This is a genomic window from Hungatella hominis, from assembly GCF_014288005.1.
Lineage (GTDB): Bacteria > Bacillota > Clostridia > Lachnospirales > Lachnospiraceae > Hungatella > Hungatella effluvii.
Genome location: NZ_JACOPB010000002.1, coordinates 115,343 through 173,013, shown reverse-complemented (window position 1 = coordinate 173,013; position 57,671 = coordinate 115,343). Strand labels below are relative to the sequence as shown.

The following is a 57,671-nucleotide window of genomic DNA, read 5'->3' as shown; positions in this document are numbered from 1 at the left end:
CATGCAGTGGAGCGATCAGGAGTATGCCGGCTTTACAAACGGCGTGCCCTGGATCGAAGTCAACCGGAACTATAAAGAAATCAATGCGGAAGAATGCCTGGAAGACAGCGATTCTATTTTTTACTACTATCAGAAGCTGGTCGGCTTGAGGAAAGAGTACGACGTTATCAGCGAAGGCGGGTGCGAACCGGTACTGGAGGATCATGAGGCAGTATTTGCCTACAAAAGGACGTACGGCGGTGATACGCTGCTGGTCCTGACTAATTTTACCGACAGAAGCCAGTCCATAGCGGCGGCAGATTTAAAGCTTCCGGATGAGGAACTGACGAAATACAGAACGCTGATTGCCAACGATGGGGCAGAGAGGGAGAGTAAGAAGATCCGGCTTTCTCCATATGGAGCCATTATGCTGATCAGAGAGTGATACGGAACGCTTTTTAGGAAAGCAAATGGATCATATAAAAAAACAGCAGGGCAATACGGAAAAAACTGATAATCCCTTTTTACAAACCGGGTTTATCAGTTTCTTCCGTATGTTCACGCTGTTTTTTATTTTGCCTGGTATAACGTATTGTAGGTCCTTGTGCATAGAACACTCACTATCCACAAGGACTTATGATACGCTCTAGATACCCAATGTATGATCGAGCAGTATTTTTACACCCATAATCACCAGGATCAGCCCGCCTGCAAACTCGGCTTTGGACTTATACCTGGTGCCGAAGACATTGCCGACCTTGACACCGATGATGGAGAGGACAAAGGTGGTGGAGCCGATGAAGGAAACGGCAGGAACGATGCGTACCTGCAGGAAGGCGAAGGTGACGCCGACGGCCAGTGCATCGATGCTGGTGGCGATGGCAAGCAGAATCATATTGCCCGGCGCCACGGAGCAGTCCACACATTCCTCCTCCTTATTCAGGGACTCCCGGATCATGTTGAATCCGATGATGCCCAGAAGGATAAAGGCGATCCAGTGGTCGATGGAAGTGATGGCCTCTTTAAACTGAGATCCCAATATGTAACCGAAAAGCGGCATGCCCGCCTGGAAACCACCGAAATAGAGTCCGACGATGACTGCGTTTTTCCAGCTCATCCTCTGCATGGAGAGTCCCTTACAGATGGAAACGGCGAAGGCGTCCATAGAAAGGCCCACCGCGATAATGAACAGCTCAATTAATGACATGTGATATTCCTCCTGCGTATAAGCTTAATAAGTATATGATGCGGAGAACAAAAAAAGACTTATCTGCAGGCAGCGAAAAACCCGCAGACAAGTCTCATCTTTTTGCATAAAAGCAAGTTAAGCAGGACCAGATAGACAGACGCTATCAGTATGTTGACCCTGCTGCACGCCGCATCCCTGACCCGTGGGGGACGTGCTGACTACTCCCTCATCTTCCGTTTATTCTAATGGATTTTACTGGGTATGTCAAGTGCAAAACATCAAAGCTTACCGAAGCTCCGGCCAGAATTCCTTATTAGCCTCAATCATCTCATCCAGAATGGCCTTTGCCACCGTAGCCGACGGCACCGTTTTATTCATGGAAAAGGCTTTCCATACCTTTTCATAGGAGCCCTCGATGCCTCCGGCGACCAGAAGCTTCTCCGATGCCAGCTGCTGCTCCATCAGTCCCTTATAGTAGTCGCCGATGGGGCCCTGACAGATTACCTCCGGACCATTTTTGCCGATATAGGCAGGAACCTCGACCATGGCATCCGGTGCGATATTCTCGATGGCCCCGTTATTCTGTACAATCACGATGAATTTCTTCTTCGTGTCATTTTTAAGAGCCATGGCGAGATCCGCGATGTAGTTGCCGTGGGCGCCGTGGTAGAATGCCTTTGCAGTCACCTCTCCGGTCTTGATATAATGGTCAATTCCCTCAAACAGCTCCTTTTCCCTGGAGTCCATTACCTCATTGGCTCTCGTATATTCTGGATTGGATTCTTCCACCACATCCTTGGACAGCAGATAGTACTGCAGATACGTATTGGGCAGATACTCCGGATTCGACTGCAGGACCTTATACACATTATTCCAGGTATGGATCCAGGAGGCGTTTAAATGGCGTTCTCCCACGCGGTCGTGTTCCTTAAGCTTCTCCAGCACATCCGGCGGCAGAAGTGTCTTGTTCTTCATAACGTATTCTGTTATTTCCGCCTTTAAATCTCTGCCCTGATACGTGATATCCGTAAACCAGCCGAAATGATTCAGCCCGAAATAATTGACATCAAAGTCTGTAAAATTCGGAATATCTAAACATCTGCCCACCATCTCCAGGATTGCAATAGGCATATCACAGATGTTGATAATCCGGGCATGGGGGCGCAGCGCCCGGCACGCTTCCGATACCACAGCCGCTGGATTGGAGTAGTTTAAGATCCAATGGTCAGGGGCCGCATACTTCTCCACGTCATCAATCACCTGAATCATGGGAAACAGCGTGCGCAGGCCGTAGGCCAGCCCGCCGCAGCCACAGGTCTCCTGTCCCACACAGCCGTGGCGCAGCGGAATCTTCTCATCCTTTTCTCTCATGGCGTATTTCCCTACGCGCATCTGGGCAAAGATAAAGCTGGAATTCTCGTACGCCGTCTTTTTGTCCGTCGTTACCGTCAGGCGAATCGGAGACTTTATATCCTTTAAGATCCAGTCTACCACAAGACTCACCTTATACTGGCGCTCTTCATCAATATCAAACAGCCGTACTTCCTCTACCTCCAGTTCCTTCTGTCTTAAAGCAATGGATTTTACGATTCCCGGTGTAAAGGTGCTGCCTCCGCCTACAATTGTGATTATCATATTATTTCCTCTCTTTCTGCGGCCATGCCGCTCCATAAATGTTCTGTATCCTACATGCGCTCCAGCATATCCTCTACCTGGCTCTTTACAGCCGGTACCTGCATACCGAATACGATTTGTATATCAGTGCCGTTTTTCTTAATTCCGCTGTTTTTCATGGTATTGATCAAGTCATCCCTGATTAAGCTGCCATCCTTTACCACCACCCGCAGACGTGTAAAACAATTGTCCAGCGACTCGATATTCGCCTTGCCGCCAAGTCCCTCTATTAACTTCCGAATGGGTTCATCCTTTGGCTGGCTGGCCGCCGTCTCGCCGCTTCCCGCGTCCTCTGCTATAAGCTCTCTTCCCGGCGTCTTAAGGTTTAGTTTCTTAATCAGAAAAACGAAAAGGAAATAGTATCCGACTGCGGTCACCGCTCCCAGAAGCAGCAGCAGCGGCCAGTTGGTCTTCTCCACACCCAGGGCCAAATTGGAGATCATAATGTTGACGATGCCGCCGCTGGTGGAAGCCGGAATGCTGAGGACCTTTAACAGTACCAGCAAGCCGCCGCTGATCAGGGAGTGAACAACAAAAAGCAGGGGAGCTGCAAAGACGAACAGGAAATCCATCGGTTCTGTAATTGCCGATAAGATGGCCGCCAGCATAAGCGGGAACATGACTGCTTTTGTATTCTCCCGGTTTTCCTTTCTCGCAGTCGTGATAAAGGCCAGGCCGATTCCGATATACGGGAATAAATTATTGAATGTGTAGCTGTTATAATAGGTGGATGGTGAAAATGGTACTCCCGGCATGTTCATCTCCGCCACCCGGATCGGATAAGCGCCGGAGATGATCTGATCTCCAAGCACCAGGGTTCCGCCCACATCGGTAAACTGGAACGGTGCGTACACAAGATGGTGAAGCCCTGTGGGAACCAGAAGCTTGTTAAGCAGGCCGTATATGTAAAGTCCCACATTGCCGCTGCTCTTAATTAAATCGGTCAGAGCCGAGATCCCCCGCTGAACCACCGGCCATACGTAGGACGCTCCGAAGCCCAGAAACAGGGAAAGAAGGATCAGAAGGAAAAATGGAAATCTTACCCCGGAGAACATGGAGAAATACCCCTTAAACTGTTTCTCTCCGTACTTATTAAATACATATCCTGTCAGGCAGCCCAATGTGATGCCGCTGAACACGCCCATATCCAGCACCTGGATGCCCAGAACGGTAGACTGCCCCGTACCGTATAATCCCAGCGGCCCCATCTCTGCCAGCCTGCCGATAAAAGACAGCGTGATGTTATTGGCATTTAGGAATAAAAAATAGGACATCAGGGCGATCAGCGACGCGTGGCCTTTGTTCTTTTTCGCCAGCGCTCCCGCGATACCGACACAGAATATTACGCTCAAATTGTTGATTAAAAACATCAGACAATTATAAATCAGCTTTCCCACCAGCTGAAACGGCGCTGCCTGTAAAAATGGAATCTTCGCTGTGATCGAACCGTTTGTCAGGAGAATTCCGAGAATCAGCACCGTACCGGCAACCGATAAATACATGAGCGGCTGGACAATGGCCTTGGAAAACCGTTCCAGCGCACTTTTCATTTTTTCTTTCATATTCATTTTCTGCGCGCAGAGCGCGCAACCCCTTTCTAATGGACTGATAGTGTGTTGATCATGTGATAAACGAGGAATCCCTTTTCCGCATTTGTCATATCCTTATGGTATGTCTTTTGCACGTAGTCACCGATTTTCTCCGCACATCCATATACTACCGGATACTGGCTTCTGCCGAGTGTGAAGAGAAATTCATCCGCAGACTGGGCACTGCCTTCTCCCAGCACCCGCCTGGCGAAAAACTGCAGATGGCGGACAAACCGATCGTACGGAATGGAGGTTTCGTCCAGATTCACATCGAAATATTCCGATACGATTTGAAGGATATCGCGCACCATTTGGATACTCTGAATCGTGCAGCTGGCCCTCTGATCCATGGAGGCATTGACGATGTGAAGGGCAATAAAGCCCATCTCTTCCTCCGAGATCCGGATTCCCATCTTCTTCCAGATAATCTCTCCGGCCTTCCTGGCCGGCATAAACTCCTCTTTGTAGAACTGCCGTATCTCCAGAAGCAGCGGATTTTCGCATATTACGTGATTCTTTTCCCGTTCCAGGGACATACTGATATGATCGGTCAGTGTGATATACAGATCCTCGCTGATTTTCAAATCGGAGTCACGGCGGATCATCTCGACCACTTCCTCCGATATGGATAAATAGACGGAAGGGATATCCTTGACCAGCTTTTCCAGCCTTGTCATCACTCCGGAGTCCTCCAGGGTAAAGATCTTCTCCACCTTTTCCTGTTCAATGGAATCCCCCGGCTTCTTCTGAAAGGCCAGCCCTTTTCCTATGGCAATCATCTCAGGCCCGTCGGCCCCGTTCACTGCCACCACAACATTATTGTTATAAATTCTCTTGATTTCCATGACGTCTCACTCTCCCTCTCCAACAAAAAGACACGGTTACAGCCACAGAATTTTCTCTCCCGCCGTCACGGTTCCCGGCGGCGCCTTATGAACCTCTCCAAACTGTTCGCCGTTTGATACCAGCATCATCGTTACCGTATCGTAGCCTGCCCCTTTCAGTACTTCAATATCAAAGTTTACCAGCAGCTGCCCCTTTTTAACCGTATCATTCGACTTCACATGAACCGTAAATCCCTTTCCGTTTAAGGCTACCGTGTCGATTCCGATATGGATCAGCAGCTCGACCCCATCCTTCGTCTTAATCCCCAGCGCGTGGCCGGTTGGAAAGAGTGCCACGATTGTTCCGTCTGCCGGTGCATACAGACTGCCGTCTGTCGGAATGACCGCCACTCCATCTCCCAGCGACTTTTCCGCAAACACTGCATCGCTGACGGTCTCCAGTGGTACGAGTTCACCGCTTACCGGGCTGAACACCGCCTTTTCCTGTACCTCCTGTTTCTTCCAGTTTTTAAATAATCCCATGTTTTCCTCCTTTTCTGAAAACAAAAACAGGCTTAACCAAAATCTTAAAAGCACATACGAGTGCTTCTAAAGATCTTGGTTAAGCCTGTTTTCACAGTAACATTCCTTGTTTCTTTATAGCGCGATTATAACAAAACAAAAATGCATTGTCAACTGTTTTGTTCTCTATTCCAGCGGCTGTATGTAGAAATTTCCCACAACGTCGCTGGAGTTTATGACATTGACAAAGGTATCGGGGTACTGCTCGCGGATGCGTTTCTTCATCTTTTTCACGTCGCCGTCGGAGAGGACGGTGTAGAGAAGATACTTTTTGTTGGCCGAGTAGGAACCGAAGCCCTTTAAGATGGTGCTGCTGTGGTTGGTCAGCTCCATCAAATCCGCAGACACGGCGGCCGGATTGTCTGTGACGATGAGCAGCGTCTTTTTCTTGTATTTCTTATAAAGCGTGTTGATCACCTGCGTGTTGCAGAACTGGTAGATGATGGAGTACAGTGCGATATCCATGCCGAAGATGGCTCCGGAAATGAGGATGATAACAGCACTGAACAGCAGCATATAGTTGAAGGTGGATATCTTATATTTGGTGGAGAGGGACATGGCGATGAAATCCGTTCCGCCTCCGCTGGCCCGGTTGTTCAGGATGAGGCTCATGCCCAGGCCGTTGATGATTCCGCCGAATACGGAGATGAGAAGAAGGTCTCCGGTGATGGGGATGACAGGCAGCTGGTCGACCAGGATTGACACGGTCAAGAGGCTCACACAGGACAAAATCGTAAACTTTTTCCCGACAATGCGGTAGGCAAATACGGCCGGGATAGCGTTGAAAACCACGTTTAAGAAGGTGAAGGAGATCTTCACGCCAAAAAAGGCCAGCCCCACCCTCTGAATCAGCTTGGCGAGTCCGGAGAAACCGCCCGGGACCAGCTTTCCCTGTTCGACGAAGGTGTTTAAATTCACCGCTACGATGACACTTCCGAAAAGGATAAAAAAGATGGAGACAGCGTTGCGGAGCCGCTTATCCTTTTCTGCCTTTTCCGCATTCTTTTTGTATAAATCGGAAACACCCTGTTTTTCTGCCATTGGGACCCTCCTTTTTCCGGCAAAGACTTAACACATACTACCATTTCCCCAAGAAATCCTGTATAATTATATTGTTTTATACAGGGACACAAAAGGGGATTCGTATTTTTCTGTTTCTATCATATCATATATTTCGGAAGAAGGGGTCTAAAAATTATGAAACAATTACTGCATTTTGACAGTATAAGAAAAAAGGTCATTTTTTTAGACTTGATCGTTGTTTTTTCGCTATTCATCTTATTCTGTATTTTAATGAGCTATATATTTGAAGACGGCAATTACAAACTGAACTACAGCAAGCTGGACCTTCTGGAAGAAAAATGCAGCAATATTGCGAACAGGAATACGGAGATCATAAAAATATCGGTAGGCATGTATCTGGATCCTGAGATTAACCGTCTGATCTCGAAGAGGAACAGGCTGACGGGCTATGAATATATCAGTGCACAGGACAGCATACAGAGTAAAATGCTGGAGCTGACGGAATTGTTTCCTGACAGGCAGTATCAAATGATGCTGCTCTGTAAAAACGATATGAATTTTTATCAGTCCTCTTTAAACTTGAGGCAGGATGCTGTCACTCTGGATATGCTGGACGAGGAAAGCTGGTATCAGGAGGCGATGGAAAAGAATGATTCCATCTATTTCCTCCCGAAGTACAGGAGTCCTGTATTGCAGAAGCTGTTTCAGGAGGACAAGCTGTTTGCGGTTCAGAAACTGCGGAATTTAAACAGCGGAAGAGATGTCGGCATTATGATTGTGGCCATATCCCAGGATATCTGGGGGAATGTCATACTGGGCGATGAGGATTCCGATGAGAATACCATCGTCATCGATCAGTACAGAAAAATAATATTTTCTTCCGATCCCAGAATGTATGGATATGAGGTGGAGGATAATTCTTACTATAATCAGATAACAAATTATACGAAGGGCTTTTTTCTGGGAAATGTGATGAACCAATACAGCCATATACGGTTTGCCAGTATTGATGGTTTGGGCTGGAAGCTGATTTCCTATGAACCATACCGCCATGGCTGGACTTCTTTCTATGTAATCCTGTTCCTCGTCCTGGGAACCGCGATGTTTCTTGTGCTCATCGTCATAGTCTTTTATAACTGCAGCTTTATCTCCCGGAGAATGGAGAAATTAAATAAAAACATCCTGGAGGTTACAAATGGGGATTTAAAGACAAGAATCCAGGATGACTATGAAATAGAGTTCCATGAAATCTGTCACAATTTTAATTATATGCTGGACCACATTGAAAATCTGATGAAGCAGCTGGAGATAGAAGAGGAAGAAAAGCACGCCCTGGAGATCCAGGCTTTACAGGCACAGATTAACCCGCATTTCTTTTATAATACGCTGGTGACCATCCGGTTTATGATTCAGATGGAGGAATATAATGAGGCAGACAGAGCGCTGCTTGCCTTTTCAAAATTGCTGAGAAAATCCTTTGTGAATTCCCAGAAGGTCATTCCGATCAAGGAAGAACTGGCCATGGCGGAAGATTATCTGGAATTAATGAAGCTCCGATATCGCGATAAATTTCAATGGAAAATACTCGCAGCGGAAGACGTAGTGGAATTGGGGATTCTGAAGAACGTCATCCAACCGTTGGTTGAAAACAGCATCTCTCACGGCTTTAACATGAAAGATGGCATGGGACATATCGTCATATGCGCATACCGGATAAAGGAAAATGTCGTAATCGAGGTGGAAGACGATGGTGTGGGGGTAGACTTAGAAAAGATAAATAACAGCATACATAATCAGCAGACCGTGAAGGCCAGAGATCAGCTGAACGGAATCGGGCTTTCCAATATTCAGATGAGAATTTTACGGAATTTCGGCGATCAATATGGACTGAGTGTAGAGGTGAATTCATCGGGCGGCGTTACTTTCCGGATGAAGATGCCTGTCATTAATATGGAGGGGGCAAACAGTTGAATATCGTAATTGCAGATGACGAGGAGATCATCTTAAAATGGATGAAAAAGAATATCGAAGCGCTGTCGCCGGAGCATCATGTGATCGAAGCATGTATCAATGGAATGCAGGTTCTGAATTGCTGCCTGAACCATCAGGTCGATGTGCTGTTTACCGATATACGTATGCCGATCATGGATGGGATGGAGCTGCTTAAAAAGCTGAATCAGAATCATGTCCTGCCTTATACGGTTGTCCTGAGTGCGTATGATGACTTTTCTTATGCAAGGGACTGTCTGAAGCTGGGGGTGAGTGAGTTTCTCTTAAAGTCTGAGATTACAAAGGATGAACTGGAAGCCTGCCTGCAGACCGCGAAGGAACGGATCAGGAATCAGGGGGCGGCGGAGACAAAACAATCATCTCCCGCCCGGGAGATGGAAAAGGTTCTGCTGCAGTGCTTTAAAGAACCGGACTATATTTCCAGGGACATCTTAAAACAGGTCTGGAATACCTGCTGGGAGATAAAAGGGAGTTATGCAGTGATCATCTTCCGCGATACCGATCGGATATCGAATCAGGAACAGCTTAAGGAGATTCTGCCATTTGCCTTTCAGGAGGAGAAGAGGGTGCTCTACTGGCTGCCAAAGAGTGAGCGGGAGATCCTTGTACTTACGGAAATGAATCATGACAACCCTCAGAAGCTTACAGAAAAAATATATGAGACGGTCGCCTCCTTCGGCGGCAGCAATATGTATGTCAGCAGCTCCGACACCGGTAAAACGGTGGACGAACTGGAGACATTATACCAGCATTCACAGGAGGTTCTCACCTATCAGCTGTTTTACAGGCACATTGGCGGACTGAATTATGAAACGATGAAGAACCGGATCAGTCATATAGAGGCTGGAATGGAAGCAAAGTTTGAAAAACTGGAGCTGCTGATCAACAGCCGGGCCTGGAGCAGTATAGTCGAGGAAATGGAAGCGATATTCGATTATGCGGGGAAAATGGAGCCGGATGTATCCTGCATCAGAAGGCTGTTTCTAAATACCTTACTGAATCTGTACTGGAGTCATCTGGAGGAGGCGGACAGAAGAGTGTTTTCGATCGATAAGATCATTGAAGTGACACACTGTACCGATATTGGCCAGCTTGAAACAAAGGTTTTGACGCAGGCGGAAGAAATCCTCAGGGTATTGATCGGCAAACAGAAGAAATACAGTGAAGCTGTATTTCTGATCATGCAGTATATGGAAGAACGGTATGCAGACTCCATTACACTCGATGAGCTTGCAAACCATGTTCATATGAACCGCAGCTATATCTCCCATCTCTTCAAAAAAGAGACTGGCAGGAATATTAATACCTATCTGTTAGAGCTTCGAATGGAAAAAGCGAAAATTCTTTTAAAGAACAGTAACCATAATATTCAGGATATCTGCTGTCAGATCGGGATCCCGGATTCGGCTTACTTTAGTAAGGTATTTAAAAAGTATTCCGGTATGACACCGATCGAATTCAGGCGCATCAGCAATGAAAACTGATGCGTCTTTTTATTTCAAAAGACAACAAAACATGGATTGTATAAAAGCGCCAAATAAATTACAAAAATATCAAAATAATTTTAAAATATGCAAGAGAAACTACGAAGTTAAAATGAAAAATAGTAAAAAAGATACAAAAAAACAAAAGAAGAACAGAAAAAGATATACATAGTACATAGTAAAAGAATGCAAAATCAGTATAATATAGTTATCAAGTTCCTGGAGTACAACAACCATAAACAAAAGGAGAGGGAAGTTATGAGAAGAAATTGGAAAGTTATCTTAAGCGCAGCAGCAGTCAGCTGTATGGTGTTGTCTTTGGCCGCCTGTGGAGGCGGTAATGAAGACCTGGTTTCCGATGCAGGGAAGGATACCAGTGATGAAAATGTAAAACTGGTCTTTCTCAGGGCAGGAACCGAAGATTATAAGAAGGATGCCTTTACTCAGATGATAGAAGGGTTTGAAGCGAAGTATCCGAATTATACGGTAGAGTATCAGGAAGCTCCCTGGGGAGATGATTTTGAGACAAAACTGAACACCGGATTTGCTTCCGGCACGGCACCGGACGTCATTCACTACTCCCTGGCATCGATCGGTGCGAGAGTACCCATGGGGCAGTATGAGTGCCTCGACTCGTATGCCGAAGGCTGGGAGGGCATGGAAGATATGTATGACAGCGTAAAAGAAGCCGGAAGTATCGGCGGAAAGCTTTACGGTGTCCCGTACACGCCGGATGCACGAATGTTTGCGATCAATACAGAGTTATTTGAAAAGGCCGGGCTCGATCCGGATTCACCGCCTGCCAACTGGGAAGAGCTGTTGGAGGCCCATAAAAAACTGATGGTTAAGGATTCCTCCGGCAATGTAATCCAGTGCGGCTATGGAATCCCCACCAGCGGAAGAAATATCAACCAATACCTGGAAATATTCATTGTTCAGAACGGCCTGAATAATCTTGTGGATGAAGCGAGCAATGAAATCCTGTTTAACAAACCGGAAGCAGTCGAGGCGATGGATTTCATGAAGCAGTTAAAGGATGCCGGTCTGGTGGACTGGAATAACACGCAGAAGGATCAGAATCCTTTCTACAATGGAACGGCGGCCATGACGGTTATTTCTGAAAATGAGTTTAATAATATCAACACAGGAGATCTGGAAGGAAAGATCAAGCTCGTTCCCATGTTTTCCAAGGCAAACAGCGGTACCTTCTGCGGGATGCATTTTATGTTTATGAATGCGAACTCCAAGAATAAAGAGGCTGCCTGGAAATTAATTGAGTACATGAGCAGCAAGGAGTCGATGCAAATCTGGATGGATACGGCAAAGACGGCTCCCGTAAGGTCCTCTTTGGAAGAGGCGTATCTGAAAAAGAATCCGGTAAATGGACCGATGATTATGGAAGCAATAGAAATTGGAAAAGGATCGCCCAAGGTTCCGTACTTTAACAGTGTATTTACTTATGTGGACGATGCCATGGAACAGGTATTCTATGGGCAATTATCCCCTCAGGATGCGCTTAATGCAGCTGCGGAAAAGGTGCAGGAGGAAATTGATAATCAATAACTGCGGCAATGCGGTCTGTTTGATAAGAATAGGCCGCATTATTTATTCCCGCAGGCAGCAAGTCAGGTGTCCGGATGGCCGGACCTTTTATCAGGAAGAAATGAGGAGAGAGGAAAGATGGCTGGAAAAAAAGTAAGAAAAAACACACGCGGCGATAAAGAGGCGTATATCATGATATTGCCTGCTTATCTGATTTTTACTATTTTCATTCTGGTTCCGATCGGCATGGTACTGTTTTACAGCCTGACCGATTTCAATATGTACCAGATTCCCGCTTTTTTAGGTTTGAAGAATTATAGTAAGCTGTTTCATGATTCGGAGTTTCTCGCATCGGTTGGAAATACACTGCTGTATACGGTTGTAACGCTGACCATTCAGCTGGTATTGGGGCTCTTGCTGGCGGTACTGCTTTATCGGGAATCCAGGGCAGTTCCTTTTTTCCGGACAGCGCTTTACATGCCCAATATCATGTCCATGGTGTGCGTATCCATGGTATGGCTGTGGCTGTATAATCCCAACTTCGGCCTTCTCAACAGCTTTTTAAAGCTTATCGGCATACCGGCCCAGCAGTGGCTCATTAATCCGAATCAGGCAATGCTCTGCATAATTATGATTGGAATCTGGAAGAACTGCGGATATTCCATGGTCATCTTCCTGGGAGGGCTTACCGGCATTCCCCAGTCCTTATATGAGGCGGCGGAGCTCGATGGAGCAGGCGCTATCCATAAGTTTCGCTACATCACGTGGCCGATGCTGTATCCCACGACCTTTTTCCTGCTCGTAACAGGAATCGTAAACAGCTTTGCAGTGTTTGAACAGGTAAATATCATGACGAACGGCGGGCCTTTAAACAGAACAACGACGATTGTCCATCAAATATACAGGAGAGGTTTTCTGGAGTTCAAAATGGGATATGCAAGTGCCATGGCGGTTTTGCTTCTGGTGTTTTCTTTAATCGTTACCATGATGGTATTTAAGTTTGGCAATAAAGGTCAGGATGTGGATGTTTCATAGGAGGAGCAAAGATGAAAAGGAAAAAAAGGTTACATATGATCTGGATAGTCTGTATGGCAGTGGTTTCTTTGATTATCCTGCTTCCGATTCTTGTAATGATTTTAACTTCATTTAAAACAACAGGGGAGATTAACTCGGCGGTATTTCATTTCCTGCCGGAGTCGATGAATCTTGATAATTATAAGGCGGCGATGTCCACCGGAAGCTGGCTGATCTATTTTAGAAATTCCCTAGTCATCACCCTGGTCAGCATTGTATTCTCGCTGTTGTTTAATTCCGTCGCGGGGTATGCGTTTGCCCGGCTGCATTTTAAAGGATCGAAGGTACTGTTTACACTGCTGCTGGTCGGCCTTATGATGCCGCCGCAGGTAACGATGCTGCCCACGTTCCTGATTATGGCGAGATTTCCGCTGATCGGTGGAAATGATATTCTGGGATTTGGCGGTTCGGGATTAATGAATACGTTTCCCGGAGTGATTATTCCATTGGTATCGGGGTCCTTCGGCGTCTTCCTGTCGAAGCAGTTTTTCGAGAATTTTCCCAGATCCCTCGATGAAGCCGCCATGCTTGACGGGGCCGGTAAATGGAAAACGTATTTCTATATCTACCTTCCCAATTCAAAGGTTATTCTTGCAACCCTGGCGCTGTTAAAGGGATCGTCAGTCTGGAACGATTACTTATGGCCTTTGGTCATGACAAATTCAGTCAATATGAGAACCGTACAGCTGGCGCTTACCATGTTCCGGGATGAGAGCACGGTGCGCTGGGGCCCCATGATGGCGGCGGCAACGTTAATCTCGCTTCCGATGATTCTGTTATTCCTGTGTGCACAGAAGTATTTTGTACAGGGAGTTGTTTCGACCGGAATTAAGTAGCAGCAGAGAGGAGTAAAGGGATGAAAAGACCCAATATTATTGTATATTTTTCGGATCAGCAGCGCTGGGATACGCTGGGGTGTTATGGACAGCCGCTTTTAGTTTCCCCCAATCTCGACAGACTGGCAAAGGAGGGCGTGAAATTTGAAAATGCCTTTACCTGCCAGCCGGTTTGCGGTCCCGCCCGTGCGTGCCTGCAGAGCGGTAAATATGCGACACAGGTAAACTGCCATAGAAATGCGCTGGCATTGCCGCAGGATATAATAACGCTGGCCGATTATTTCCACGAATCCGGTTATGAGACGGCTTACGTGGGCAAATGGCATCTGGCCTCAAACAGAAGCAGCTATACGGCGCCGTTCGATGAGGAAAACTACGAGACCCGGGCGATTCCTCCGGAACGCAGGGGCGGGTATCGGGATTATTGGATGGCGGCCGATGTTCTGGAGGCAACCTCCCATGGATACGATGGATATGTGTTTGACCGAGAAGGGAAAAAATGTGAGTTTATCGGTTACCGCGCGGATTCCATTAATAATTATGCGATTCATTACCTCCACCAGTATGATGGGAAGAAACCATTTTTTCTGTTTATTTCTCAAATCGAGCCTCACCATCAGAACGATCACGGCCGGTTTGAGGCGCCGGATGGCGCGCGAGAGAAGTTTACCGGCTATGAGCTGCCGGCTGACATTCCTGTGGATAAGGGGGACTGGAAGGAACATTACCCGGACTATTTAGGCCAGTGTCACAGCCTGGATGAAAATGTCGGGCGGCTTGTCGATACGCTGAAGGCGAGGGGATTGTGGGAGAATACGATCCTGTTTTACACATCAGACCATGGCTGCCATTTCTGCACGAGGAACAGCGAGTATAAGCGCTCCTGTCATGAGGCAAGCATCCATATTCCGATGCTTGCTGTGGGCGGACCGTTTCAAGGCGGCAGAACCATCACGGAGCTGGTCAGTCTTATTGATTTGCCGGTGACGCTGCTTGACTGCGCAGGTATAAAGAAACCGGAGGATTTTCAGGGGAATTCGCTGAAATCCCTTGCCGATGGGACCTCAGAAGGCTGGGACGACTGTGTGTTTATACAGATCAGTGAAAGCGAGGTCGGCAGAGCAATCCGGACCGATCAGTGGAAATATGCAATCGCTGCGGATGCGGATGGATGGAGCTGCCCGGGGGCGGATGTTTATTATGAACAGTATCTGTTTGATTTAGCGCACGATCCGGCGGAATGCTGCAACCTGGCGGGAGACCCTGCCTTTGAACCGGCAAGACGGGTATTGCGTGAGAAACTCCTGCTTTGTATGGAACGGGCTGGGGAGAAGAGACCGGAGATTCGTCCTTTTCGAGAGGGCTGAAAGGAGAAACAGAGATGAAAGCAATTATGGTAATGTTTGATTCCTTAAACCGCAGATTTCTTGAGCCGTATGGCTGTCAGGAGACAATCACTCCAAATTTTCTCAGACTGGCACAGAAAACCGTGCGGTTTGAGAACAGCTACGCCGGAAGTCTGCCCTGTATTCCTGCAAGGAGAGAGCTGCACACGGGCCGGTATAATTTTTTGCACCGGTCCTGGGGGCCTATGGAGCCTTTTGACGATTCCATGCCGGGAATCCTGCGGGGGCATGGGATCCATAGCCATCTGGTCAGCGATCACGGCCATTATTGGGAATGTGGAGGTGCTACGTATCACACTCAATATACGACATGGGAAAATATACGGGGACAGGAGGGAGATCCCTGGGCTCCTGTGGTTGGAGGCGCAGAGGATGGGGACCCGAATTTTACCGCATTTACAGAAGGGCTGCGCAGCGGACTGTACAGGCAGAACCTGGCGAACCGCACAAGAGTGACTGGAAAAGACCAGTACCCATTGGTGAAGACTTTTGACAAGGGTCTTGAATTTCTGAGAGAAAATGAGGGAAAGGATTCCTTCTTTTTACAGATAGAGTCGTTTTCCCCCCATGAGCCCTTCATGGCGAGCAGGGAGTTTAAGGATATGTATCCCGGGAAAACAAAAGGTAAAAAGTATGAATGGCCGGATTACGCGCCGGTAAAGGAATCCGCAGAGGAAGCAGACGAGATTAAGTACTCCTATTTCGCCGACTTAACAATGTGTGATGAGCAGTTGGGCCGTCTGCTGGATTACATGGACGAAAAGAATCTGTGGGAAGATACGATGGTTATTGTCAATACAGATCATGGCTATATGCTGGGAGAACACGGGTATTGGGCCAAAAACTATATGCTCTGCTACGACGAGATCGTCCATACGCCGCTGTTTATCTGGGATCCAAGGTTCCCTGAATCCGCTGGAACGAGCAGAGAGGCGCTTGTGCAAACCATAGATCTGCCGGTTACGATTCTGCAGTTTTTCGGAATCGATCCTGCCGCAGATATGCAGGGGCAGGACATTTCCCGGATCATAAAGGGGGAGAAAGGCAGCCGGACGTGCGGGCTGTTCGGAATATTCGGGGCCCATCTGTGCTGTACGGATGGAAGATACGTGTATATGAGGGCGCCTCGAAATCTGGAAGCCCCATTTCATGAGTATACGTTAATGCCAACCCATATGATGACATTCTTTACGACGAAAGAGCTGGAGTCGATGGAACGCCACGAGGCCTTTTCCTTTACAAAAAATTGTCCCGTTATGCAGATTGATGCAGACCCGGCAGTCCGGTGTATGGAGGAGGGGGACTATCTGTTTGACTTACGGAATGATCCGGTGCAGGAGCATCCAATTGTATCGGAAGATATAACAGGCGAGATGGAGCGGAGCATGTACCGGCTTATGAGGTTTAACGATGCTCCGGAGGAGTTGTATTTAAGATTCGGTTTTGTTTGAGGAGAGATCCCTATACTGTGTAATAATTTATAACATTTCCCATAATTTATTCGTATTTATTTCCATGTTCAATTCCCCTATAATAAAACCATCAGAAATACCTGCGCAGGTTCAATGAGAATGATGCTATTATAAGGAGGAGGACTTATACTATGAGAAAGGGTATCTATAAAGCGGCGGCCCTGATTCTTGCCGGAACAATGTGCGCGGGCCTTACAGCCTGCAGCGGAAAGACTCAGGAAACAAAGGTCCAGGAGACAGCGGTTCAGGATACAAAGGAGGCGCAGACCGGAGAAACAGGAAAGGAACAGGCTTCGGAAGCGGGGAAGGAGAGTGCCGCGCCAAAGAAGAAGGTATCACTGGTTCTTGCAACAAACTGGGGTGAGGGGGACTCCAAGTATAATTATTTCTATCCGAAGTTTCAGGAATTCCAGGAAGCGAATAGCGATACGATGGACATTACTCTGGAGACTTACAGCACAGAGGACTACAAGACAAAGATTAAAACACAGACAGCTTCCGGTGATCTGCCGGATGTATTTACCTATTGGGGCGGCGCGATGATGACCGACATGGTGGAAGCGGGACTGCTGCTCGATGTGGAAGAGTACTTTAACGCGTCGGATCAGGTAAAGAGAGACGGATTTGAACCGACCTCCTTCGGATATTACACGGCTTCCGACGGAAAGACCTACGGAATCCCGATTGAATCCACCAGAGGAATATTCCTGGCCAATAAGCAGCTGTTTGAAGAGAACGGGCTGGAGATTCCAAAGACCTGGGAGGAGCTTTTAAAGACCGCAAAGGCTTTTAACGAAAAGGGTATTATCCCGATCGCGATCGGCAGCAACGGCGGTACGCCGTCTGAATTCTTTTTCAGTGAACTGTATGGCCAGTATGACGGGGCGGCAAAAGAACTGGAGGAGCTGGCAGCGACCAGGACCTTCAATACCGAAAATGCGCTTAAAGTAGCGAACAACATAAAGGATATGATCGATCAGAAGATGTTTCCTGCGGATACGGTGGCCAACGGGGGCTGGGCTGCCAGCCTTCAGCTTTATACCGACAGGAAGGCGGCTATGACCTATACGTATCCATGGATGTTTGAGTCCATACCGGAAGAAATTCAGGAAGCCAGTGAGATCGTACCTTTGCCCATGCTCCCTGACGCGGATATCGATCCGGCCGGCATCATGACAGGGTTTACGGTATACGGATTTGAAATTAATAAAGCTTCCTTTGAGGATGCGGCAAAGCACGATGCCATGGTTAAGCTCTGTGACTTCCTTGCTTCTGATGAATTATCCGCAGAGCTGACGAAGAGCGGCATGATACCGGCAAAGAATATTGAAATTGACATGGACAGCCAGAAGCTTATCTTTAAGAAAATGATGGAATATGCCCAGGATAAAAAGCTGATTTCCGTCCACTATACAACCATGCCCGATCAGGATGCCGTTAATATGATGGATTCCAGCTTGGACGAGTTCTTTATCAATGCGCTGACGCCGCAGGAGCTGATCGACAAGGTACAGGCGGTTTTGGACAAGAATAATAAGTAAACGGGGAAATAATGGGGCTGTTCCGGAACGAGAGGAACGGCTCCATTTTTAAGGTGATCGCATGAAAAGAAAATACTTCAAAAAATATCATAATCTGCCGGTTACTGTGATGTTCCTGGCACCGGCATTTTTAATCTACACGGTCTTTCTGTTCCTGCCGCTGATTCTCACGTTCTGGTACAGTCTGACGACCTGGAACGGCGTTTCCGCGAAGGTCTTTGCAGGACTTGCCAATTACAGGGAGCTTGCGTCGAGCAGTGACTACTGGCTCACATTTTCCAACACGGTAAAGCTTACCGTGATCTCTCTCATCGTCCAGATCGGAGCCGGAATTCTTCTGGCTTACCTCTTATACAGCTGGACGAAGGGGATGAAGATCTTCCGCACCATCTATTTCCTTCCGGTGGTTATCGCACCGGTTGCCATCGGTCTGATGTTTTCCCTGTTTTATAACAGCGAAATCGGTATTTTCAATAAGATCCTGACAGCGGTCGGTCTGGGGAGATTTGCGACAAACTGGCTGTCCAATCCGCGTACACTGTTATATGCGGTGATGGCGCCGCAGGTATGGCAGTATATAGGCCTTTATGTAACCATATTTTTAGGAGCGCTTCAATCGGTGCCGGAGGACTTGATCGAGAGCGCGCAGATCGACGGGGCGGGGAAATTACAGTCGTTCCTCCACGTCATCCTGCCGCAGATCACCGGATTTATGAATATCTGTATTATCCTGTGCCTGACCGGTTCGTTGAAGGCATTCGATCATTCCTGGATCATGACCGGAGGCGGACCGGGAGTGCGCTCCGCATACCTGGGAGTATTCATGTATAAATCGGCCTTTGTAAATTCGGATTTCGGCCTCGGAAGCGCGGTGACGATTACCATTGTGGCGGTGTCCTTAACGGTTACCATACTGTTTAACTGGTTTGCAGACAGAAAGAAGGGGTGAGGCTTGTGGAACGATTTTTAAAACGATCTCTGAAATACAGGGTTACCGCTGTTTTGTCCTATGCCATCATGAGCATATCGGCGGTCGCAGCGCTTTACCCTTTTATATGGGTGGTCTTTTCCTCGCTCAAGGACAACAATGAGATTTACAGCAATTCCTTCGGCCTTCCGAAGGCGGCGATGTGGTCAAACTACGCGGAGGCGTGGAAGGGAGCCAGAGTCGGCCGGAGTTTTGTTAACAGTATTTTCGTCTGCCTGGTAACGCTGGCGGTGCTTACCGTAATTACGTCCATGGCCAGCTATATTCTCACGAGGGTTACGAAGAGCAGACTGCTGTCCGTGTACTTTTCTCTGGGGATCATGATTCCGGTGCATGCGCTTTTGATTCCCTCCGTACTGATCTTTAAAGGGCTTCATCTGATCGACCATCTGTCCGGCCTGATGATTGTATACACGGCTGTAAACATCTCTTTTGCCATGTTTATTATGAACGGTTTCATGGAGGGGATCCCCAGGGAGCTCGATGAGGCAGCGACAATCGACGGGTGCGGCCGGGCGGGAATCTTCTTTCACATTGTGTTTCCTGTAGCGAAGCCGGGAATCGCCACGGTGGCTACCATCACATTTTTAAACTGCTGGAACGATCTGCTTCTGGGGCTGGTGCTGATCTCCACACCTGCCAGAAAGACGCTTTCCATGACAATCTCCGCGCTGAAGGGATCTTACGTGACGCAGTACGGTCTCCTCTGCGCCGGCTTCGTCATCTCGATCGTTCCGGTAGTCTTTATGTATCTGCTGTTCCAGAAACAGGTTATAGCGGGTATGACTGCGGGAGCAGTCAAGGGTTAGGCGCGTCCGGAAAGGAAGCGCCGGAGGAGGGAATAACATGGTAAAATTTACACATGACGGAATCCGGATAAACGGAGTGGAAAGGCCTCTGTACAGTGGTTCGATACACTACTGGAGGACGAAGAAGAAAGACTGGCACCATGTTCTGTCACAGATCAAGGGCATGGGTTTTGAGATCGTGGAAACGTATATTCCCTGGTCGGTCCATGAATATGAGGAAGGAAAGTATGATTTTGGAGAGATCGAGGAAGAGAAGGATCTGGACCTGTTTTTAACCCTCTGCGAGGAAATGAACCTGGCCGTTATCGTTCGTCCGGGGCCTCATATCAACGCGGAGATGACCGGTTTCGGATATCCGGAGTGGATTTTGATGGATGAGGAGATCCAGGCGAAAAACCCGTGGGGAACCACGGTACTGTATCCCTATGCCACGGGTCCCTTTCCCATCCCTTCCTATGCGAGTGATAAGCTGTATGAGAAAACGGAGATTTATTTTCAGAAGCTGAAGCCGATTCTGCAGCGGCACTGCGGCGGCAGCGGCTGTATCTGCCTGATCCAGGCGGATAACGAGACTTGTAATTTCTTCCGGGACAGGCCGTATATCATGGATTACTCAGACTGCTCGAAGGCACAGTACCGTAAATTCCTGGCGGAGCGATACGGTACTGCGGCGGCCATGAACGAGAGGTATCACAGAAATTACAGCGGATTTCAGGAGACAGAGCCGCCCTGCGGCTTTGAGGAAGGCGATTTTTCGTCGCTCTGCTATTACCTGGACTGGATAGAATTTAAGGAGTATCAGATTCTCGCTGCCCTGGGGCGGATGGTGGACATCATAAGCCGCCTGGAGCTGCCGGTACCGATTTTCCATAACTGCGCATATCAGAACTATACGCCTGTCTCGGTTCAGAGAGACGAGGAGATACCAGGCCTCATGGCGGCTGGGATTGATGCCTATCCGGAGCCGGGAGATACCGCCATGCTGAAGGAGAGAATTCGGTATCTGGCCGGCAGCAGCCGTTTTCCGTTCGTGCCGGAATTTGGTTCCGGCTCCTGGTTTGACCGGGAAGTGCTTCTGACCGCAGAGGAAGAGCGGTTTGGATACCTGTATTCTGTGATGAATGGTTTAAAGGGCGTGAATTTCTATATGCTGGCGGAGCGGGACCGGTGGACGGGCTGTCCTGTGACCAACGATGGAAGAATAAGGAAGCCGTATTACGAGATGTTCTCGGATCTGCTGAGACTGTTGAAAGATCATGAAATATACCATTTTAACCGCTTGCCCCGCGTGCTGATTTTAAAGAATTACGATATGGGGAGGCTGAAGGCCCTCTATTCCGTGATGGACTGCAATTCGTTTTCGTCCAACTGCTTCATCAAGGGGCCGGATATACCCGCCGCGCTGTTTTGGCCGGAGGAAGAGCCGGAATTTTATCTGGACAGGGAATTGAATTACTGGGATGATGCCTGGGTAAAAGGACTGGCAAAGTGCTTTGACGAAGAACATGAAATCTATGATTATTCCGATGAATATCTGGACTATGACAGGTGGCTCCCATACGATGTGATAGCGGCGGCATCGGGGGATATCATGGATGCGAAGACGCAGAAACACCTGGCGGATTTTGCCGGTCTGCCGGGAAAGACTGTAATTCTGGGGCCGGTCATTCCACGGTATGACAGAACCCTAAAGTCCTGTGAAATACTAAAACACATGGTGGAAGAGGGGGAGGACTCCGGAATTCTTTTTGCGGAAGAGCCGGGAGCGTTCGGTGGCGGTTTCTGGGATCGGTTAAGGCGGAGCAGAGAGTACGGATGCGGGGATCCGGAGATCGAGCTGGCCGTGCACCGGAGGGAGGGAAGCGGATATCACCTGCTCTATATAGCCAATCTCTCAGGAGAAGAAAAAACGGCATTTATAACCTGTACAGGAGGACGCCGTTTTTCGGTGCTGCAGGGGCCTGCGGAGATAAAAATGGAGAAAGACGGCATAATGGCACAGATCCCCGGTTATACTGTGGCCATTTTGAGTGTGGAGGAGAACGTATGATAGACGGTGGTTTAAAAGTGGAATATTTGGAACCGGAGCTCTGGACGCATCTGGGGGAAATCCTTCAGCCATTATCCGGGCAGGGGCAGGTTCTGCACGTCAGAAGGCTGGATTCCGGTTTGTACCGGGCGGTTCAGTGCAGCAGGAGGACAGGCACCGTGTGTGTGAGTGATTCCGGCTGCCCGTTCCTCGATCTTTCCCAGTATATGGAAGGAGAAGAATTGAATACGGAGCGGATTTTTCGGGATTTTTATGATATTATGGAAATCAGGATTTATACGCTGGAAGGTCTGCGGCAGTGCTTCGCAGAGAGCCAGAAAGCGGAGCTGTATCAGCTGGATATTGATCAGGCAGTATCTGAAATCTATGGTATCTTCGAGAGCACGGCAGGAGTGGCCGTTATACGGAGAGAGGAAGAAGGAGAACGCTGGTATTTTGAACGGCTGAGACGGTTTTTGGGGGATAAAGAAGGAGACCATGTGTATCTGTTGTGGATTACGGACGGCGGGGCGCTGTATTTTAACTGCATTCTGGAGATGAGGAAGGGGAGACTGGTGGGAATCTCCACATCGGACAGATATGGCGGGGAACGGGATTATGATAAGGTTCTGGGTTTGATGGAGAAGGAGTACAGGAGGAAGCCGGAAGTACTCTGTATGGAGCTTTCGGAATATCGTACTTACGAAAGGATATGCCAGCACTGTATAGCGCAAATTCCTGTGATATAGCACTCGCTATCTACGCCAGGAGCACGTCCGTGAAGCTAGCCGTAGGGTCCACTACGCCGTCGCTTCGCGGACGCACACCTGACGCAGATATCAAGCACTATATCACAGTTATTTACGCAATACAGTACTGGTTTTAACCGCGGAGGGATAAGGATGAGGGAGACGGAAAAGGGGAACCGGAGTTCACTGAAGGTGAGATTTACACTTGCCATGGTATTGATGTCGCTGATTCCGGGGCTGATACTGGCGGTAGTTTACTACAGGAATGTGAGGGACTTCTACCAGGATAAGACCTGGATGTACCAGGAGAATACCTTGAGGCTGATGGATGCGCAGATGCAGGATATCATCAAGCAGAGCGAGGTGGTGCTGAATCAGGTTCTGGGACTTTCCGTCACCTCCGACCTGTTCTCCGGCTACACTGAGATGAATCCCTATGAGCGCTTAAACCTGATGCGCAATATAAACGGCACGCTGTCGAACATCCGGATCGCCAATAATTCCATCGACCATATTTATCTGCTGGCGTTTGACGGAGGCGCCTATTCGTCTAATGTAGGCTGGAATAAACGTGAATTTGCCGAAAACGACTGGACGGAGATTCGGGAAGACCAGCCAGGCGGAAGTATTATCGTGCCGACGCATCCGGCCGCTTACAAATACTTGAACTCCGGAGCGGCGGATCCCCTGGTGGTCAGTATCGTTACGTATCTAAACCGCTATACGGGAAACAGCGTCATTGGGCTGGTACAGATTGATTTGAGCTATGAAAAGATCAGGGCGGCTATGAACTGCATGGAGATGGATGACAGTGATATGGCGTTTGTCGTGGACGAAGAGGGGCGGGTAATCTTTGCGCCGAAGGAGTCCATGGCGGGACTTTCTGCGGCAGACGTTTCTCTGGGGACGTATAGTCTGGCGCAGATTCTTTCTGCTGTCGACGGAGGCACGGAGGAGGACGGAAACATTTCCATTCATCTGGACTATGGAAGAGACAGCGGCACGATTCGTAAACGCCGCGTAGGAAACAGTGGATTCTCAATTATTCAGATCAACAGCGGACGAATGCTTAAGCAGGAGCTGGACCGGTTCCGGAAGGTATGGGCGGCCGTGGTCGGTGCCTGTATGGTGTCCGCAGCTCTTCTCGCCTCAAGCCTGTCGGCCGGTATTGTGAAACCGGTCACCAGTCTCATAAGGAGTATGAGCCGCGTCAGCCGCGGCGATTTTTCCACAAAAGTGGAGACACCGAAGGATAAAGACTTATCCGAGCTGGCCTTAAGCTTTAACACCATGGTGTCCGAGGTGGATAAGCTGATGCGTGAAAACATAGAAAAAGAGAGAGAACGGCTTAACATGGAGCAGACGGCCCTCAATTCCCAGATCAATTCCCATTTTCTATATAATACCTTGAATACCGTGAAGTGGATGGCGGTGCGGGCGGGGAATGAGGAGATCGCGCGGATGGTAGTAGCCCTGGTTAATATGCTGGAATACAGCTGCAAAAAGATCGATGTGCCCGTTCGCATCTCAGAGGAAATAAATTTCATCAAAAATTACGTCTGCATCCAGGAAGGGCGGTGCTGCAGCAGCGTTCATATGAAGTTTGACATCGATCCGAAGCTGGAGAATTGTCTGATCTTAAAGATGCTGCTTCAGCCGGTGGTGGAAAACGCCATGCAGCACGGCTTTGGAGAGGACAATATCGATAACCGGATCCTGATAACCGGAAGGCTTCTGGGAGACCGGGTGCAGTTTCAAATCCGGGACAATGGACAGGGCTTTCTGTATGAGGGCTTCGATAAACTAACCGGCGTGGGGCTTCATAATATTCAGGACAGAATCCGGCTGAACTATGGAGACGGCTACGGCGTGGAACTGGAAAGTGAGCCAGGAGAAGGAACTGCAGTGACGGTGGAAATACCGGTTTGCGAAAAGGCGGAGGAGGCAGATGGAGAAGATTTTAATCGTTGACGACGAGATGTTTTCCAGGACGGCTATTGAAGATATTCTGCGGGCCGAGTGGAGCGGCATAGAAGTCTTCAGTGCCAGAGGAGCCTCAGAGGCGCTGGGAATCTTAGAGAGGGAAGAGATTGACCTTTTGATGACGGATATCAAAATGCCTGGTATGAACGGCCTGGAGCTGCTGGCGGAGGTGCGGAGACGAGGCCTTTCCATGGAGGTCGTCATACTGAGCAGCTATAATGAGTTTGATCTTGTGAGACAGGCCATGAAGCTCGGCACGTTTGACTATTTGTTCAAGCCTGCCATGCTTCCGCCGGATATCATCGAGGTGGTCAAAAAGGCGCTGCAGAAACAGCGGGAAAAGAGCAGCAGCAGGATAGCGGAATCTGACAGAAAGAGGATTTACAGAGACAGAGAACAGTTTTTTCGGGATCTTATAAGCGCGGCTGGAATCAGAAGAACCTGGTTTGAAGAGCGGGCCGCCGCGTTTGGACTGCCGGAGCCGGTGGGAAAAAATGCAGTTGTGGTATTCCGGCTGATCCGGTACCGGAAAAGCATGGCGGAAATCTTTGAAAATGACGTTTCCCTGCTTCGTGCTTCTGTCTGCAATGTCATGTCCGAGGCGCTGGATTCTGTAAAGGACTGCCAGTTTCTATGCAATAAGTTTGATGAGTACGTGTGGATTGTCTGGGAGGCTCGGGAAGATGGAAGACAGGAGTTTTATGAACGGCTGGAAGCGCTGATCCGGACAGCGGCAGACTTTTTGAGCCGGTATTACGGACTGGAATTTTCCATCGGCATCAGCCGCAGCTCAGCCAGCCTGTTTGACTGCTGTCAGGGATACACAGAGGCTGTGGACAATGGAAGGGAAAGTGAAACGGGGATATTCTATGCCGGTGGTCCGGATTCCGGCAGTTTGAAACAGGAGATGCGGGCAGCCCTGGATTATATCCGGGACCATCTGGGGGATAAGGATTTGTCGCTTCAGACGGTGGCGGATCAGGTTGGAATCAGCCGGAATTATTTCAGCCGGATATTCAAGGAGGTCATGGGCGTCAATTTTATCGACTATGTCACCAGGCTCCGGGTGGAGAAAGCCAGAAGCCTGTATATGAACACGGACATGAAAATCTATGAGATTGCTGAGCTGGTGGGATATTCCGACTGGCATTATCTCTACAGCGTCTACAAAAAGCAGCTGGGACATTCGATGTCTAAAGAAAAGAGGAGAAAGAACCCATAAAATGGTGGCTTCTCCTCTTTTCTTCCGTCCTCTCCCTACAATTCGGGAGCAGTGTCATTGATGGACTTAACCTTTGAGATATCGATATCCTTGACCGAGAAGGACACTTGAAAGGCAGCGTCCGTGCCCGCAAGGAAAAATGTGGTGGTCCCCGGCTGTAAAGTGATTGTCTCCTCCCCGTACGTCTTGTCTTCCGTATCCGCAAGGAGAACCGTGCTGTCATCCGGTGTGCGGTAAGAGAGTGTAATGTCCCCTTTATTTCTGGTCATTGTGTAGGTGAGAGAAACAGTATCTTCCTCAGAGACATCAATTATTAAAAAATCGGCGTCGGTAATGTTTAAGTAGGCGTCAGCTTTTACGACGATGGAGCGGTCCGTATGTGTGACATTCAGTGAATGGAAGATGCTGGTCTGAGCATCGATTAAATGATTCGGATCAGTGGCACAGGCGGTTATTGAGAGACAGAATATGATAAGTATTGTAAAGAGTGCGGTGCGCTTCATGGTAAATCCCCCTTTCCTGGTTTTCCCGTTTGTCTGTAATATGAGAATAACAGATTGAAAGGAAAAAACAGAGCATAATTTTCTTAATAATTTCTAAAAGGATCTGTATTACAAGAAACGAGTCTTGTATTTTATCTTATACGAGATATAATAAAGGAACGAAACAATGATCTGTTTCCTTTTTCAGCCGGATCACAGCGGCTGAGTTTCAATTGGTTCTTTATGCGAATTTGCCATGAAGAATCATCACGGCGTTTCAGCCACAATTTCTCAAGGATTCTAATATCAAATTACAGGGGGAGGTCTGCCTATGACGAAAAATTAGGTTTACATAAAAAATGCGTTTTTTATTGCAACTACAGATAGAATCATTTATAATGGAGGTAGGAAAATGCGGCAGATCAACATAAACAGAAACTATAAAGACAGATTGTTCCGGCTGGCCTTTCAGGAGAAAGGGGATTTGCTGGATTTGTATAATGCCGTAAGTGGTAGACAGTATACGAATCCGGATGATCTTATCATTACTACGCTTGCAGACGCGATTTATCTGGGAATGAAAAATGATATATCTTTTCTGGTATCAGATGTACTTAATTTGTATGAGCATCAGAGCAGCTTTAATCCTAATATGCCTGTTCGGGGGCTGAATTATTTTGCAGACACCTACCGGGAATACATTGATAGGAACGAACTGGACATCTATGGAGAAAAGCTGATACGTCTTCCGATGCCTCAGTATATCGTCTTTTACAATGGGACAAAAGAGGAACCTGATCGGGTGGAACTCCGGCTATCGGATGCATTTTTGTGTCAGTATCCAGAGGAAAATGGCTGTCTGGAATGCAGAGCGATTATGATTAATATTAATTATGGCCATAATAAGGAGCTGATGGACCGCTGTAAGCGTCTGAAAGATTATGCAGTGTTTGTGAATCGTATAAGGGATAATGAAAAGGGCGGTATGTCTCTTAATGAAGCGGTAGAACTGGCGGTTAATTCCTGTATCAATGAGGGGATACTTGCAGACATTCTGAAAAAGAACAGAGCGGAGGTATGTAATTTGATTCTGTATGAATATGATGAGCAGAAGCAACTGGCGATTGCTCGGGAAGGCGCTAAGAAAGCGGGAAGAGAAGAAGGAAGAGAAGAAGGAAGAAAAGAAGGAAGAAAAGAAGGAAGAGAACAAGGAATAGCACAAGGCCGTGAGGCGGAAAAAGTAATAGTTATTCGTAATATGGCAGCTAAAGGGCTTGATCCCCGATCAATTGCGGACATACTGAATACTGAGGAATCTTACGTAAAAAACGTTTTGAATCTGCTGGCAGAGAAGGTCGGAAAAACGGACTTAGAAATTGCCGGAATTCTATTAAACAGAAACAAAACAGACAAAAATCCCTAAAATTAGGAATTAAGAGAAATTTATAAAAAAACCAGGAAAGCGACTATAGTTAGAAGCCGCTTTCCTGGTTTGTATAAGGCTTTTTGTGAGAAACAAATTTTTATAAAATTGCTGCTTTCATTTCCCTGACGTACTCGCACACCGGACCAACGCAGTCTTTTCCATATTTCGCCACCATCCGGACGATTGCGCTTCCGACGATGACGCCGTCGGCGTGTTCACTCATCTTCCTGGCCTGCTCCGGCGTGGAGATTCCGAAGCCGATGGCACATGGGATGGGCTGCGCCTCTTTTACTAAGGAAACCATCTCTCCGATGTTGGTAGTGATCTCCGTTCTGACCCCGGTAACACCCATGGAGGAGACACAGTAGACGAAGCCCTCGGCCTCCTTCGCAATGGCGCGGATTCTCTCCTTCGATGTGGGGGCAATGAGGGAGATCAGTTCTAAGCCGTACTGATGGCAGAGCGGGAGCAGTTCGCCCTTCTCCTCGTAAGGCATATCCGGGACGATCAGCGCGTCGACGCCGGTTTCTGCCGCGGTGCGGATGAATTTCTCACTTCCGTAGACGAAGATCGGATTGATATAGGTCATAAATGCCAGCGGTACATCTGTCTTCTCACGGATCCGCTTCACCATATCGAAAATCTTATCGGTGGTGGTACCGGAAGCCAGTGCCCGTATGTCCGCTTCCTGTATGACGATTCCCTCTGCCACCGGGTCGGAGAACGGGATACCGATTTCTATTAGATCGGCGCCGGCGCCGGCCATGGCAACAATCAGCTCTTCCGTGACAACAAGCTCCGGGTCTCCGGCAGTGACAAACGGGATAAATGCCTTACCATCTGCAAATGCGTCTTTTACTCTACTCATAGATTTCTACCCCCTTATATCTGGCGATTGCCGCCACATCCTTATCTCCGCGGCCGGAGAGATTAATGACGATTACCTGATCTTTTCCCATTGCCGGAGCGATTTTTCTTGCGTAAGCTACCGCGTGGGCGCTTTCGATGGCCGGGATAATTCCCTCCATCCGGGATAAGTACTCGAATGCATCTACTGCCTCATCGTCGGTGACGGGAACGTACTGAGCCCGGCCGGTGTCGTGCAGAGAAGCGTGTTCCGGTCCGATTCCTGGATAATCCAGCCCTGCGGAGATGGAGTAGACCGGAGCGATCTGGCCGTATTCATCCTGACAGAAATAGGATTTCATGCCGTGGAAGATTCCCAGGCTGCCGGTGGCGATGGTGGCGGCATTCTTATCCGTATCGACACCGTGTCCGGCGGCTTCGCATCCCACCAGCGCAACACCCGGCTCGTCGATGAAGTCGTAGAAGAGCCCCATGGCGTTGCTGCCGCCGCCGACGCAGGCGATCAGCATGTCCGGAAGCTTTCCTTCTGCTTTCAAAAGCTGGGATTTTACTTCCTTGCCGATAATACTCTGGAAATCACGGACGATCGTTGGGAACGGATGAGGCCCCATGACGGAACCCAGCACATAGTGGGTGTCCTCCACGCGGTTCGTCCATTCACGCAGCGTTTCGTTGACGGCATCCTTTAAGGTCTGTGTGCCGCTGGTGACGGGATGAACCCTGGCCCCCAGAAGCTCCATGCGGAATACGTTTAAGGCCTGGCGGTCGGTGTCTTCCTTTCCCATGTAGACCTCACACTCCAGCCCCAGGAGCGCGGCGGCGGTAGCGGTTGCAACACCGTGCTGGCCTGCGCCGGTCTCGGCAATGACGCGGGTCTTGCCCATCTTCTTGGCCAGAAGTGCCTGCCCCAGCGCGTTGTTGATCTTGTGGGAGCCGGTATGGTTTAAATCCTCTCTCTTCAAATAGATCTTCGCACCGCCAAGATCTTCGGTCATCTTTCCAGCATAGTAGAGGAGAGAGGGCCTTCCCGTATAGGTGCGGTTTAACTCGTCGAGTTCGGCGAGAAACGCCTCATCGTGGATATATTTTTCATAGGCTGCTTCCAGTTCATTTACTGCGTTCATCAGCGTTTCGGGGATAAATTGTCCGCCGTGCTGTCCAAATCTTCCTTTTGACATGATTAAACACTCCTTACTGTTTGTATGATTTCCTGTATTTTTTTCGGGTCCTTCCGTCCGTCGGTCTCGACGGCACTGCTTAAGTCGAGGCAGCAGGCCTCCGTGTTCAGCGCTTCTTTTATGGTGGAGACAGAGAGGCCGCCGGCCAGAAACCACGGCTTTTCGATGTGGGGGATTAAGGACCAGTCGAAACGGACTCCGCTGCCGCCATACTGATCTTTGACAAAGGTATCAAAAAGCAGGTATTCGGCCGGATAACTCACGGCCCTGCGGACATCGTCCCCATCCTTTACACGCACAGCGCGGATAATGGGAACGGAAGCGGCCAGCCTTGCCGCGGCCAGCGCCTTCTTTAAATCCTCTGCATACTGAACGGTCTCAAAGCCTTCCATATCGCCATGGAGCTGAACCGCGCCGATAATCCCCCGGCTCACGAGCCGCACGATGTCGGCGATGGGACTGTTGACAAATACTCCGACGGCCGTGATATCCGGTGATAAGAGCTTCTTCAGTCCGGCAGCCCGCATCTCACTCACATTCCGCTTGCTGGGCGCAAAGACGAAACCGATATAGTCGGGCCGGTACTCGTTCACGGCTGCAATATCTTCCGGCCGTGTCAGGCCGCAAATTTTTATTCTCTTGTGCAGCGTTTTTTTTGACTTACTCATGATTCAGACTCCTTTTCTTCCTTCTGCATGACTCCCTGCATTTCCTTACCCACACGCCTTTTTCCAGGAATCAAGTATTTTCTTCTTGTCGGCGGTACGCATTAACGTCTCGCCGATCAGAACGCCATCCACTCCGGCTTCATGGAGCAGCCGGATATCGTCCGCCGATTTTACTCCGCTTTCGGCGACGAAGAGTACGTCGTCAGGCACCAGACTCCTTAATCGTATGGAATTGGAGAAATCCACTGAAAAGGTCTTTAAATTCCGGTTGTTGACGCCAATGATCCGTGCGTCTGCCTGGAGAGCGGATTTGATCTCTTCCTCATCGTGGGCCTCGACCAGAGCGCTCATCCCCAGACTGTCACATAAATGGATTCCGGTACGGAGCGTCTCCGTGTCAAGGAGGGCGCAGATCAAAAGAACTGCGGAAGCTCCAATGACCTTCGCCTCGAAAATCTGGTAGGGGTCGACGGTAAAATCCTTGCGAAGCAGAGGAACAGAGACGTGCCGGCGGATTTCTTTCAGGTATTCATTGCTTCCTAAAAAGTATTCGGGTTCTGTGAGGACAGAGATGGCGGAGGCTCCGGCGGTCTCATAATCCCTTGCGATTTCCACATAGGGGAAATCGGGGGCGATCAGGCCTTTGGAGGGAGAAGCCTTCTTTACCTCGCAGATAAAGGACATTCCCGGCACCTTTAACGCCTTTTCAAAGGAAAAGATTTCCCGCTCGGTTTCGGACGCCTGCGAGGCCAGGTCCATCATGGTCGAAAGAGGGATTCTTTCTTTTGCCGCCTCCACCCGTCTGCGGGTGGAAGCAGCCAGTGTGTCTAAAATCATGAGGGACCTCCTATTCCATTCCGCCGGCAGCCGTTGGGGTGTTGTATTTGTTGGTTGCTTTTGCGAATTCCTCCAGTTTGGCGGCCGCCTTTCCGGAGTCGATCAAATCATTGGCCAGGGCGACGCAGTCTCCGATGGTACAGTCATCGATTCCGAGATAGAGGCTCAGAGCCGAGTTGAAGACTACGATATCGCGTTTCGGTCCGGTGAGCTTCCCGGTCAGGATATCTCTGGTAATCTGTGCATTTTCCTCCGGATTACCGCCGACCAGCTCCGGTAAGCTGCAGCGGGAGAAACCGAACTGCTCGGGAGTGATTTCGTACATGGTCAGCTCGCCGAAACGGATTTCACACACGCGGGTCGGTCCAGTGACGGTAGCCTCATCCAGCCCATCGTTGCCGCAGACCACCAGGCCCCGGTTGACGCCCAGATTGCTGAGCACCTTTGCCAGCGGTTCCACCAGCTTCTCATCATAGACACCCAGAAGCTGCATGGTGGCTCCGGCCGGATTGGCCAGAGGCCCCAGAATGTTAAAAATGGTGCGGACTCCCATTTCCTTGCGGACCGGTCCGGCATATTTCATGGAAGAGTGGTAGGACTGGGCGAACATGAAGCACATGCCGGTATCCTTTAAAATCTGTTCCGACTGTTCCACTGTAAGCTTTAGGTTCACGCCTAAGTTTTCCAGTACATCGGCGGCCCCGCTCTTGCTGGATACGCTTCGGTTTCCGTGTTTTGCCACCGGAACCCCGCCCGCCGCGACCACAAATGCGCTGGTGGTGGAGATGTTAAAGGTGCCGGCCTCGTCGCCGCCGGTGCCTACAATATCAATTACCGCAAAGTTCGGTTCCAGCTTCAGCCCTTTTTCTCTCATGACCGTCGCGCAGGCCGTGATTTCGTCGATGGTCTCTCCTTTCATCCGGAGTCCTGTTAAAAATGCCGCCATCTGTGCGGGAGTCGTCTCCCCGCTCATGATTTCGTTCATAACCTCTTTTGCAGCCTCAAAGCTTAAATCCTGTCCTTCGATTACATCGTGAATCGCCTGCTGTATCATAGTCTGTTACCTCCATATATGAAAATTAATGTTGTTCGTTTCTGGTTGCCGGTTATAAGTTATAGGTTATGGGTTATGGGTTATAGGTTAAGGAAATTTCTAAGTATCGTCATGCCGTCGGGGGTCAGAATCGATTCCGGATGGAATTGGAGGCCGTAGACCGGATAGTCGGTATGACGGACTGCCATGATCTCTCCCATATCGTCCTCGCCGATGATTTTTAAGGTATCGGGGAGAGAAGTGCGTCTGGCGACGAGAGAGTGGTACCTGGCCGCCGGAATCTTCTCTGGAAGGCCCTGGAAAATGGGATCACTGTTGTCGATGGTGATGGTGCTCTGTTTTCCGTGCATCAGCTTTGCCGCGTGAACGATCTCGGCGCCGAATACCTCACAGATGCCCTGATGTCCGAGGCATACGCCGAGGATAGGGACCTCGCCCTTCATCTGGCGGACCACATCCTCACAGACACCGGCGTTTTTCGGATATCCGGGTCCGGGAGAGAGGATGATGTGGTCTGGGTGAAGGTTCCGGATTTCTTCCGGGGTCATCGCATCGTTCCGGATCACCCGGATATCCGGTTCCTCTCCATTGCATTCTCCCAAGCGATGGGGAGTGAGAGTTCCCTTGTTCTCCAGACAGAGCGTGCCAAAAAACTGGACCAGATTGTAAGAAAAGCTGTCGTAGTTATCGATCAGTAATATCATAAGTCGTTCACCTCGCTTGCCGCCTCGATAGCGTGAATTACGGCTTTTGCCTTGTTGGCGGATTCCTCATACTCTTTTTCAGGGACACTGTCGGCCACAATGCCGCCGCCGGCCTGAACATAGACCTTTCCTTTGGCCTTTACCGCCATGCGGATTGCAATGCAGGTATCCATGTTTCCAGTGAAATCAATGTATCCCAGCGCCCCTCCGTAGATGCCTCGCGGCACCGGTTCCAGCTCCTCGATAATTTCACACGCCCGGATCTTTGGCGCGCCGGATAAGGTGCCTGCCGGGAGGACCGCCCCGATGGCGGAAAAGGCGTCGCAGTTCTTTAATATCTCTCCCTCCACCTGGGAGCAGATGTGCATGATGCGGGAGTATTTGTGGATCATCTGGTATCCGGTGACCTCCACGGTGGAAAACCTTGAGATCCGTCCGAGATCGTTCCGTCCGAGGTCGACCAGCATGTTGTGTTCGGCCAGCTCTTTCTCATCGGCCAGAAGCTCTCTCTCCAGCCTGGCGTCCTCCTCCGGCGTAGCGCCCCTGGGCCTTGACCCGGCCACCGGAAATGTGGTGAGCCGTCCGTCCTTTAAACGGACCAGAGTCTCCGGTGAGGTGCTCATAATCTCCGTATCGTCCATACATAAGTAAACCATATAGGGCGAAGGATTGGTGGTGCGGAGAACCCGGTAGGCGTTCAGCAGGCTTCCGTGGTAATCGCAGGAAAACTGTCTGGAAATGACCGCCTGGAAGATATCTCCGTCCACGATATATTCTTTCGTCTTCTCCACCATCCGGCAGTACTCTTCTTTGGAGACGTTGCAGGTAAAGTCCGGTTTGTCGTCTGCAACCGATTTTTCCAGAGGCGCGGGATTGGCGATCATCTGCGCAATACTCTCTAATTTGGCACAGGCCGCTCCGTAATTGGCCATGCATTCCGCCCTCTGCCCGGTCTTCATATTGACGACGATATCGATCTTTTGCTTCAGATGATCGTAGGCGATAACCGTATCGAACAGCATCAGGTCGAAATCGCTGCAGTCTCCCTTTTTGATGTTCAGTGTCGGCTCGGCATAACCGATCATGCCGTAGGCGAAGTATCCGATGAAGCCGCCTGTAAACGGAGGCATTCCATCAAGCTTTGGAGACTGGTATTCCTTTAAAATGTCTCTGAGGATATCGAAGGGCTGGTCTGTTTCTATCACTTTTTCTTCTTTCCTCATACTGGCCGGTTCCCGGCGGATCGTCACCACGTGGTCTTTGCTAGTGACCCGGAGAATGGGGTCATACCCGAGGAAAGAGTAGCGTCCCCAGTTCTCACCGCCCTCAATACTTTCCAGCAGGCAGTAGCGGCTGCTTAAACCTGCGATTTTTCTCAGCAGTGTAATCGGCGTTACGATATCGGCGAACACTTCTCTGCATACCGGAATGATAGGATACTTTGCTGCGAGTGCTTCAATTTCTGTACAGTCTGGTGTGAGTTTCATAGCTGATAACGCTCCTTTCGTGAGTGATAAACTGTTTTATAGTTGAGTACGGCCCGTCGGAGAGGGGGCTGGTTTCGTAGGAGGAATTTCCCTGTGAAACAAAAAAGCCCCCGTCCCTCTTACCCATAAAATATGGATAAAGAGGGACAGGAGCTCTATAAATTCTCTTCTGCGGTACCACCCTGATTGATGAATAAATATATTATTCATCCGCTCTGTAACACACTAACATGTGCCTCCCCTTGGTAACGGATAGGAAACCCGTCGGTATCTACTTCCGGCCAGTTCACGCTTCCCTGTCATCTCAGACAGAACTGCTTTCCTGAATACCGGTTTCAAGCCGCCCTCGCAAGTCCATTCAGATTCATTACCAACGCTTCCTTACACCATCCGGAAGCTCTCTGCGCATGATAGAAAAATCTTACTTACTCCTGCTCATCGGTTTATCGATTTGCTTTGCTACAGTATATGAGATCGAATCTGAAATGTCAATATTATTTTCCAAAAAAATGTAAAAAATTTTTCCGACCGTGTTTCTTCCCCGTTCACGGAAAGCGTTTTGCCCACTGAAAGGAACAAAACAGAACATTTTCTGGGACCGAACACAAACAAACAACAAAACGTGAGAAAAACAAAAAATAACCGAAATAATGAAAAATAATATTGACAAATGTGACGAAATGATGTAGTATACGAACTAGAACGAACATAGAATGTAACATAAACGAACATAGACAAAATGGAAAACGGGCGGTTAAAAGGGGGAAATGATATGCCTCAGTGTATAGTAGTTGCAGATGATCTGACCGGGGCCAATGCGACGGGGGTACTTTTAAAAAAGATGAATTATCAGACGTATACGGTGATGAATTCCGAGCGTCTGGAGCTGGCGCTGTTCGACAGCTGTGACTGTGTCATGTATCCGACGGACAGCAGGGGCGTGAGCAGCTCACTGGCATACAACCGGGTATACAACGTAACGAATTTATTAAAGGAAGACGGGGTAAAGGTTTACGCAAAGCGGATAGACAGCACCATGCGGGGAAATGTGGGAAGCGAGACAGACGCCATATTAGACGCGCTGGGAGATGATTACATAGCCATTGCGGCGCCCTGTTTCCCGGCATCGGGAAGAATTGTGATAGGCGGTTACATGCTGGTCAAGGGTCTGCCGCTTCATAAGACCGAGGTGGCGCTGGATCCGAAGACGCCGGTTACCGTGTCAGATGTGAAACAGATTTTTGAGCAGCAGAGCAAGTATCCGGTAGGAAGCATTCTGATGAACGACATGATGAACGGAAAGCATTACCTGGCCGACCGCATGAAGGAGATGGCTGCCGACGGGTGCCGGATCATCGTGACGGACTGTGTGACCCAGGAAGATTTAGACCTGATTGCAGACGCCGTAATCACGAGCCAGCTGAAATTCGTGGCCGTAGATCCAGGAGTCTTTACGGCGACCATTGCGAGAAAGCTGATCGTGCCGGCCGATAAGAAGGAGAAAAAGAAGATTCTGGCAGTTGTGGGAAGCGTAAACCCGGTGACGAGGCAGCAGATGGAAGAACTGTGGCTTTCTCAGAGAACTGCGTATAATATATTTGCAGCCACCAAACGTTTTCTTGAGAGTGAAGAGGAGCGGGAAGCGGAAATCACCCGAATCACCGACGAGGTGCTGGAGGCCAGCCGGGCTTTTGATATTATAACCGTGACGGGCGACGGCATTTATCCGGAAAACAGAATCGACTTTAGACAATACGAAGACCGGTTCCCGGGCGGTGTGGACGATATGACGGGAACGATCAATGATTCCTTTGCCGAGATCGCGCACCGGGTCTTCACCATGCACCAGGGATTCAAAGGAATATACAGCAGCGGCGGCGATATCACTGTCTCCGTGTGCCGGAGATTCCAGACGGCGGGCCTCTGTCTGTTAGATGAAGTGCTTCCTCTGGCGGCCTACGGCCAGTTCTTAAAGGGTGATTTCGAAGGCGTGCATATCATTACAAAAGGCGGAATGGTGGGCGAAAGTGATGCCGCAAACCGCTGTATCACCTATCTGAAAGAAAAATTATACATGTAACATAAAAAGAGAATGGAGGAAAACATCATGAACAAACCATTAATTGCAATTCCTATCGGAGATCCGGCGGGTGTCGGACCGGAAATCGTAGCAATGGCCCTGGCGGACAGCAAGGTGGCGGAAGCGGCCAGATGTATCATCGTCGGCGACCGGAAGATCATGGAGCAGGCTGTAAGGATCACGGGAGCAGAGGTAAGGGTAAACGTGGTTAAAGAACCGGAGGAAGGGATCTACGAGCCGGGCATCTTAAATCTCATTGACCTGGACAATATCGACATGGACCAGTTTGAATTCGGCAAAGTGAGTGGAATGTGCGGAAAAGCGGCTTATGAGTATATCGCTGAGAGTATCCGGCTGGCCAATGAAGGAAAAGCGGATGCGGTAGCCACCACTCCGATCAATAAAGAGGCATTAAAGGCCGGCGATATTCATTTTATCGGCCATACCGAGATATTTGGAGAGCTGACGGGAACAGAAGATCCGCTTACCATGTTTGAGACCAACGGAATGCGTGTGTTCTTCCTGACGAGACATGTTTCCCTGCGCCAGATGCTCGACATGATCACGAAGGAAAGAATCAAGGATTACGTAAAACGCTGTCTGGAGGCTCTCGAGAAGCTGGGCGTAACCGGCGGCACCATGGCGATTGCCGGGTTAAATCCTCACTGCGGCGAGCATGGACTGTTCGGTGACGAGGAAGTTCGGGAAATCATGCCGGCTATTGAGGAGCTGCAGGCGGAAGGATATTCGGTAACCGGACCGATCGGTGCAGACTCCGTATTCCATCAGGCGGCACAGGGACGGTTTAACAGCGTACTCTCCCTGTATCACGATCAGGGCCATATCGCGACGAAGACACTGGATTTCGACAGGACGATTGCGATCACCAACGGAATGCCGATTCTCAGAACTTCTGTAGATCACGGAACCGCATTCGATATCGCAGGTACGGGCAAGGTAAGCGCCATAAGCATGATTGAGGCTATTTTACTGGCGGCAAAGTATTCACCAAATTTTACCAGAAAATAATTTGCGGCGAAACTGAAACAGTATTTCGTGTCCGGGGGGCATAGAAATAAAAATTCAATTTAAAAGGAGGGTTTATTTTATGGTAGGCGGACTTAGTGGGCAAAGGATGCTGATCGGTCTGTTGATCGGTATTATCGTACTGGTGGTTCTGGTCTTAAAGACCAAGATTCACGCATTTCTCGCGCTGATTATGAGTGCGGTCATCATCGGACTGGTGGGCGGAATGCCGATGGTGAATGTAACATTGGAAAACGGCAAGACGCTGGGCATCATCAACTCGATTACAACCGGCTTCGGCGGTACGCTGGGAAGCATCGGTATTATTATCGGTTTCGGTGTCATGATGGGGCAGATATTTGAACGGACCGGCGCCGCGAAACGAATGGCGCAGACGTTCTTAAAGCTGTTCGGCAAGGGAAGAGAGGAAGAGGCGCTGGGCATCACCGGATTCCTTGTATCCATCCCGATCTTCTGTGATTCCGGTTTCGTTATTCTCGCTCCCATTGCAAAAGCGATTTCAAAAGTAACCAAAAAATCCGTAATTTCTCTGGGCGTCGCACTGGCGGCAGGCCTCGTTATTACCCATACTCTGGTACCTCCAACACCAGGTCCTCTGGGCGTCTGCGGTATTTTCGGAGTCGATGTGGGAAAATTTATCCTGTTTGGTATTGTGATTGCGATTCCGATGGCGATTGCCTGTACCATTTACGCAAGATGGGTCGGCAAGAAAATCTATCAGATTCCAAACGACGACGAAGGCTTTGACCGCCTTCCTTATCAGGAACCGGATTATTCCACTGATTTTACAACGAATTTCAGCGGACTTCCGTCCACGCTTGAATCATTTGCACCCCTTGTACTGCCGATTATTCTGATCCTGATCAGCACGGTATCCAGCGCACTCGGCCTTACAACCGGATTTATGCAGATATTCCAGTTCCTTGGATCCCCCATCGTGGCGGTAGGCTTAGGACTCGTCGTAGCGATTGTAACACTTGGAAGAAACTTAACAAGAGAAGAAGCAATTAAGGAAATGGAAAAGGGAATGGCTTCCGCAGGCATCATCATGCTGGTAACAGGCGGCGGCGGTGCGCTGGGTCAGATTATCAAGGACAGCGGACTCGGTACATATATGGCAGAAGGCCTTGCAGGAACAGCGGTTCCGATCGTAGTTCTTCCGTTCATCATTTCCACGGCAATGAGATTTATCCAGGGTTCCGGTACGGTAGCCATGACAACAGCGGCCAGCATCTCCGCTCCGATCATCCTTGCAGCCGGTGTGAATCCGATCCTGGGCGCTCTGGCATGCTGCGTGGGCTCCTTATTCTTCAGCTATTTCAACGACAGCTATTTCTGGGTTGTAAACAGAACTCTGGGCGTAGGCGAAGTAAAGGACCAGATCATGACGTATTCCATCACGTCAACGATTGCGTGGGCGGTAGGATTTATTGAAGTTTTGATATTGAGTATTTTCCTGTAATCATATATGATAGACACATGGGATTCATGTGCAGATACAAAGGCTCCGCTGCCGGGTATTCCGGTACGGGGCCTTTTCGTTTTAACGGGGAAGCTGTCCCGGGGAACGCAGCGCATTCCGGCCCGCCGTGCGCCTGCGGAAAGGAAAGAAATCCATGATGAGGAGGCATATTTATGATGTTAATGGCCGAAAGGCAGTTGAAGATTTTAGGAATGATACAGGATAACGGAAGCGTACAGGTGGAGGAACTGGCGAAGAAGCTGGACGTCAGCCACATGACGATCCGGAGGGATTTGGAGAAGCTTCAGAAGGACGGTCTGATCGAGCGCTGCCATGGCGGCGCTGTCAATAAGACCGAGGTGAATTACGCGGTGAAGAGTGTCAGCAACCACACCCAGAAGGAGAAAATCGCCCTGAAGGCGGCGGAGTTTATCCGCGGCGGGACGACGATTTTCCTGGACGCGGGAACCACCACGTACGAAATCGCGAAGCACATCATGGAATATGAGAACATGACGGTCGTTACCAACGACTTAGAGGTCGCCCTGCTCTTAAAGAGCAGCCGGGTGGAACTGTTTATCTGCGGCGGCTACATTCAGAAATCGACAGGGAGCGCCGTTGGCTACTATGCGACACAGATGATGGAAAACTTCCGCTTTGATATGGGTTTTTTCGGAGCGGCGGCTATCAACGAGGAGTTTCACGTTCTGACACCCACTATTGACAAGGCGTTCTTAAAACGCCAGCTGGCCCATCAGTGTCAGCAGTCCTTTCTGGTGGTGGACGATTCCAAGTTTAACCGGCAGGGGATGAATTTTATCAATAAACTGTCGGACTACACCGGAGTCATTACAGACCATGAGTTTAAGGAAACGGAAAAGACGCTGCTGAGAAAAGAGGGCGCGCGTATCATAACTGTTTGAAACAGCACTGGATTGAAGCAATCCAGTGCTGTTTTTTGCGTACTTAATCGGTTACGCAAAAAAACAGGTGATAAAATATATAAAAAAATGAAATATAACTAATTAATTGTTGACAATGCACAAAAATATATTATAATCAGAAATATAAAGCAAAATTGCATACAATCTACAACACACAATCTACAACATGCGATTTTTGGACGGTTTCATTTTATAGTGTGATTTAAAAAGAAACAGATTATGAGAAGGAGGGATGAGGATGAAGACCATACAAATTCCATATTACAAAGGGACAATGGACCTTCACGTATCAGAACAAAATTTAAAGGCGGTGATTACTGCCAAAATGCATGAGTTCACCCGGACTAAGGAAGAAGGAGAACTCGTGGAGGAGGCGCTGGCGAATCCCATCGGAACGAAGCGGTTAAGTGAGTTGGCGGTGGGGAAGAAGAGGGTGACGCTTGTGACCAGCGACCATACGAGAGCCGTGCCCAGCAAACTGACGCTTCCGATTCTGCTTCGGGAGATCAGAAAGGGGAATCCGGAGGCGGAGATTACGATCCTCATAGGGACCGGACTGCACCGCGCGCCTACGGAAGAGGAGCAGCGCCGGATGTTCGGGGACGCCATTGTGGATCATGAGACGATAGTCTCCAATGACGCATTTGATCCGGATCAGTTTACAAATATCTGCTCGCTTCCTTCCGGCGCTGATTTTTATGTGAATAAGCTGGCGGCGGAGTGCGATCTTCTGCTGGCGGAGGGCTTTATCGAGCCCCATTTCTTCGCGGGATTTTCAGGGGGAAGAAAGAGCATACTTCCGGGAATCTGCAGCAAGGAGACGGTGAATGAGAATCACAGCTATCGGGCGATTGCCAGTCCGTATGCAGCTACGGGAGTATTGAAGGGGAATCCGATTCATGAGGATATGGTCTATGCGGCCAGGAAGGTCAACACTGCATTTATCTTAAATGTGGCGCTTGACGGAGAGAAGAAGGTGGTTGCGGCCTTCGCGGGAGACTTGGAGGCGGCCCATGAGGCAGGCGTGGAATTTATCCGGTCTCAGTCCCAGTGCCGGGCGGTGACCGGAGATATCGTGGTGACATCCAACGGGGGATATCCTCTGGACCAGAACCTGTATCAGAGCCCCAAGGCCGTGTCCACGGCAGAGGTGTGCGCAGGAGAGGACGGAGTCATCATCATGTGCTGTTCCTGCTGTGACGGTATGGGCGGAACCCATTTTGAGCGGCTGATTACACTGGGAACGCCGGAGGAGATCGACGCATATTTATCGAAGATACCGCCGAAGGAGACAATCGCGGAACAGTGGTGCCCGCAGATTTATTCCAGAATATTAAGAAAACACACAGTGATCGTGGTTACGACATTCCTGGATCATGAGATGGTGAGGCGAGCCAATATGATCCCCGCTTCCAGCCTGGATGAGGCGCTTAAAATGGCTTATGAGAGAAAGGGAAGCGATGCGGGCGTCGTGGTAATACCCGACGGAGTCAGTGTTATGGTGGTAAAGGAGGAATAACATGAGTCTGAAATTAGCTTTGAAGGTCAGTGATGATGACAACGTGGCTACAATTTTCGCTGAAGGCATTACGGATGGAACGGAAGTGGAGATCCGTGACAAAAAGGGAACCGGGGAGACGGTGACCGTAACAGGTGATGTTCCTTATGGACATAAAATAGCAGTTACAACAATTAAGAAAGGAGAGCTGATAAAAAAGTACGGAGAAGAGATTGGAATTGCCACCGCGGATATAAAAAAGGGGGAATACGTGCATGTTCATAATCTGGACAGCATGCGCGGACGAGGAGACTGGGCGGAGAAAGCCGCACAGTAGACGGAAAGGAGAGGATTAATGATGGAATTCATGGGGTACATACGCCCAGACGGAAAGGTGGGCGCCCGCAATTTCGTAGCGGTTATTCCCAGCGTGACGTGCGCCAATGACGTGGCGCTTGCCATCTGCCGCCAGGTCCAGGGAACGGTAACCTACCTGCATCATCAGGGCTGCTGTCAGCTGCCGCCGGATCTGGAGCGTGTGACGGACACCTTAATCAGCATAGGCTGTTCACCCAACACGGCCTCCGTGCTGATCGTAAGCCTGGGATGCGAGGGGACGGATCATGAGCGGATGGTAAAGGAGATCTCCGCCACCGGAAAACGCGTGGAGATTATCCACATTCAGGAGCTGGGCGGAGTCAGCAAGGCCATCATGGCCGGTACCAACATTGCGCGCCGGCTCGTGATTGAGGCCTCGGGCATGCAGCGTTCGCCTGCGGATATATCCAACGTCGTTATGGCGATCAAATGCGGCGCGTCAGACACCACCAGCGGCATGGCCTCCAACTGTGTGATCGGCTATGTGGCCGACCGTCTCGTGGATCTGGGCGCGACGGTGGTATTTGGCGAGACGACGGAGTTTATCGGAGGGGAACATTTGCTGGCGCGCAGAGCGGTCAGTAAAGAGGTGGGAGATCAGATCTACACCATTGTAAACAAGATGGAGGCCAGGGCGAAATCCTTAGGCTGTGATATGAGAAAAGGGCAGCCCACACCGGGAAATATCGCAGGGGGACTTTCCAGTATTGAAGAAAAATCGTTGGGAGCCATCGTCAAATCAGGAACAAAGCCGATTCAGGGCGTGCTTGACTATCCGGAACGGGTGACGAATCAGAAGGGCCTCTGGATCAAGGATACGCCGGGCAGAGAGCCGGAGATTCTGACCGGTATGGCGGCCACGGGGGCACAGTTTATGATGTTTTCCACCGGACGGGGGGCGCCTCAGGGGTTCCCGAGCATGCCAGTCATCAAGATCTGCGGTAATCCCAATACGTATGAGCGGATGGAAGACGATATGGATTTAAACGCCGGACTGATTATTACCGGTGAAAAGACGATTGAACAGGTAGGAGAAGAAGCGTTTGATAAAATGATACGGACCTTAAACGGAGAAATGACAAAGAATGAAGCGATCCAGTATTTCAGCTCGATCGATATTCAGTGTCTCGGTCCGGTCATCTAGTAGAAAGGGGAGTAACTGTATGAATCCAGTAATAGCTATGTTAATTGGTGTAGTCGTTATGATGGGACTGATTATCTTTACGCGAATGCATGCGTTTCCATCACTCATTATTTCTGCAATTTTAATCGGCATCTTATCAGGCATTCCGCTGGGGGAATCCATCAGCACCGTGACGAGCGGTTTTGGAGGGACGATGGCCAGTATCGGCATCGTGATCGGCTTCGGCTGTATCATGGGAATTTTCCTGGAGAAGAGCGGAGCGGCAAAGCGTATGGCTCTTACCATCTTAAAGATGGTAGGCGTGAAACGGGCCGATGTGGTGCTGGGCCTGACTGGCTTTGTGGTTTCCATTCCGGTGTTCTGTGACTCGGGATTCGTCATCTTATCGTCACTGGCAAAAGAATTTTCCCGTCTGACCAAGAAATCCATGGTAGGACTGGGCGGCATCCTGGGTATGGGCCTCTATATTACCCACTTTATGGTTCCGCCGACACCGGGACCTCTGGCGGTAGTCAGTACGTTCCAGAAAGAAGGCATCCCCGTTGATCTTGGTATGTTTATCATAGCAGGACTGCTTTTCAGTATTCCGCTGTTCATCGTATCCATCTTTTTATTCCGCTGGTTCGGAAACCGGTACCCTGATTTCATCGTTCCGAGCGAGATCGACAGAAGCAAGTATACGAAGGCTCAGCTGATGGTTCTGGATAAGATTGATGAAAAGCTGAAAGAGGGAAAAGAGCTGGAGAACTCTGATTTTGAGGCGCTGCTGTCTACGGAAAAGCTTCCGTCAGCGGGCATTTCCTTTACGATTCTGCTGCTTCCCGTATTTTTAATTCTCTGCAATACCGTTGTCAGCCAGACCGCATGGAAGGCCAATGCCGTGGGAGGCGTGATTACCTTCCTCGGAAATCCTGTAATCGCACTGTTTATCTCTCTCTGTCTGGGCGCCTTTGTTCTGGCTAAGGACATGGATAAGAAGACGGTCAACGGAATGATGAACGACGCGTTAAAGGACGCGGGCCCGATCGTCTGCATTACCGCTGCAGGCGGCGCTCTGGGTGCGGTCGTGAAAGCAACCGGCGCGGCTCAGCTGATGGCAGACGGAATCGTTGCAGTAGGAATTCCGGGAATCCTGGTTCCGCTTCTGATTGGAACGATTATGCGTTTCCCGCAGGGCTCCGGCACAACCGCGATGATTACCGGTTCCGCGATCATCGCTCCCATGCTTACAACCCTGGGAATTAATCCCTACCTGGCCGGTCTGGCGGTCTGCCTGACCTCCATGTGTCCATCCTTCTTAAACGACAGTTATTTCCATGTGGTAACCAACTTCAGTGGAATGGATATCAAGACCAGCTTGAAGACATGGAGTATAGGAACCATTATCATACCGATCTTTGGTTCCATCCTGATCTGTATTCTGGCAGTATTTTTCCATTAATAGAAAAGATGCCCTCCTTTGGCGACAGGCTAAGGGAGAGCATCTTTTTTGTTTAAGTATACAATGATCTTTTCGCGGGCCAGCTCTAAGTGAGTCCGGTTGATCCGGTCGGCCTCCCGGGCGTTCCCGGACAGGATGTTCTGTATGATATTGGTATGTTCCGTCACCGATTCGTCAAAACGCTCCTTGCTGGTAAGGGAATAGATCCTGAACTGCTGTACCATGGAATAGACCCTTTCATAAGTGCTGATAACCAGGTTGTTGCCGCTCAGCTCGATGATCAGCTGGTGGAGTCCGGTGTCTGCGTTGATGTAATTCTGGAGATCATCAGCTTTATGGTAGTAGATTAAAGTATCCATGAAGGTGTTAAGCTTTTCGGCATATGCAGAGGTGAGATTCTGACCGGACCGCCGGATGGCATAGCTCTCCAGGATGATCCGCAGATCGAAGATATCTTCAATATCCTTCTGCGTATATTCCTTAACGAACACACCGCGGTTCGGGTATTCTACCACAAGTCCATCCGCGACCAACTGGCGCAGCGCCTCCCTGATCGGGCTTCTTGAGACGGAGAGCGCGGCGGAAAGATCAGTTTCCTGAAGCCAGTAGCCCGGCGGGTAGACACCATTACAGATATCCTCTTTGATGATTTGGTATACCTGTTCCTTAATGGTAGTGACCGGTCTGCGTGTTCCTGCCATTGCAGTTTCCCCCTTAAATGATTTGTATAACAATCATAGTTGAAAAGGGAAAAAATGTCAATGTCTCCTAAAATCCCATAAGACTTAAAAATCCTTCTACGGCAAACGGAAATGACGGAGTGACAGGCACTTCCGTGATCTTAAACTGCGGAAACAGCTTATCGGCAAAGGCCGAAAAGATATCATACTGCATATGCGGTCCGGCCACGGCGATGGTTGCTGGTTTGTCCTGTGTGACGGAGACGATGGCATCCATGACCCCGCCGTTAATAACGCCTTCCAAGTAGGAGCGCCGCTCAGACAGCGTCGAACCGGCGAATAAGTCCATACTGCGGACGACGTACAGCGCACGGTTGAAACCGTACAGGTGGACGATATCGTATCCCATACAGACCATGTGGGGAAGAAGCTCCGTGCACTTCTCTCCATTGATGCTGGAACCGAGAATCGTGTGCCCGGCCAGGGCGTGATAGAGCTCCCCTGTTATGGTGGAAGAGATATTTTCGATGGTACCGTCGAACAGGAAAGCCGCCTGTGTATGGGAACCGGGAAGCAGGATGATACTTCTGCCGCTGGCCAGACCAGGACAGCGGTGGAGAATTCCAAACAACTCAGTTTCCTCTCCGCGCATATTATTGGCATCAACCACAGTCTCGACGGAAGCAGTCATTCCCTGGGGAAGCGTCTTGATTCCGGGAATAATATGAACATTTCGCTGAAAGAAATCGGCCTCATAATAAGTGACAATACTGTTTTTCAATTTTTTAAAATCCACAGGGGTGGACAAGTGCTCAATCTCTGTCAATCCGGAGGGACTGGAGATCATTCCGGACATATAGATATCCGCCACCTGCGTATCGGCAATTCCTGATTCGGAGAGGAGCTGGTCATAGAGCCGTTTTAATGCGGATATGAGGACAGCCCGATTTTGATGCAGAGCGGAATCGCGGGAACCGACCGGAATTTCTCCGCGGTTTAGAATGGTTCCGCCCTTTAAGAGGCAGGCCCGCGTGTTTGTTGTACCTGAGTCAAAGTAGAAGTAATACAAGGAAACACCAACTTTCTTATTTAAAGTTTTGCCGCATAAGCGGCGGCAAGCATTCGGATCCTGTCAAAATCCCCTTCCTGTACAGCCTGTTTGCTGACAATATTGGAACCAATGCCCACACAGCAGGCTCCTGCATCGAAGAAGTCCCGGATATTTTCCAGGCTTACTCCGCCGACTGCGGCAAGCGGAATGTGATGAAGCGGGCCGCGAAGCGCTTTTATGTAACCCGGACCGGCGGAATCAGAGGGGAATACCTTTACAATATCGGCTCCATCGGCATAGCAGCGTGCCACCTCCGTTGCGGTATAGGCGCCGGGCATGGAAAGAAGACCGAGGCGCTTTGTCTCACGGATAATGGAGGAATCTGCATTGGGCGAAATAATGTAGGCGGCTCCTGCGTCATACGCTGCATGGAGCTGCCCGCTGGTCATGACGGTGCCTGCACCGATTAGGACCCGCCCCTCGAATTTCTGGTTTAAAGTGCGGATGATATTTGCTGTAACCTCCGGCGCGGCCGTCTGGTCAAAGGTGATCTCGGCCAGGCGAAGCCCGCCCGCGAAGATAGCCTCCACTGTCTTTTCCGCATAATCGGAATCCAGGCCGCGGATAATTGTGATGATACCGCCTGCCAGAACTTTATCAAAAGTTGTCATGATGATGACCTCCTGTTTAAAGAACATGAAAAGTAAAATGAAGTTGATAATCTGAAAAAAGGGTTCCTATATAAGAACTTAGTTCTTAAAAGGTTAATTATATTATAGGCGTGAGGAAAAGCTTTTGTCAATTGTTTTTTGCTAAAAGAAAAAATATAATAATAATATGCTAGAAAAATTGAAGTACAAAAGAAGAAAGGAGTACATAATAAACAATAAAAACAGAAAAAAGAGATTTTCTGTATTGACAGACGGGAAAACATGGGGTATAGTAAAAATATGGTTAATATAAGGAACTGAGTTCCTATATACGAACAAATAAGCGAGAAGTACGAATAACGAAATAGAAAGGGATGTAAGGAGAGAAATGAAAATTACAGACATGAAGCTCTATTTTATGCCACACCGTTTTCTGCTGTTAAAGATTGAGACGGATGCAGGAATTTGTGGCTGGGGAGAACCTCTGGTAGAAGGAAGAGCTGCAACACTGGAAGCTTCCGTGAATGAGTGGCGCGACTATTTTATAGGAAAAGATCCGCTGCGGATTGAGGAGCACTGGCAGACCATGTACCGCCGCGCCTTTTATCGGGGAGGTCCGGTGTTGATGAGCACGATCGCCGGTATCGACCAGGCGTTGTGGGATATCAAGGGGCGTTATTATCATGCTCCTGTCTATGAGATGCTGGGGGGAAAGGTCAAGGATAAGATTAAGGTATACCGAAGCATACACGGTGATACGCCGGAAGAAGTGGCAGAGGATGCGAGACAGGCGGTCAGAGAAGGCTATACAGTCATTAAGACTTCGCCGACAGACCCCACCCACTATGTAGATACGCTGCAAAGCGTGAATAAGCTGGTGGAAAAAGTAGGAGCAATCCGTGATGCCATCGGTAACAACATCGATATGGCCATTGATTTTCACGGAAGAATTCACAAGCCTATGGCAAAGGTTCTGGTCCGGGAATTAGACCAGTTTCATCCGCTTTTTATGGAGGAACCGGTGCTTCCGGAGAATAAGGAAGCGCTGCGTGAGGTAGCGAAGTATACATCTGCGCCCATTGCCATAGGAGAACGAATGTACAGCAGGTGGGATTATAAATCTCTGTTTGAACAGGGATATGTGGATATTATCCAGCCCGATTTGAGCCATGCGGGTGGTATCAGCGAAGCGAGAAGAATCGCAGCCATGGCGGAAGCTTACGATGTGGCAGTTGCGCCGCACTGTCCTCTGGACGCGATTGCATTTTCTTCCTGTATTCAGATGGGAGCGGCGACACCGAATCTGGTGCTTCAGGAGCAGAGCATTGATATTCACGATGCAGGCGATACGAACCCGAGGATTAATTTCTTAAAGAATAAGGAAGTATTTCATTTTAAAGATGGTTTTGTTGAGATTCCCGAAGGACCGGGACTCGGCGTAGAAGTAGACGAGGAGATGGTTCAGGAACAGAACAAGAACCGCCATAACTGGAAGAATCCAATGTGGCGGACCTACGACGGAACACCAATTGAATGGTAATGATAAAGAGATACAAGGAGGAGAAGAAATGGTTAAAAAGAATCTGGCAATTGGATTATCAGTAGTGATGGCGGCTTCTATGCTGGCCGGATGCGGTGGAAAAGAAGCGGCTCCGGAGACTACGAAAGCGGCAGCTGCAGAGACACAGCAGACGGAAGCAGCAAAGACAGAGGGGGAGACAGAAGCTGCAAAGGAAAGCAGTGGAGAGAATGTGACGATTACTTATATTTCTTCCACGATTCTGGAGTCTCCGGAGGGAGACTTTGAAAAGAAGTGTATTGAGGAGTTCAATGCGCTGGGCAACGGAATTACCGTGGAAGTAGAGGGCGTCAGCGCCAATGATCTTATGAAAAAGTACATAACGCTGGCAACATCGGATTCCATGCCGGACTTCTTCCTGGCGAACATGCTGGATACCGCTACGATTGTGGACATGGGGCTGGCTGCGGAAATCGCACCAATTTTTGGTCAGGACTACGTGGATGGATTTGAAAGTGTCAGCCTTGCAAGCGCAAGTGTAGACGGAGTGGCTTACGGAGCGCCATGGTTCAGCGGAGCATCTGGTATTGTTTACCGTAAAGATATCTTCGATGAAAAAGGGGTAGCGGTACCGAAATCATGGGATGAATTTGTAGAAGTATCCAAAGCTCTGACGGGAGACGGAGCCTACGGCAATACCCTGGTCGGCGCAAACAATGGTTCAGGCGCAGGAAGATTCCAGTATGTGATCCGTAACTTTGGTGTGGATGAGTTTATTCTGGGAGACGATGGAAAGTGGACTACCGATATCGGTTCTCAGAAGTATATTGACGCACTGCGTGCCTACACCGATCTGGATGTGACTTACCATACCTGCCCTCCGGGAGTTATTGAGACCGATTATCCGACCGCAGTCAATCTGTTTTCATCAGGCAAAGCAGCCATGCTGATTACCGGCTCCAATGCAATTGGTGCGATAACCTCTCAGGTTCCGGAGTTAAAGGGCAAACTCGGTTCCTTCCCGGTACCGGCAGTGGAGCGTTCTGTCAGCACACCGGGTGGGTTTGGATATTTCATTACACCTGGAAAACATGAAAAAGAATCTGCTGAATTTATTAAGTTTATGCTTGAGAAGGAGAGAGCGCTTGAATTTTCTGTTATGACAGGCCGTCTTCCAACCCGTACAGAGACTCTTGACGATCCGAGCATTAACGATATGCCGGAGCTGGCCGGTTTCTTAGAGGCACGCCAGACCGTTTATGAAACACCAAATATTCCAGGCTACAGCGAGATCAACGATGTACATGGACAGGCATATCAGTCTGTATTCACCGGAGAATCGACCGTAGAGGAGGCAGCAGCCAAAGCGCAGAAGAGAGCGCAGGAGATCTGTGACGCCGCGAATGAAGGTTAAAGTACCAGCCAGGAAAGACCGGCTCTGCCCTCCGGCAGCCGGTCTTTCCTGTATGTTGAGGGGAGTGATTATTTGAAGCACGGAACGAATGGAACGATGAATCGGGTAAAAACGCGCGTTGCGGCCTATGGCTTTGTCACGCCTGCGGTGATTACGCTGGCTTTGCTGCTTCTTTATCCGTTCTGTTATGGAATCTATATCAGCTTTTTTAAGACGAATCTGGTCAACAAATGGAATTTTATCGGCCTGAAAAACTATGCAAAGGTTTTGACGGAGGCCGATTTCTATTCCAGCATGAAGATCACACTGATCTTTACGGTCGGCGTCGTACTGGGACACTTTATTTTTGGATTTTTATTTGCGGTTATGCTGAACCGGGATATAAAGGGGCGCACCGTATTCCGGGCTATTTTACTGCTTCCATGGCTCTTTCCGGAAGTTGTAATCGCTAACCTGTGGCGGTGGATTTTCAATCCTACCATGGGATTTTTAAACAGTACGCTGGTATCCATGGGGATTTTGCAGGAACCGATGTCCTGGCTGGGATCTCCGAAGCTGGCACTTGCAGTACTAATCTTTATCTGTATCTGGAAAGGATACCCTCTCGTGATGATCCAGCTTCTGGCCGGACTTCAGACTGTGCCGGGTGACATCATTGAGGCGGCCAGAATCGACGGGGCCACCAACTGGAAGACCTTCTGGTATGTGACGGTTCCCAGCATGAAATCGACACTTTCCGTTACCCTGATTCTCGATGTCGTATGGTGGTTCAAGCATGTGACGATGATCTGGCTGCTGACCCAGGGCGGTCCCAACGGCGCCACCAATACCATCGGCGTCAATATCTATAAGCGGGCATTCGAATTTTTCGATTTCGGTCCGTCGTCCGCCCTGGCGGTTGTGGTGTTCCTGATCTGTATTGTTATCAGTATTATGCAGAGGAGGTTGTTAAAGGATGAATAGTCAAAAGAGAATAAATGCGCTTTGCTATATGGGATTGACTCTGGGAAGCTTAATCGTCCTTGTGCCGATTCTCTATATGGCCTCCACCTCATTCAAGTCAATCAACGAGATTATGACCAGCTCCACCGTAACGATGTTCCCAAAGACATTTTCTTTGGAGGCATACAAAAACGTGATAACAGAGTATCCGTTTTTTACCTATTTAAAGAACAGTGTGGTTATCTCCACGGTGGCAACCGTGCTTGCGGTCCTTTTCTCCACGCTGGCCGGCTATGGATTCTCCCGTTTTCAGTTTAAAGGAAAAGGGATGATCATGATGTTCATTCTTGTGACGCAGATGTTTCCGGCGGTTATGCTGTTTGTACCCTATTATAAGCTTCTTACAATCTATGGACTGGCCAATTCCAGAAGAGGAATCATTCTGGTTCACATCGCCAGTGTCATACCGTTCTGTTCCTGGATGATGTATGGATTCTTTAACAGCATTTCACGGGAACTGGACGAGGCGGCCAGAATCGATGGCTGCAGCCATTTGAAGATATTCTGGAAAATTATTGCTCCGCTGACGCTGCCTGGTCTGATCTCCACGACCATTTACGCATTTATCCAGAGCTGGAATGAATATATGTTTACCATGCTGTGTATTACATCGGATAAGATGAAGACGTTACCGGTGGCGATCGGACAGATGGCGAGTTACGATAAGATCATGTGGAACGACTTGATGGCCGCTTCCCTGCTCTCCAGTCTTCCCGTCGTGGTAATGTTTATTTTCCTGCAGCGCTACTTTATCAGCAGCATGACGCAGGGGGCTGTAAAAGGTTAATTAATGCTTGTACTATTTGGAAAAAGTGTGTACAATAAGAATAACTGTTCAGCTGTGCGGCAGATACACAGCTGTAAATAAAAGAAGAGGTGTTAGAACGTGCCAAACGAGGAACTTCACCGCGCGACGAAACGCGTGATTGATACGCTGGAGCAGCTGACGGCGGCGCCCGCCCAGGGAATGACGCTGACAGAGCTTGCTTCCGCATTAAAAGCTCCGAAAAGCAGCCTGTTCCCAATTGTACATACGCTCTGTGAGCTTCATATGCTGTCCCTGAATCCTGATACGGGCCGGTACTGTATCGGGTACAAGGCTTATGAGATTGGTAATGTATATTTAAGAAGAGGCGGTCTCACCACCGACATTCAGACGCAGATGCATACGATTGTGGAAGCCTGCGGCGAGACCTGCTACTTTGCCCAACTGGTAGAGGGAGACGTGTTCTACCTCTATAAGGTGGATTCCACCGAGCCGGTCCGTTCCGTGGTATCCCCGGGACAGCGGCTGCCCGCTTACGCGACGGGAATCGGGAAAGCGCTGCTGTCAGGAAAATCAAAGGACGAACTGAAGCGATTGTATCCGGACGGCTTAAAAGCGCTGACACCGAATACGATAACCGACATAGACAGGCTTTCATACCAGCTGGATGAGATACAGAGAAACGGGCTTGCCTTTGAATGTGAGGAATCAACCCAGTACATTCGCTGTGTGGCTGTACCCATCCGGCGGGATGGCGGAGTCATTGCGGCCATGAGCATCGCCATGCCGGTATTCCGGTATGATCCGGAAAAGGAAGCGCTCACGATCCGGCTTTTAAGAGAAGCGCAGCTTCGTCTGGAAAAATTGCTGAAAAACGCAGATTTCAATGGGATTATGTAGCTGTGGAAGGCGGTAAGAGCTGTGGGGAAGGAAAGCCGCAGCTATGAGAGACATTTCCTGATAAAAAAGTAAAGCTGATTTCTGTGGATCAAAACGGTCCATGGAAATCAGCTTTTTTATGTAATAGGAAAGTGCTCCTATTACATAAAAAGCCCCTTTTAGCTATAATATAGCAGCAGTCTTTCGATACTCCCCATTCAGTATAACAGCCTCTGTCGAAAACGCTTTGTGAAAGGTCCGCGAATTTCCCTGACAGTCCTCATACGTCTCCGTATGATTCACGATGCGGAACAGTGTGGCATTCTGAACTGTACTTAAGCGGCACCAGCCGGTGAGTCCCAGCGCCGTCGCGGGACCTGTGGTGACACCGTAAAGAATGTCTTCCAGAGAAACACCGCAGCCGTATAGTTTGGAGAGCAGAACAGCCATGTTTCGTACCAGTTTTTTCACAGAGCTCTGGTGTAAATCGGTTCCCATCAGGAAGCGGGGCAGCGGGTGGCGGGCGGCTCTTTCAAATACATCGAAATCAAAGCTGCTGCTTCCGTGTCCCACATCAAGCCAGACGCCACGGTCGATCAGCTTCTGAAGTGCTTCTGACGGTGTACCGTCAGGGTTCCACACGTCGCCGCCGCGGCCATTGAATACATGGGTTATGATGTCTCCCTTTTCAAAATACGGTTCCATGTCCTTTAAATACGGGGGATTTCCTCCGACGTGAACCATCATCGGAACACCTCCCTTCCGGGCGGCAAGGCTGGCTAAGCGCAGCGGTTCGAGACCCTCGTGACGGATGGTCTCACTGCCCATACGCACCTTCACACCGGAAATCAGTCCGGGATGTTCGGCCACACATGCGCCACAGCGGTCAGCATTCAAATACTGCATGGCATTGTAATCGTGATGGAAGATCACGCCGATCGGGCTGATGCAGAGGAACAGCCTGATATTCGTTTCAATAGTCGGCGCCACATACTTTGTAAAGCCGTGAAGTGTGTACTCTCCCACGGTTCCGGCATCGACCAGAAGACAGGTTCCTGTCTTCCAGCCAACCGCATCGGCTTCCGTACCGAAAAGGCCGAATCCGTCAAAGATGTGAGCGTGCATATCGATCCATCCGGGGCTTAAGAAAAGATCTGTTTCGGGCGGGCCGTCGTTTCTGTATTCGACATGCCAGTCTCCATCCCGGCCACAGAGCTCACCGTTAAAGAAACGGTTTTTTTCGGCATCGTAGTATCGGACCAGCGTTTTTTCATTCATGAGAACGCCCCCTTTCCGGCAAGGTGAGGAAGCGGTTCAGTTTCTGAATCAGAATTGGGAGATCCGGTTCACGCAGATTGATGGCGTTGATGAAGATGCGGCACGGATCACCCGTGGGATCTTTGCGGTTAAAGGTTCCGATATCTATCCGTTCCGGTGCAGAATACAGGAAGTCATAGCACTCTTTTCCCGTGGTTCCATCGGTGAACTGAAGGTAGAGCATGGGAATCTGCTGGCCGAGACGTCCGGTTTCCTCTATGTAGCTGTGATACCCTGGAACTTCGGAAAGAGAGGCCTTTATGTGCTCCAGTACAGCCTTTAGTTCCTGATACTTCGCCTCCTCATTAAGGTCAAGGAAATCCATGCAGGCCCGGTAAAACGCCGCATACTCCTCCTTGCCTACCTTATAGGGCCGGCCGATTCTTACGTTAGGACTGGCCATGGCCCGGCAGTGGTCGAGAATCTCATGGCGCCCCAGCACGATCCCCGTCGTCTGAGGACCGTTAATGAATTTTCCGCCGCTGAAAATGACGGCATCCGCTTTTAAGTCCACGGTATACCAGGACATCAGAGACTTCGGAGGAAGCTGAGCCGCCGCATCTACGATCACGGGCACACCGGCCTCGTGGGCTGTCTCAATCACATCCCTTAAGTCGGGAGTGGTCCATTCATAAACGGTTCCGGTGAAGAAAAAGACGGCGGCCGTCTTCGGGCCGATGGCCTCCTGAAGCGATTTAATACTGTCCGCCACAGGAATAAGCGATGCGCCGGAAAGCTCGGTTAAATGCCAGTAGGGAAGAATCGGACAGTTCTTCTGAGACGCAAATACGATGATTTCATTTTTCGGGCAGGCAGAGGCATCCGGCAGCTGGTACATCAGCTCTTCGTTTCCCCTGGTCATACAGGCGCTGGCAGTGAGAACGACGCAGGCTCCCGCCCCCGATGAGATAAACGCCGTCTCATTGCCTGTGCGCTCTGCAATTCGTTTGCAGATGGCATCAGATAATTCTCCGATGTCCACAAAGCTTTCTGCGGCTTCCTGCATGGTCTCGAGTGTGCGGCGGCTCATGCGGGAACCGCCGATTCGTGTGTAGGTATCGCTGGCATTGATGATTCTGTCCACATTTAGTTCGTCATAAATATTCATTTTTCCCCAGTCCCTTCTCTTTTGGTGTTTATTTCAATCCACATTCTGAGTCCAGAATACAAAACCCAGAATGACATAGTAGCTATGCTGCCATTTTATCCGGTTGCCCGGATTGTTTTGACCTCATGTCAGTGGGGGATATCTGCCTGCCACAAGTTTGTTTTTGCGATTCATCTCCCACCTGTAGAGGCTGGGGGAATTCTCGTTGATTTTGTTAAACTTTTGGTGCTTAAATTGCACTCACCATTCTCGGCTCTGGCCAGATCCAGATAGTTATACAGTGTATAGCGGGAAATCTTTAAGTAATCACAGACCCGGTCACTGGCTTTGGTGATCAGAAAAGCGCCCTTTGCGTCAAGATATCCTGTAAAACGGATTTTATCCAGACGGTTCATCTCTTCTGCCGGTTTCCCAATCAGTTCACCAGCCTGTTCAATAAGAAAATCGAGTACATCACTGATGTTGCCTGCAAACGTCTCCTTGCATTCCTCTTCCGGTTTTTCTGTCTCCATGCCGGGAACGTAACGGTTATACTGGTGCAGTATCCCTTCCAGGGCGACGGTCTGCGTGATATCCAGATTAATGCAGAGTGAGCCGATTACATTACCGTCATCGTCATAGAGAAACATTGTGGAAGAGCGCAGAATCTTTCCATCTGGTGTGTGGACAACGTAGTTGTACCGGTCTCCGTCCTTAACTTCTCCGCGCAGTACCTCCAGGCCAAGGTTGCTTCCGCAGTCACCGATTTTGCGCCCGGTAATGTGGCCGTTACGGATATCAACGACCGTATGGGCGTAATCCCTGGTCAGATCGTGCAGAATCAGTTCACAGCGGTTGCCGAATTCATTCTCCAGCATGTTTAAAAGCCTTTGCCAGAATGGCCAGTTATCGTAGATAGTTTTCATAAACCCCTCCGTTATTGTTGGCTTGTCTTTTCTTATTTAATTTTATCACTGAAGTATGAACTGGTCAAATAAAATGTTGAAAAGAATATGGAAAAAACGATAAAATCAACAAAAAGTATGAATATAACCTGACAAAAAGTAGAAAAAATTAATATGAAATAAAAAAAATAGGCAAAATGTCAGGAAACAGCCAGATAAAGTTAAAAAATATATGGATATATGGATGAGTATAAAATGAATTGATTTTTGAGCGGAATTATTTGAAAAAGGGATTTCCTGGTTCTGCGGCCATTGAATAATGAATGGAAGAGTGTTAGAATATGTATCATTGAAACAGGCTGAACATAAGGAACAGGAGGCATCGTATATGGCGAAGATTGGAATTATCGGCATCGGCAATATGGGCAGTGCGATTTTAAAGGGGCTGCTTCATGTATATGGTAAGGGAGACATCATTTTCACGGATGTGAATGAGGAGAAATGCGAAGAGATCACGGAGGAGACGGGAGTCACTCATGTGGGAAGCAACGCGGAATGTGCCAACCAGGCGAAGTACATCATTCTGGCGGTAAAACCCCAGTATTTCGATCCGGTGCTTAAAAATATCCGCAATGTGGTGACGGAAGCCAATGTGATTATTTCCATTGCACCGGGAATCACCATCGGCCAGCTGAAGGAAAAGCTGGGAATAGAAAAACGGGTGGTGCGGGCGATGCCGAATACACCGGCGCTCCTGGGCGAAGGGATGACGGGCGTCTGCTACGATACAAAGGCGTTTGATGATGAGGAAAAAGAGACCATCCGGGAGATATTCACCTCATTTGGTGAGATGTGTATCGTGGAGGAACGGCTGATGAGTGCGGTTGTCTGTGCCAGCGGAAGCTCTCCGGCCTATGTATACATGTTTATCGAGGCCCTGGCTGACAGTGCGGTGAAGTACGGACTCCCACGGGACACCGCCTATAAGATGGCGGCCCAGACCGTTTTGGGAAGCGCGAAGATGGTGTTGGAAACCGGAGAACATCCGGGGGCGCTGAAAGACAAGGTCTGCTCGCCGGGGGGTACGACGATCGCGGCGGTAGCAGCGCTGGAGGAACATGGGTTCCGCAATGCGGTGATTAAGGCGGGAGACGCCTGTTATGAGAAATGTGAAAATATAAAATGACGCCACATATCAAGATGGCGAAATATATAATTAAGAAATAAAGTGTAAAGATGGAGGATATCAGATGGAACAGCCGCCGGTAAAGCGTTTGAACAGGGAACTTAAGTATCAGGGAACAATTTTAAAGATCTACGAGGACACAGTCGAAGCAAATGGGCATGAGGCTCACTGGGATTTTATCCATCACAACGGCGCGGCAGCAGTGGTTCCCGTGACGAAGGAAGGAAAGCTTCTGATGGTCCGCCAGTACCGGAACGCACTGGACCGCTATACGCTGGAGATTCCGGCCGGCGCTCTGGATTTCCCGGAGGAGCCGAAGCTGGACTGTGCGCACAGGGAGCTGGAAGAGGAGACTGGATTTAAGACAGACAAAGAAAAGATGGAGTATTTAATCAGTGTGAACACGACCGTGGCCTTCTGTGATGAGGCCATCGACATCTTTGTAGCCAGGGAACTGGAGCCGTCCAGACAGCATCTCGATGACGACGAGTGCATCGATGTGGAAGAATGGAC

The 57,671-nt window shown here is 49.3% G+C and carries 51 protein-coding genes and 1 other annotated feature (2 of these 52 running past the window's edge); of the genes, 31 read left to right on the top strand and 20 right to left on the bottom strand.

Going from position 1 to position 57,671, the window contains the following annotated elements; genetic code table 11:
- Positions 1-424 carry the end of an alpha,alpha-phosphotrehalase gene (gene treC / locus H8S75_RS05060; protein WP_187019845.1) on the top strand. Its footprint begins 1,241 nt before the window's first position, so 424 of the gene's 1,665 nt are visible here — the last part of the coding sequence; the start codon falls outside the window, past its left edge; the stop codon is at positions 422-424.
- Between the two features lie 201 nt (positions 425-625).
- Here the strand turns inward: treC and H8S75_RS05055 are convergent, their stop codons facing one another.
- The 6 genes from H8S75_RS05055 to H8S75_RS05030 all read right to left on the bottom strand — a co-directional run bounded on the left by H8S75_RS05055 (position 626) and on the right by H8S75_RS05030 (position 6,878).
- Complete coding sequence (locus H8S75_RS05055) at positions 626-1,186, bottom strand: manganese efflux pump MntP (protein WP_002604492.1); 561 nt, start codon at positions 1,184-1,186, stop codon at positions 626-628.
- 267 nt (positions 1,187-1,453) lie between these two features.
- Entirely contained in the window at positions 1,454-2,803 is a 1,350-nt protein-coding gene (locus H8S75_RS05050; protein WP_187019843.1) for a family 4 glycosyl hydrolase, read from the bottom strand.
- Positions 2,804-2,853: 50 nt separating this feature from the next.
- A complete protein-coding gene (locus H8S75_RS05045) occupies positions 2,854-4,404 on the bottom strand; it encodes a PTS transporter subunit EIIC (protein ID WP_243270182.1) in 1,551 nt (516 codons plus the stop codon).
- Positions 4,405-4,439: 35 nt separating this feature from the next.
- Positions 4,440-5,276: a BglG family transcription antiterminator LicT gene (gene licT / locus H8S75_RS05040; RefSeq protein ID WP_187019840.1), complete on the bottom strand. Its 837-nt coding sequence runs from the start codon at positions 5,274-5,276 to the stop codon at positions 4,440-4,442.
- A 36-nt stretch (positions 5,277-5,312) separates the two neighbouring features.
- Positions 5,313-5,798, bottom strand: coding sequence for a PTS sugar transporter subunit IIA (locus tag H8S75_RS05035; RefSeq protein ID WP_187019838.1), 486 nt, complete (start codon positions 5,796-5,798; stop codon positions 5,313-5,315).
- Between the two features lie 165 nt (positions 5,799-5,963).
- A complete protein-coding gene (locus tag H8S75_RS05030; protein WP_187019837.1) occupies positions 5,964-6,878 on the bottom strand; it encodes a YitT family protein in 915 nt (304 codons plus the stop codon).
- 156 nt (positions 6,879-7,034) lie between these two features.
- On the opposite strand from H8S75_RS05030, the gene H8S75_RS05025 reads away from it, so the two are divergent.
- The 14 genes from H8S75_RS05025 (at position 7,035) to H8S75_RS04960 (ending at position 26,005) form a co-directional block, all read left to right on the top strand.
- The gene (locus H8S75_RS05025) at positions 7,035-8,831 is read left to right on the top strand and encodes a sensor histidine kinase (protein WP_187019835.1); all 1,797 of its coding nucleotides are present in this window, start codon (positions 7,035-7,037) and stop codon (positions 8,829-8,831) included.
- Positions 8,828-10,354, top strand: a complete 1,527-nt coding sequence (locus tag H8S75_RS05020) for a helix-turn-helix domain-containing protein (RefSeq protein WP_187019833.1) — start codon at positions 8,828-8,830, stop codon at positions 10,352-10,354. Before H8S75_RS05025 ends, H8S75_RS05020 begins: the two co-directional genes overlap by 4 nt.
- A 258-nt stretch (positions 10,355-10,612) precedes the next feature.
- Positions 10,613-11,917 (top strand): ABC transporter substrate-binding protein, encoded by a 1,305-nt coding sequence (locus H8S75_RS05015; RefSeq protein WP_187019831.1) that lies wholly within the window; start codon positions 10,613-10,615, stop codon positions 11,915-11,917.
- 117 nt (positions 11,918-12,034) lie between these two features.
- Positions 12,035-12,931, top strand: a complete 897-nt coding sequence (locus tag H8S75_RS05010; protein WP_187019829.1) for a carbohydrate ABC transporter permease — start codon at positions 12,035-12,037, stop codon at positions 12,929-12,931.
- Positions 12,932-12,942: 11 nt separating this feature from the next.
- Positions 12,943-13,806: a carbohydrate ABC transporter permease gene (locus H8S75_RS05005; RefSeq protein ID WP_187019827.1), complete on the top strand. Its 864-nt coding sequence runs from the start codon at positions 12,943-12,945 to the stop codon at positions 13,804-13,806.
- 20 nt (positions 13,807-13,826) lie between these two features.
- A complete protein-coding gene (locus tag H8S75_RS05000) occupies positions 13,827-15,173 on the top strand; it encodes a sulfatase family protein (protein ID WP_187019826.1) in 1,347 nt (448 codons plus the stop codon).
- A 14-nt stretch (positions 15,174-15,187) separates the two neighbouring features.
- Entirely contained in the window at positions 15,188-16,663 is a 1,476-nt protein-coding gene (locus H8S75_RS04995; protein WP_187019824.1) for a sulfatase, read from the top strand.
- A gap of 152 nt (positions 16,664-16,815) precedes the next feature.
- Complete coding sequence (locus H8S75_RS04990) at positions 16,816-18,225, top strand: ABC transporter substrate-binding protein (RefSeq protein ID WP_187019822.1); 1,410 nt, start codon at positions 16,816-16,818, stop codon at positions 18,223-18,225.
- 61 nt (positions 18,226-18,286) lie between these two features.
- Positions 18,287-19,174 carry a carbohydrate ABC transporter permease gene (locus H8S75_RS04985; protein ID WP_187019820.1) on the top strand — a complete coding sequence of 296 codons (888 nt, stop codon included), beginning with the start codon at positions 18,287-18,289 and terminating at the stop codon, positions 19,172-19,174.
- Between the two features lie 5 nt (positions 19,175-19,179).
- The gene (locus tag H8S75_RS04980; RefSeq protein WP_349768866.1) at positions 19,180-20,022 is read left to right on the top strand and encodes a carbohydrate ABC transporter permease; all 843 of its coding nucleotides are present in this window, start codon (positions 19,180-19,182) and stop codon (positions 20,020-20,022) included.
- 37 nt (positions 20,023-20,059) lie between these two features.
- Complete coding sequence (locus H8S75_RS04975) at positions 20,060-22,072, top strand: beta-galactosidase (protein WP_187019818.1); 2,013 nt, start codon at positions 20,060-20,062, stop codon at positions 22,070-22,072.
- Positions 22,069-22,800 (top strand): hypothetical protein, encoded by a 732-nt coding sequence (locus H8S75_RS04970; RefSeq protein ID WP_187019816.1) that lies wholly within the window; start codon positions 22,069-22,071, stop codon positions 22,798-22,800. The genes H8S75_RS04975 and H8S75_RS04970 overlap by 4 nt, the downstream gene beginning before the upstream one ends.
- 153 nt (positions 22,801-22,953) lie before the next feature.
- The gene (locus H8S75_RS04965) at positions 22,954-24,771 is read left to right on the top strand and encodes a cache domain-containing sensor histidine kinase (RefSeq protein ID WP_187019814.1); all 1,818 of its coding nucleotides are present in this window, start codon (positions 22,954-22,956) and stop codon (positions 24,769-24,771) included.
- Positions 24,749-26,005, top strand: coding sequence for a response regulator (locus tag H8S75_RS04960; protein WP_187019812.1), 1,257 nt, complete (start codon positions 24,749-24,751; stop codon positions 26,003-26,005). Before H8S75_RS04965 ends, H8S75_RS04960 begins: the two co-directional genes overlap by 23 nt.
- Before the next feature lie 35 nt (positions 26,006-26,040).
- On the opposite strand, the gene H8S75_RS04955 is transcribed toward H8S75_RS04960, so the two are convergent.
- A complete protein-coding gene (locus H8S75_RS04955; RefSeq protein ID WP_187019811.1) occupies positions 26,041-26,508 on the bottom strand; it encodes a hypothetical protein in 468 nt (155 codons plus the stop codon).
- 391 nt (positions 26,509-26,899) lie between these two features.
- Here H8S75_RS04955 and H8S75_RS04950 point away from each other — a divergent pair, with 391 nt between their 5' ends.
- Entirely contained in the window at positions 26,900-27,910 is a 1,011-nt protein-coding gene (locus H8S75_RS04950) for a hypothetical protein (RefSeq protein ID WP_187019809.1), read from the top strand.
- A gap of 100 nt (positions 27,911-28,010) precedes the next feature.
- Here the strand turns inward: H8S75_RS04950 and trpA are convergent, their stop codons facing one another.
- The 7 genes from trpA to H8S75_RS04915 all read right to left on the bottom strand — a co-directional run bounded on the left by trpA (position 28,011) and on the right by H8S75_RS04915 (position 34,708).
- Positions 28,011-28,781, bottom strand: a complete 771-nt coding sequence (gene trpA / locus H8S75_RS04945) for a tryptophan synthase subunit alpha (RefSeq protein WP_187019807.1) — start codon at positions 28,779-28,781, stop codon at positions 28,011-28,013.
- On the bottom strand, positions 28,774-29,958 hold the full coding sequence (trpB, locus tag H8S75_RS04940) for a tryptophan synthase subunit beta (protein ID WP_187019805.1): 1,185 nt from the start codon (positions 29,956-29,958) through the stop codon (positions 28,774-28,776). The genes trpA and trpB overlap by 8 nt, the downstream gene beginning before the upstream one ends.
- Before the next feature lie 2 nt (positions 29,959-29,960).
- Positions 29,961-30,626, bottom strand: coding sequence for a phosphoribosylanthranilate isomerase (locus tag H8S75_RS04935; protein WP_187019803.1), 666 nt, complete (start codon positions 30,624-30,626; stop codon positions 29,961-29,963).
- A 45-nt stretch (positions 30,627-30,671) separates the two neighbouring features.
- A complete protein-coding gene (trpC, locus tag H8S75_RS04930) occupies positions 30,672-31,463 on the bottom strand; it encodes an indole-3-glycerol phosphate synthase TrpC (RefSeq protein WP_187019802.1) in 792 nt (263 codons plus the stop codon).
- A 10-nt stretch (positions 31,464-31,473) separates the two neighbouring features.
- Positions 31,474-32,517 carry an anthranilate phosphoribosyltransferase gene (trpD, locus tag H8S75_RS04925; RefSeq protein WP_187019800.1) on the bottom strand — a complete coding sequence of 348 codons (1,044 nt, stop codon included), beginning with the start codon at positions 32,515-32,517 and terminating at the stop codon, positions 31,474-31,476.
- Positions 32,518-32,597: 80 nt separating this feature from the next.
- Positions 32,598-33,221, bottom strand: coding sequence for an anthranilate synthase component II (locus H8S75_RS04920; RefSeq protein ID WP_187019798.1), 624 nt, complete (start codon positions 33,219-33,221; stop codon positions 32,598-32,600).
- Complete coding sequence (locus H8S75_RS04915) at positions 33,218-34,708, bottom strand: anthranilate synthase component I family protein (RefSeq protein WP_187019797.1); 1,491 nt, start codon at positions 34,706-34,708, stop codon at positions 33,218-33,220. Before H8S75_RS04915 ends, H8S75_RS04920 begins: the two co-directional genes overlap by 4 nt.
- Positions 34,709-34,847: 139 nt before the next feature.
- Positions 34,848-35,156, bottom strand: a binding site (T-box leader).
- 324 nt (positions 35,157-35,480) lie between these two features.
- On the opposite strand from H8S75_RS04915, the gene H8S75_RS04910 reads away from it, so the two are divergent.
- From H8S75_RS04910 to H8S75_RS04875, 8 genes are all read left to right on the top strand, one after another.
- The gene (locus tag H8S75_RS04910; RefSeq protein WP_187019795.1) at positions 35,481-36,788 is read left to right on the top strand and encodes a four-carbon acid sugar kinase family protein; all 1,308 of its coding nucleotides are present in this window, start codon (positions 35,481-35,483) and stop codon (positions 36,786-36,788) included.
- A 27-nt stretch (positions 36,789-36,815) separates the two neighbouring features.
- Complete coding sequence (gene pdxA / locus H8S75_RS04905; RefSeq protein WP_187019793.1) at positions 36,816-37,817, top strand: 4-hydroxythreonine-4-phosphate dehydrogenase PdxA; 1,002 nt, start codon at positions 36,816-36,818, stop codon at positions 37,815-37,817.
- A 79-nt stretch (positions 37,818-37,896) separates the two neighbouring features.
- Entirely contained in the window at positions 37,897-39,297 is a 1,401-nt protein-coding gene (locus H8S75_RS04900; RefSeq protein ID WP_002602121.1) for a GntP family permease, read from the top strand.
- A gap of 173 nt (positions 39,298-39,470) precedes the next feature.
- Positions 39,471-40,220 carry a DeoR/GlpR family DNA-binding transcription regulator gene (locus H8S75_RS04895; protein WP_002602122.1) on the top strand — a complete coding sequence of 250 codons (750 nt, stop codon included), beginning with the start codon at positions 39,471-39,473 and terminating at the stop codon, positions 40,218-40,220.
- A gap of 259 nt (positions 40,221-40,479) precedes the next feature.
- Entirely contained in the window at positions 40,480-41,760 is a 1,281-nt protein-coding gene (gene larA / locus H8S75_RS04890; RefSeq protein WP_187019792.1) for a nickel-dependent lactate racemase, read from the top strand.
- 1 nt (position 41,761) lies between these two features.
- Entirely contained in the window at positions 41,762-42,076 is a 315-nt protein-coding gene (locus H8S75_RS04885) for a UxaA family hydrolase (RefSeq protein ID WP_002602124.1), read from the top strand.
- 18 nt (positions 42,077-42,094) lie between these two features.
- Entirely contained in the window at positions 42,095-43,261 is a 1,167-nt protein-coding gene (locus H8S75_RS04880; RefSeq protein ID WP_242354538.1) for a UxaA family hydrolase, read from the top strand.
- 19 nt (positions 43,262-43,280) lie between these two features.
- Positions 43,281-44,702, top strand: a complete 1,422-nt coding sequence (locus tag H8S75_RS04875; RefSeq protein ID WP_187019790.1) for a GntP family permease — start codon at positions 43,281-43,283, stop codon at positions 44,700-44,702.
- A 29-nt stretch (positions 44,703-44,731) separates the two neighbouring features.
- Here the strand turns inward: H8S75_RS04875 and H8S75_RS04870 are convergent, their stop codons facing one another.
- The 3 genes from H8S75_RS04870 to H8S75_RS04860 all read right to left on the bottom strand — a co-directional run bounded on the left by H8S75_RS04870 (position 44,732) and on the right by H8S75_RS04860 (position 47,104).
- A complete protein-coding gene (locus H8S75_RS04870) occupies positions 44,732-45,403 on the bottom strand; it encodes a GntR family transcriptional regulator (RefSeq protein ID WP_187019788.1) in 672 nt (223 codons plus the stop codon).
- Positions 45,404-45,470: 67 nt separating this feature from the next.
- Positions 45,471-46,451: a 2-dehydro-3-deoxygalactonokinase gene (locus H8S75_RS04865; RefSeq protein ID WP_187019786.1), complete on the bottom strand. Its 981-nt coding sequence runs from the start codon at positions 46,449-46,451 to the stop codon at positions 45,471-45,473.
- A gap of 20 nt (positions 46,452-46,471) precedes the next feature.
- A complete protein-coding gene (locus H8S75_RS04860; RefSeq protein WP_187019785.1) occupies positions 46,472-47,104 on the bottom strand; it encodes a bifunctional 4-hydroxy-2-oxoglutarate aldolase/2-dehydro-3-deoxy-phosphogluconate aldolase in 633 nt (210 codons plus the stop codon).
- 367 nt (positions 47,105-47,471) lie between these two features.
- On the opposite strand from H8S75_RS04860, the gene dgoD reads away from it, so the two are divergent.
- The 5 genes from dgoD (at position 47,472) to H8S75_RS33285 (ending at position 52,684) form a co-directional block, all read left to right on the top strand.
- Complete coding sequence (gene dgoD / locus H8S75_RS04855) at positions 47,472-48,623, top strand: galactonate dehydratase (RefSeq protein WP_117623134.1); 1,152 nt, start codon at positions 47,472-47,474, stop codon at positions 48,621-48,623.
- 28 nt (positions 48,624-48,651) lie between these two features.
- Positions 48,652-50,016, top strand: coding sequence for an ABC transporter substrate-binding protein (locus H8S75_RS04850; protein ID WP_055656781.1), 1,365 nt, complete (start codon positions 48,652-48,654; stop codon positions 50,014-50,016).
- A gap of 96 nt (positions 50,017-50,112) precedes the next feature.
- On the top strand, positions 50,113-50,979 hold the full coding sequence (locus H8S75_RS04845; RefSeq protein WP_187020593.1) for a carbohydrate ABC transporter permease: 867 nt from the start codon (positions 50,113-50,115) through the stop codon (positions 50,977-50,979).
- The gene (locus H8S75_RS04840) at positions 50,972-51,805 is read left to right on the top strand and encodes a carbohydrate ABC transporter permease (protein WP_110324598.1); all 834 of its coding nucleotides are present in this window, start codon (positions 50,972-50,974) and stop codon (positions 51,803-51,805) included. The genes H8S75_RS04845 and H8S75_RS04840 overlap by 8 nt, the downstream gene beginning before the upstream one ends.
- A 99-nt stretch (positions 51,806-51,904) precedes the next feature.
- On the top strand, positions 51,905-52,684 hold the full coding sequence (locus H8S75_RS33285; protein ID WP_187019783.1) for an IclR family transcriptional regulator: 780 nt from the start codon (positions 51,905-51,907) through the stop codon (positions 52,682-52,684).
- Positions 52,685-52,846: 162 nt separating this feature from the next.
- Here the strand turns inward: H8S75_RS33285 and H8S75_RS04830 are convergent, their stop codons facing one another.
- The 3 genes from H8S75_RS04830 to H8S75_RS04820 form a co-directional block, all read right to left on the bottom strand.
- Positions 52,847-53,941 (bottom strand): amidohydrolase family protein, encoded by a 1,095-nt coding sequence (locus tag H8S75_RS04830; protein WP_187019781.1) that lies wholly within the window; start codon positions 53,939-53,941, stop codon positions 52,847-52,849.
- Positions 53,934-55,088 (bottom strand): aminotransferase class V-fold PLP-dependent enzyme, encoded by a 1,155-nt coding sequence (locus H8S75_RS04825; protein ID WP_187019780.1) that lies wholly within the window; start codon positions 55,086-55,088, stop codon positions 53,934-53,936. The genes H8S75_RS04830 and H8S75_RS04825 overlap by 8 nt, the downstream gene beginning before the upstream one ends.
- Positions 55,089-55,258: 170 nt before the next feature.
- The gene (locus H8S75_RS04820) at positions 55,259-55,993 is read right to left on the bottom strand and encodes a helix-turn-helix transcriptional regulator (RefSeq protein ID WP_187019778.1); all 735 of its coding nucleotides are present in this window, start codon (positions 55,991-55,993) and stop codon (positions 55,259-55,261) included.
- A 367-nt stretch (positions 55,994-56,360) separates the two neighbouring features.
- Here H8S75_RS04820 and proC point away from each other — a divergent pair, with 367 nt between their 5' ends.
- Positions 56,361-57,158: a pyrroline-5-carboxylate reductase gene (gene proC, locus H8S75_RS04815; protein WP_187019776.1), complete on the top strand. Its 798-nt coding sequence runs from the start codon at positions 56,361-56,363 to the stop codon at positions 57,156-57,158.
- Positions 57,159-57,222: 64 nt separating this feature from the next.
- Positions 57,223-57,671 carry the 5' portion of an NUDIX hydrolase gene (locus H8S75_RS04810; protein WP_002602129.1) on the top strand. Its footprint extends 100 nt past the window's final position, so the window shows 449 of its 549 coding nt (coding positions 1-449); the start codon lies at positions 57,223-57,225; its stop codon lies beyond the right edge, outside the window.

Coding starts and splice junctions, on each gene's coding strand:
- H8S75_RS04885 (WP_002602124.1), top strand. CDS start 41,762: ATGAGTCTGAAATTAGCTTTGAAGGTCAGTGATGATGACAACGTGGCT.
- H8S75_RS04830 (WP_187019781.1), bottom strand. CDS start 53,941: ATGAATGAAAAAACGCTGGTCCGATACTACGATGCCGAAAAAAACCGT.
- H8S75_RS04900 (WP_002602121.1), top strand. CDS start 37,897: ATGGTAGGCGGACTTAGTGGGCAAAGGATGCTGATCGGTCTGTTGATC.
- H8S75_RS04820 (WP_187019778.1), bottom strand. CDS start 55,993: ATGAAAACTATCTACGATAACTGGCCATTCTGGCAAAGGCTTTTAAAC.
- H8S75_RS04910 (WP_187019795.1), top strand. CDS start 35,481: ATGCCTCAGTGTATAGTAGTTGCAGATGATCTGACCGGGGCCAATGCG.
- H8S75_RS05050 (WP_187019843.1), bottom strand. CDS start 2,803: ATGATAATCACAATTGTAGGCGGAGGCAGCACCTTTACACCGGGAATC.
- H8S75_RS04970 (WP_187019816.1), top strand. CDS start 22,069: ATGATAGACGGTGGTTTAAAAGTGGAATATTTGGAACCGGAGCTCTGG.
- H8S75_RS04920 (WP_187019798.1), bottom strand. CDS start 33,221: ATGATATTACTGATCGATAACTACGACAGCTTTTCTTACAATCTGGTC.
- trpC (WP_187019802.1), bottom strand. CDS start 31,463: ATGATTTTAGACACACTGGCTGCTTCCACCCGCAGACGGGTGGAGGCG.
- trpA (WP_187019807.1), bottom strand. CDS start 28,781: ATGAGTAGAGTAAAAGACGCATTTGCAGATGGTAAGGCATTTATCCCG.
- H8S75_RS04965 (WP_187019814.1), top strand. CDS start 22,954: ATGAGGGAGACGGAAAAGGGGAACCGGAGTTCACTGAAGGTGAGATTT.
- H8S75_RS04960 (WP_187019812.1), top strand. CDS start 24,749: ATGGAGAAGATTTTAATCGTTGACGACGAGATGTTTTCCAGGACGGCT.
- H8S75_RS04990 (WP_187019822.1), top strand. CDS start 16,816: ATGAGAAAGGGTATCTATAAAGCGGCGGCCCTGATTCTTGCCGGAACA.
- H8S75_RS04840 (WP_110324598.1), top strand. CDS start 50,972: ATGAATAGTCAAAAGAGAATAAATGCGCTTTGCTATATGGGATTGACT.
- H8S75_RS05030 (WP_187019837.1), bottom strand. CDS start 6,878: ATGGCAGAAAAACAGGGTGTTTCCGATTTATACAAAAAGAATGCGGAA.
- H8S75_RS04935 (WP_187019803.1), bottom strand. CDS start 30,626: ATGAGTAAGTCAAAAAAAACGCTGCACAAGAGAATAAAAATTTGCGGC.
- H8S75_RS05010 (WP_187019829.1), top strand. CDS start 12,035: ATGGCTGGAAAAAAAGTAAGAAAAAACACACGCGGCGATAAAGAGGCG.
- trpB (WP_187019805.1), bottom strand. CDS start 29,958: ATGTCAAAAGGAAGATTTGGACAGCACGGCGGACAATTTATCCCCGAA.
- H8S75_RS04915 (WP_187019797.1), bottom strand. CDS start 34,708: ATGAAACTCACACCAGACTGTACAGAAATTGAAGCACTCGCAGCAAAG.
- H8S75_RS04860 (WP_187019785.1), bottom strand. CDS start 47,104: ATGACAACTTTTGATAAAGTTCTGGCAGGCGGTATCATCACAATTATC.
- H8S75_RS04880 (WP_242354538.1), top strand. CDS start 42,095: ATGATGGAATTCATGGGGTACATACGCCCAGACGGAAAGGTGGGCGCC.
- H8S75_RS05005 (WP_187019827.1), top strand. CDS start 12,943: ATGAAAAGGAAAAAAAGGTTACATATGATCTGGATAGTCTGTATGGCA.
- proC (WP_187019776.1), top strand. CDS start 56,361: ATGGCGAAGATTGGAATTATCGGCATCGGCAATATGGGCAGTGCGATT.
- H8S75_RS05035 (WP_187019838.1), bottom strand. CDS start 5,798: ATGGGATTATTTAAAAACTGGAAGAAACAGGAGGTACAGGAAAAGGCG.
- H8S75_RS05055 (WP_002604492.1), bottom strand. CDS start 1,186: ATGTCATTAATTGAGCTGTTCATTATCGCGGTGGGCCTTTCTATGGAC.
- H8S75_RS04955 (WP_187019811.1), bottom strand. CDS start 26,508: ATGAAGCGCACCGCACTCTTTACAATACTTATCATATTCTGTCTCTCA.
- trpD (WP_187019800.1), bottom strand. CDS start 32,517: ATGATACAGCAGGCGATTCACGATGTAATCGAAGGACAGGATTTAAGC.
- H8S75_RS04875 (WP_187019790.1), top strand. CDS start 43,281: ATGAATCCAGTAATAGCTATGTTAATTGGTGTAGTCGTTATGATGGGA.
- H8S75_RS05045 (WP_243270182.1), bottom strand. CDS start 4,404: ATGAAAGAAAAAATGAAAAGTGCGCTGGAACGGTTTTCCAAGGCCATT.
- H8S75_RS04870 (WP_187019788.1), bottom strand. CDS start 45,403: ATGGCAGGAACACGCAGACCGGTCACTACCATTAAGGAACAGGTATAC.
- dgoD (WP_117623134.1), top strand. CDS start 47,472: ATGAAAATTACAGACATGAAGCTCTATTTTATGCCACACCGTTTTCTG.
- H8S75_RS04995 (WP_187019824.1), top strand. CDS start 15,188: ATGAAAGCAATTATGGTAATGTTTGATTCCTTAAACCGCAGATTTCTT.
- H8S75_RS05025 (WP_187019835.1), top strand. CDS start 7,035: ATGAAACAATTACTGCATTTTGACAGTATAAGAAAAAAGGTCATTTTT.
- larA (WP_187019792.1), top strand. CDS start 40,480: ATGAAGACCATACAAATTCCATATTACAAAGGGACAATGGACCTTCAC.
- H8S75_RS04985 (WP_187019820.1), top strand. CDS start 18,287: ATGAAAAGAAAATACTTCAAAAAATATCATAATCTGCCGGTTACTGTG.
- H8S75_RS04975 (WP_187019818.1), top strand. CDS start 20,060: ATGGTAAAATTTACACATGACGGAATCCGGATAAACGGAGTGGAAAGG.
- H8S75_RS04950 (WP_187019809.1), top strand. CDS start 26,900: ATGCGGCAGATCAACATAAACAGAAACTATAAAGACAGATTGTTCCGG.
- H8S75_RS05000 (WP_187019826.1), top strand. CDS start 13,827: ATGAAAAGACCCAATATTATTGTATATTTTTCGGATCAGCAGCGCTGG.
- H8S75_RS05015 (WP_187019831.1), top strand. CDS start 10,613: ATGAGAAGAAATTGGAAAGTTATCTTAAGCGCAGCAGCAGTCAGCTGT.
- pdxA (WP_187019793.1), top strand. CDS start 36,816: ATGAACAAACCATTAATTGCAATTCCTATCGGAGATCCGGCGGGTGTC.
- H8S75_RS04825 (WP_187019780.1), bottom strand. CDS start 55,088: ATGAATATTTATGACGAACTAAATGTGGACAGAATCATCAATGCCAGC.
- H8S75_RS04850 (WP_055656781.1), top strand. CDS start 48,652: ATGGTTAAAAAGAATCTGGCAATTGGATTATCAGTAGTGATGGCGGCT.
- H8S75_RS04895 (WP_002602122.1), top strand. CDS start 39,471: ATGATGTTAATGGCCGAAAGGCAGTTGAAGATTTTAGGAATGATACAG.
- H8S75_RS04845 (WP_187020593.1), top strand. CDS start 50,113: ATGAATCGGGTAAAAACGCGCGTTGCGGCCTATGGCTTTGTCACGCCT.
- licT (WP_187019840.1), bottom strand. CDS start 5,276: ATGGAAATCAAGAGAATTTATAACAATAATGTTGTGGTGGCAGTGAAC.